Here is a 42653-nt window from a genome sequence, read left to right on the forward strand (position 1 = left end):
GCGGCCCGTTCAAGGAGGCGGGGGCCGGCCGGGCCATGTGGTTGGGCACCAGGTCCACCACGAGCCGCAGGCCGTGTGCGGCGGCCGTCCGGGCCAGCGAGCGCAGCCCCTCTTCGCCGCCCAGCTCGGCGCGGACCACGGAGTGGTCCACCACGTCGTAGCCGTGCGCCGACCCGGGGACGGCGTCGAGCACGGGGGAGAGGTGCAGGTGCGAGACGCCCAGGGCCGCGAGGTACGGCACGGCCTTCTCGGCCGCGGCGAACGGGAAGCCGGGCTGGAGCTGGAGCCGGTAGGTGGCGGTGGGCGGCGCGCTGAATTCGGGCGTCATGGGGACACACGTACCCGCGCGGTGCCTTGTTGCTTCATCCGATCGGGCGGGGTGTGCCCCGTTTTTCGTTCGTACGTCCTGCCCATACGGTGACCGGCCCCTCCACCGATAGCGTCGGGCGATGACCGCTGTACTGGCCACCTACCGCACCGTGCTCGCCACGACCGGCCCGGTGCTGCCCGCCGTCTCCTTCCTCGGCCGGCTGCCCACCGCCATGTGCCAGCTCGGGAGCGTCCTGCTGGTCACGGAGACCAGCGGCAGCCTGGCGACGGCCGGCGTGGCCGGCGGCGCGCTGGCCGCCGGGCAGACCGTGGCGGGGCCGCTCATCGGCCGGCTCGCCGACCGGCACGGCCAGCGCCCGGTGGTCCTGGCGGCCTGTTGGGCCAACGCGCTCGCCGTCACGGCCCTGGTGCTCGCCGCGCTGTCCCACGTGGCGACCCTCCCGCTGGCCCTCCTCGGGCTGCTCGCCGGGCTGACCGTGCCCCAGGTGGGGCCGCTCGCCCGGACCCGGCTGGTCGCCCTGGTACGGCGCTCCGGCGCCGACGAGCGCACGGTGAACGCCGCGCTCTCCTGGGAGGGCACGCTGGACGAGGTGTCCTTCGTGCTCGGCCCGGCGCTGGTGGGGGTGGCCGCGGCGGTCGCGCACCCGGCCGTCGCCCTGGGGCTCGCGGCGCTGCTGCTGGCGACGTGCGGCTCGGCGTTCGCGCTGCACCGGACGGCGGGGCTGACGGCGCCGAAGGGAAGCCGGCCGGGCGCGCGCACCGACGGGCCGGGCGCGCGCACCGACGGGCCGGGCGCGCGCACCGACGGGGCGGCTCCCCGGCCGCGGTGGCGGCGACACGCCGACGCGCGAGAACGCCGCAGGACGGCCCGGCGCGACCGCCCCCGCATCCCGGCCGGTGCGCACGCCCTGCGGGTCTCCATGGCCCTGCAGGGCGCCATGTTCGGCGCCTCGCAGGCCGGCATCACCGCGCTCACCGAACGGCTCGGCGCTCCCGGCCACGCGGGCCTGGTCTACGCGGCGATGGGCGTGATGAGCGCCGTGGCCGGGCTGTCGCTCGTCCTCGTGCCGGCCCGGATCGGCCTGCCGGCCCGCTGGCGGGCCGCCGCCGTGGGCCTGGCCGTGCTCTCCGTACCGCTGCTGTTCGTCGGCTCCCTGGGCGCGCTGTACGCGGTGGTCGTGGTGCTCGGCGTGGCCTTCGCGCCGCACCTCATCACGATCTTCGCGCTCACCGAACGGCTGGTGCCCGCGCGCCGGATGGCCGAGTCGATGGCCTTCCTGACCAGCTCGGTCGTCGGCGGGCAGGCGCTCGCGCTGGCCCTCTCGGGGCGGCTGGCCGAGTCGTACGGCCCGCCGGCCGCCTTCGCCGTCGCGGTCGCCGCCGCCGTCCTCGTACTGTGCCTGGCGCTGACCGTCCGCTTCCGTACGCCGCCGGAAGGGCCGGGCACACCGCTCCCCGTCAGGCCGGCCGCTGAAGCACCATCAGGCTCCGCCCCACCAGGGTGAGCGTGTCGCCGGCCCGCACCTTCGGGCCGCCCTCGGCGACCGCCTCCGGGCGCGCGGTGTCCACCACGGCCTGCCACTGCCGTCCGTGGTCCATCGGCACGGTGAACTCCTTCTCCTCGCCGTGCGCGTTGAACAGCAGCAGGAACGAGTCGTCGGAGATCCGCTCCCCGCGCTTGCCCGGCTCGGAGATCGCGCTGCCGTTGAGGAACACCGCCAGCGACTTGGCGTGCGCGGCCTGCCAGTCCCGCTGCCGCATCTCCTCGCCCTCGGCCGTGAACCACGAGATGTCCGAGAGCTCGTCGTGCGTGCCCTCCATGGGGCGGCCGTGGAAGAAGCGGCGCCGCCGGAACACCGGGTGGTCGCGCCGCAGCCACACCATCTGCCGCACGAACTTCAGCAGTTCCAGCGCCCCCTGGTCCTGGCCGTCCTCGCCCTCCTTGGGCCAGCGCACCCACGCCAGCTCGTTGTCCTGGCAGTAGGCGTTGTTGTTGCCCTGCTGGGTGCGCCCGAACTCGTCACCGTGGCTGAGCATCGGCACGCCCTGCGAGAGCATCAGGGTGGCGATGAAGTTGCGGATCTGCCGGCCCCGCAGCTCCAGCACCTCCGGGTCGTCCGTCTCGCCCTCGGCGCCGCAGTTCCAGGAGCGGTTGAAGCTCTCGCCGTCCCGGTTGTCCTCGCCGTTGGCCTCGTTGTGCTTCTCGTTGTACGCGACGAGGTCGTGCAGCGTGAAGCCGTCGTGGCAGGTCACGAAGTTGACGGAGGCGAGCGGCCGGCGCCCGTCGCCCTGGTACAGGTCGGACGAACCGGTCAGCCGGGACCCGAATTCCGCGAGCGTACGGGGCTCGCCGCGCCACAGGTCGCGCACGGTGTCGCGGTACTTGCCGTTCCACTCGGTCCACAGCGGCGGGAAGTTGCCCACCTGGTAGCCGCCCTCGCCGACGTCCCACGGCTCGGCGATCAGCTTCACCTGGCTGACCACCGGGTCCTGCTGGACCAGGTCGAAGAAGGACGACAGCCGGTCCACTTCGTGGAACTGTCGGGCCAGCGTGGCCGCGAGGTCGAAGCGGAAGCCGTCCACCCGCATCTCGGTCACCCAGTAGCGCAGCGAGTCCATGATCAGCTGGAGCACGTGCGGGCTGCGCATCAGGAGGCTGTTGCCCGTGCCCGTGGTGTCCATGTAGTACCGCGGGTCGTCGGTCAGCCGGTAGTACGAGACGTTGTCCAGCCCCCGGAAGGACAGCGTCGGCCCCATGTGGTTGCCCTCGGCCGTGTGGTTGTAGACCACGTCGAGGATGACCTCGATGCCCGCCTGGTGCAGCGCGCGCACCGCCGACTTGAATTCCAGCACCTGCTGGCCGCGGTCGCCCCAGGAGGCGTACGCGTTGTGTGGCGCAAAGAAGCCGATCGTGTTGTAGCCCCAGTAGTTCGCCAGGCCCTCGTCCGCCAGCCGATGGTCGTTGACGAACTGGTGTACGGGCATCAGCTCCAGTGCCGTGACCCCGAGCTCCCGGAGGTGGTCGATGATCACGGGGTGCGCCAGCGCCGCGTACGTACCGCGCAGCTCCTGGGGGAGCTCCGGGTGCAGCATCGTCAGGCCCTTGACGTGCGCCTCGTACATCACGGTCTCGTGGTAGTCCGTACGCGGGGGCCGGTCGTCGCCCCAGTCGAAGTACGGATTGACGACGACCGACGCCATCGTGTGCGGCGCCGAGTCCAGGTCGTTGCGGCTCTCCGGCTTGCCGAAGTGGTAGCCGTAGACCGCCTCGTCCCAGTCGATGGCGCCGCTGACCGCCCGGGCGTACGGGTCGAGCAGCAATTTCGCCGAATTGCAGCGCAGACCCTTGGCCGGCTCGTACGGGCCGTGCGCCCGGAAGCCGTACCGCTGCCCCGGCATGATGCCGGGCAGATACGCGTGACGGACGAACGCGTCGGATTCGCGGAGCTCGACCGCTGTCTCCGAACCGTCGTCGTGCAGCAGACACAGCTCGATACGTTGTGCCGCCTCGGAGAACACCGCGAAATTGGTGCCCGCACCGTCGTACGTGGCACCTAGCGGATACGCCTGTCCCGGCCAGACCTGCATGCGTCGACTCTTCCACTTCCTAGAGGGGCGCCGCGACGGACTCACGACCGCGGACCAAACCGGAATTCTTCCCCGATGAGCGAGGAACAGTGGGATGTTCGCGAGATCTTCGCCGAAAGGCAGGCAACCTGCCGCGAAACAGGGTCCTCCGACCGGGGGAACGGTCAGGTGTCCGACCGCGGCTCGCCACGTATGACGTCATAGTGCGCCGTAAGGGGCCTCGTGGGCGTGTCGCGACTCTTGAGCAATCAGTTTCGGCCTCGTTCCCGAGCGCCTTCCGAGCCGCCGGAGACTCCTGACGAGGGGTGTGACGAGGGGAGAGTCCGCCGGGACTCCCGTGCGGCTCCCGGTGACTCCGTCATGACTCCGCTATGACTCCGCTCACGTCCCCCTCCCGTTTCCGGACACAACGGGCACAGCGAATAAGGGGAGTTGGTGGAAGAGTCGGCTCATCGGGCTGCACCCCCTCCCGGACCCGCAGTAGGGTGCCTTGATCGTTGGCACGGGGGTTCGGAAGGCGGTGTACAGGTGAGCTCGGGCGGGTTGGAGTTGCCTCCTGGTGACGATGGTCATGAGGGCGGCTCCATCGACACACCGCCCGGCGCGGTGTCCCTCGCGCGCCCCATGGAGATCGGGGCGGAACTGGAGTGGGGCGCCGATGCCTGGAGCGAGGTCCGCACCCGCGCCAGACGCGCCGGGCGTGCGTACATCTGGCTGAATCTGGTCGAACAACGGCTGCGCGCCGTTGTCGCGGCCGTGCTGCGCCCCATCTACGAGCCGGTGCACGGCGACGAGTGGGTGGTCGCGGCCGCCGGGCCCGCCGGGCAGGAGTGGGTGCACCGCGCGGTCGCCGTACGGGAGGTCAGCCGCCGCAAGGGGTACCTCCTGGACCCCGCCGACGACAACATCCTCAGCTTTCTCACCCTCCCGCAGCTGCGCGAGCTGATGGTCCAGCACTGGCCCTGCTTCGAGCCGTACTTCGACGACCGGCGCGACGTCGAGCTGGGCCTGGACGAGCTGGAGGTGGCCCGCAACATCGTCTCCCGCAACCGCGCGCTCTCCGAGACGGTGCTCGCCCAGGCCGAACGCGCCTCCGCGCGCCTCCTGGAGATACTGGGCTCCGGCATCGGCACCCGTACGGCCGGGCGGCTGCCCATCGACGCGGTCGAGGACCTGGTCGGCGACCGCTACGCCGATGTCGTCGGCGTCCACCCCGACCGGGTGCGGCTGCAGCGCCAGCTGCCCGCCGAGGACCTCTTCGGGGGCGCGCGGCGGCTCGACGCGGTCGGGATAGGGCTGAACCTCCTCGTGCAGAACTACTCGGGCCGCCGGCTGGTCCGGCTCGCCGAGTCCGGCTGCCGGGTACGGCTGCTCTTCCTCAACCCGGCCAGCAGCGCGGTCCGCCGCCGCGAGCGGGAGCTGGGCCTGAAGAAGGGCGAGATGAGCCGCTCGATCGAGATGAACATCATGCACATGCGGCGGGTGCGGGCCCGGCTGCGCGATCCGAACGCGTTCGAGATCCAGGTCTTCGACGAGACGCCGCGCTTCACGGCGTACCTCGTCGACGGGGACGGCCCGGACGGCATAGCCGTGGTCCAGTCCTATCTGCGCAAGAGCCGGGGCATGGAGGTGCCGGTCCTGGTGCTGCGCGGCGGCGGCCGGGAGGTCGTGCGCCACGAGGACGGCCGGGAGAGCGACCACGGGCTCTTCGAGGTGTACCGCGAGGAATTCGAGAGCGTGTGGGCGGACGCGCGGCCGGTGTCGTGACCCGGTGCGCTGTGCCCCTGGTGCGCTGCGGCACCCGGGGGCGTCGGCTCAGGGCGTGCCCGTGATGCCGCCGTCGACGCGCAGCTCGATGCCGTTCACGTAGTCGGCGAAGGGGCTCGCGAGGTACAGCACCGCGCCCGCGATGTCCTCCGCGCGCCCCAGCCGGCCGACGGGGTTGGGCGCGTACCGGGCCGCACCCTCCGCCGCCGGCTCGCCGCGCTCCTCGAACATCCGGCGCATCGAGGGCGTTTCGATGACGCCCGGGCTCACACAGTTCGCCGTGATCCCCGTACCGGCGAGGTGCTGGGCCAGGCTCGTCGTCATGTTCACCACCGCGGCCTTGGCGGCTGAGTACTCGACCATGTTCGGCAGCGGCGTCCGCACCGCCCGGCTGCCGATGTTGATCACCCGGCCCCAGCCGTGCGCGCGGAGCGACGGCAGCAGCGCCTGCGTGAGCCGCGCCGCGGACAGGACATTCCCGTCGAAAGCGGTCCGCCAGTGCTCCTCCCGTACGCCGTCCCAGTCGTGCTCGGCGAACGGGCCCGCGTTGTTGACCAGGATGTGTACCCCGAAAACCCGCGCCGCGGCGGCCACCCGCTCCGCGCCGTCCGGCTCGACGAGGTCGCCGAGCACCACGTCGGCGCGGACGCCGTGCTCCGCGGCGCGGCGCGCGACCTCCTCGGCGGCTGCCGTGTTCCGCCCGTGCACCAGCACGTCACAGCCCTCGGCGGCCAGCAGCGCGGCGACCGCCGCGCCGATCCCGCCGCTGCTCCCGGTCACCAGCGCAGCCCGCCCGGCCAGTTGAAGATCCATGCCGGTCACCCTAGGGCCGCGTACCCGGGAAGGGGCGGGAGCCGGGGGCGTTGTCAGTGGTGCGTGGGAGAGTAAAGGCACACGAGATCGCGGACGGGCGAGGCCCGCCGATCGGGCGGGCCTGTAGCGGCCGCGGTCGCGTGCGACACGGGGGACGCACCACTGAAGGAGGCCGCATGAGCTGGCACAAGGAACCGCTGGTCGGCTTCGACCTGGAGACCACGGGCACCGACGTCGAGACCGACCGGGTCGTCACCGCGGCCGTCATCCGGCTCGACGCGGCGGGGCGGGCGGCCCCGGCGCTGAGCTGGGTGATCGACCCCGGCGTGCCGATACCGTCCGAAGCGGCGGCCATCCACGGCTTTTCGACCGACGTCGTGCGGCTGCGCGGCCGCCCGGCCGCCGAGGGCCTGGCGGAGATCACGGACGCGCTCGAAGCGGCGCTGCGCGCGGGGACACCGCTGGTGGTGATGAACGCCCGGTACGACCTCTCGCTGCTGGACCGCGAGTGCCGCCGGCACGGCATACCGCCGCTGTCCGACCGGCTCGGCACGGACCCGGCCCCGGTCGTCGACCCGCTCGTCCTCGACAAGCACCTCGACACGTACCGAAAGGGCAAGCGCACCCTCCAGGCACTGTGCGCGCACTACGGCGTGACGCTGGACGCGGCGCACGAAGCGGGGGCTGACGCCGTGGCCGCCGTCGAAGTGGCCCGCCGGATAGGTGCGAAGCATCCGGAGGTAGCGGGCCTGTCGCTGCCGGCCCTGCACGCCCTGCAGCGCAAGGCGGCCGCCGACCAGGCCGCCTCCTTCCAGCGCTACTTGCGCCGTACGGCCGACCCCTCGGCCCGTGTGGAGCCGGCCTGGCCGCTGATACCGCACGGATGAGGCGCGTATGGATGAGGCGCGTATGGATGAGGCGCGTATGGGGGAGCGGGCGTCAGCGGTGCGCCAGTACGTTGACCACCCGGCCGTTGGGGTCGCGGACGAAGAAGCGCCGCACGCCCCACTCCTCGTTCTGCAGGGGATGGACGATCTCGGCGCCGCTCTCCCGCATGGCGGCATAGGCCGCGTCCACGTCGTCCACCTCCACGCTCAGGTCGGGGACGACCGGGGCCGTCAGGTCATGTGTCATCAAGCTGACCTGGGAGGCCGGGCTGGACGGGGAGGCGAGCGTCGTGATCCATCCGAGGTCCATGACCTCCTCGAACCCCAGGAGTCCGTAGAAGTCTCGGCTTTCGCCCACCGTTTCGGACTGGACGTTGGGCACGACACGGCGAATGGCCATCGGTGTCTCCATCGGTGTCTCAAGTGAGAGGACGGAAAAACACCTTAGGGGCGCGGGGCGGGTCCGACCGGGACGAGAGTGAGATAGGCGATGCCGAGGAGGTCGCGGTAGCCGGAGAGCCAGGAGGCGCGGTGGGCGTCGGCCCGCTCACGGCTCTCCGGGGCGAGCGGGTGGTCGGGGTGGGCGGCGAGCCATTCCTCGACGTCGTAGCGGTAGCCCGACTCGAACGCCTCCCACTCGTCGCCGTTCGCCGTCTCCACCCAGGCCGGGCGGAAGCCCTCCTCGACGGCGAGGTCGACGAGTTCGGCCAGGCTCAGGTGGTCCTGGGCGGTGGCCCCGGGCCACATCCGGGCCAGCTCGGCCGCGGCCGGCGGGCGCTGCCAGAAGCCCTCGCCGTACAGCACGCGGCCGCCGGGGGCGACGAGCCGGCGTAGCTCGCGCAGTACGGTGCGGAAGTTGTGCGGCGACTCGGGGCCGCTCACGGCGTGGCCGGAGCCCAGGCAGAGCACGAGGTCGGCGGGGCCCCGCGTGGTCCCGTGCCCGGACTCCTCGGCGAACTCCACGCGCCCGGCGAGCCCGCGGGCCGCGGCGTTGGCCCGGCCCCTGGCCAGGTCGTCGGCGTTGAGGTCGATGCCGAGCCCGGTGGCGCCGGGCGCCGCGTCGAGCACCCGCAGCATGAACTCGCCCCAGCCGCAGCCGAGGTCGAGCACGGTGGCCGGCCGGGCGGCGGCGACCCGCCGGACCATCCGCTCCGCCCGCTCCTCGGACAGCGGCCCGTGGAAGGCGAGCTGCGACAGCCGCGGCGGCCCTGCCGTCTCCGCGGGCTGCGCCGCCTGCGCCGCTTCTGCTGTCTGCGCCGCCTGTTCCGCTTGTGCTGTTTGCGTCGCCTGTGCCTGCGTCGTGCGCGCAGTGGGTGTGGTGTCGCTGGTGTCGGGCATGGGCCGGGACGTTAGCCCGCGGGCGGGCGCGAGCGACACTGAATATTGGTGCTGCGCCTCAGAATATTGGTGCTGCGCCTCAGAACGGGTACCAGCGCACCGCCGCGTCCCTCTCCCGCAAGGAGGCGATCCGGCGGCGGAATTCCTTCAGGGCCGCGGGGTTGCCCGGGGCGTGCTGGGAGACCCAGGCGCAGCTGGCGGTCTCGCGGGAGCCGCGGAGCACGGCGCAGCCCTCCCAGTCCCGCACGTCCCAGCCGTAGGCCCGTACGAAGGTGTCGTACGCGTCGGCGCCCAGGCCGTACCGGTCGCGGCTGAGCGCCATGACCACCAGGTCGTGCTCGCGCAGGTCGCGCGAGAAGGTCTCCAGGTCGACCAGGACCGGGCCGTCCGGGCCCACATGGACGTTACGCGGCAGCGCGTCGCCGTGGATGGGGCCGCGCGGCAGGTGCGGCTCCAGGGCCGTGGCCGCGGCGGCGAAGGCGTCCCGGCGGCCGCGCAGATACTCCGCGTCCTCCCGCGACACCGCGTCCCCCGCCAGCCGCAGCCAGCGCTCCACGCCGCCCAGCAGCTCCCGCCGGGGCAGCGCGAACGGCGGCTCGGGCAGCGCGTGCACCCGCCGCAGCAGCTCGGCGAGGTCACCCGGCCCCGCAGGCCGTATCGCCTCGGGCAGTCGCTCCCAGAACGTCACGGGATGGCCGTCCACCAGCCGGGCCGCCGGTTCCGCCGCGCGCACCGCCGGTACGCCCGTCTCGGCCAGCCAGCCGGCCACCCGCAACTCCCGCTCGGCCCGCTCCAGCAGCTCGGCGCTGCGGCCGACCCGGATCACGGGGCCCGTGTCGCCGAGCGCGAAGACCGCGTTCTCGCCCAGTGCGAGCAGCTTCGCGTCCGCCGCGGCTTCCGGCCTTCCGGCCGCGGCCAGGACGTCCCGTGCGCGCGCCTCCGTGAAGGGCGTACCCGCCACGGAATCCGCTCCGCCACTCGCCTCGGTCATGGTGCTCCGCCTCCTGCAGCGTCTCGATCATCCACAGTCTCTCAGGAGGGTCTGACAACCGGTCCCCGCGGCCTTCCCGCATCCCGTTCTCGCGGTCGTACCTGTTGACGGCGCCCCCCGCTGTCACGACGATGACGACGGCTGTCCGCGCGTCTGGGCGCGCCCGGCCGTTCCGTATCGGATGTACCGGACGTTTCGGACCGAGCCGCGCCAAGGAGCCCCTGCCGTGACCCTCATGACCGCGGCGAAGCGGTCAGGCCCCCGGGCCGGTGCCGGACCGCGCCGCGACCACGGCGTGTGGTTCCTCGTGCTGCCCGCGCTGATACCGATCCTCGTGCTGAGCGTCGGCCCGCTTCTCTACGGTGTCGCGCTGGCTTTCACCGACGCGCAGTCCGGGCGTACCGAACCCACCCAGTGGGTGGGGCTGCTCAACTTCGCCGACCTGTTCCGGGACACGCTCTTCTGGGACTCCTTCCGCATCGGGCTGGTCTGGGCGCTGGGCGTCACCGTCCCGCAGTTCTTCCTGGCGCTCGGCCTCGCCCTGCTGCTCAACGAGAAGTTGCGGCTGCGCTGGCTGGCCCGGGCGCTGGCCATCGTGCCGTGGGCGATGCCCGAGGTCGTGGTCGGCATCATGTGGCGGCTCGTGTACCACCCGGACGCGGGCGTGCTCAACGAGACGCTGCGCGGCCTCGGGCTCGGCGACGGCCGCGACTGGCTGAGCGGCCTGGCGACCGCGCTGCCCGCCGTCATCGTCGTCGGCATCTGGTCGGGCCTGCCGCAGACCACCGTGCCGCTGCTGGCCGGCCTGCAGAACGTGCCGCGCGAGCTGCACGAGGCGGCGGCGATGGACGGGGCGGGCGCCTGGCGGCGGTTCCGTACGGTCACCTGGCCCGCGCTGCGCCCGGTGGCGCTGGCGATCAGTGCGCTGAATTTCATTTGGAATTTCAACTCCTTCGCGCTGGTCTTCGTGCTGACGGACGGCGGGCCGGGTGGGCGCACTCGGCTGCCGATGCTCTTCGCGTACGAGGAGGCGTTCCGGTACGGGCAGTTCGGTTACGCGGCGGCGATGGGGCTCGCGATGGTCGCCGTCGTCGCGATCCTGCTGGCCGGGTACCTCGCGGGCCGCCTGCGCGCCGGGGAGGACGAGCGATGACCACTCGCCGCAGGCGTACGGCCGCCACCCGCGCCGGCCAGTACCTCGCCCTCCTCTGTTACCTGCTCTTCCTGCTGCTGCCGTTCCTGTGGCTGGTGTCCACCGCCTTCAAACCCCCGCGCGAGCTCGGCAGCATCGACCCGACCTGGGTGCCGCACGATCCGACGCTCGCCAACTTCCGTGCCGCCTTCGACGAGCAGCCGCTGCTGCGCTCGGCTGCCAACAGCCTGCTCGCGGCGGCGGGGGCCGCGCTGCTGGCCGTCGTGGTGGCCACCCCGATGGCGTACGTGCTCGCGCGCTTCCGTACGCGGCTGGCGCGGGCCGCGACCGGGTGGGTGGTGGTCAGCCAGGCGTTCCCCCTGGTGCTGGTGATCATTCCGCTGTTCCTGCTGCTCAAGGCCGTGCACCTGGTGGACTCGCTGGGCGGGCTCACGCTGGTCTACGTGGTGTGGTCGCTGCCGTTCGCGCTGTGGATGCTCACCGGGTACGTACGGGCCGTGCCGGCCGAGTTGGAGGAGGCGGCGGCCGTGGACGGTGCGGGCCGGGTGCGCACGCTGGTCTCCGTGACCGCTCCGCTGCTCGTGCCCGGGATCGTCGCCACCGGGTTGTTCGCCTTCATCACCGCCTGGAACGAGTTCTTCTTCGCGCTCGTCCTGCTCAAGTCGCCGGAGAAACAGACGATGCCGGTCGTCCTCACGCACTTCCTCGGTGCGGAGGGCGCCGCCGACCTCGGCCCGCTCGCCGCCGCCGCGCTGCTCGCCACCGTGCCGAGCCTGCTCCTCTTCGCCGTCATCCAGCGCCGCATCACGGGCGGGATGCTGACCGGGGCGGTGAAGAGCTGATGCCCGAGCCCGCCGGCGCCCCGATGTCCGGGCCCGCCCGCGCGCCGATGCCCGAGCCCGTTCGCGCGCCGATGCGCCGTCGCACGTTCCTGGGCGCCGTCGCGTCCGTAGGCATCGCCACCGCCTGCTCCAGCGGTCCGAAGGCGTCCGGCCCCCGCCGCCCCCTGCGCTTCCAGTCGCTGGCCTGGCAGGCGGAGTCCGTACGGGCCAACAAGGCGCTGGTCGCCGAGTGGAACCGGCAGCACCCGCGCAGCCCCGTCGAGTACGTGCAGGGCGCCTGGCCCACCGTCCACGACCAGCTGCTGACCGCCTTCGAGGGCGGCGAGGCGCCCGACATCATCCACGACGCCTCCGACGACCTCGCCGACTTCGCGTACGGCGGCTACCTCGCCGACCTCACCGGACTGCTGCCGGACCGGCTCACCGCCGACATCCCGCGGCACAGCTGGCGGACCGGCACGTTCCAAGGGCGCGTCTACGGGGTGCCCTTCCTCCAGGAGCCGCGCGTCCTGATGGCCAACCGGAAGCTGCTGCGCGCCGCGTCCGGGGTGCGCGTGCCCACACCGGAGCGCCCCTGGAGCTGGGCCGAGTTCCGGGCAGCGGCCGAAAGGCTGACCCGGGAAGGCCGGGAAGGCCGGGACGGGCGCCAGTACGGCGTCGCCTGGCCCCTGAAGGAGCCGGTCTCCGCGACCCTGAACCTCGCCCTGTCGACCGGCGGCCGGCTCTTCCACCGCCGCGCCGACGGCCGCTCCGAGGTCCGCTTCGACGCGGCCGACCAGGTCGTGCCGCGGACCGTCCGCGACCAGGTGCACGCCGACGGCAGCGCGGCCCGCAGCACGCTCGGCATGGGCGGTTCGGACACGCTCCCCGGGTTCTTCGCCGGGCGGTACGCGATGGTGCCGCTCGGCTTCTCGTACCGGCAGCAGATCGTTCAACAAGCCCCCAAGGGCTTCGAGTGGACGGTGCTGCCGGCGCCCTCAGGGAGCGCGCACGCCCAGGGAGTGAGCCCGCAGACGCTCTCGATCGCCGCCGACTGCCCGCGCAAGGAGGAGGCGATGGCGTTCGTCGCCTTCCTGCTGCGCCCGGACAACATGGTGCGGCTGGCGCTCGGCGACTGGATGCTGCCCACGGGCACCGAGGCACTGCGCGATCACCGGCTCAAAGAAGCGAAGTACGGCTGGGCCACGGGGACGGCGCTGGCCGGCACGCTCCGGGCCGCGCCCGCGCAGTCCGTACGCGGTTATCCGGAGTGGAAGGACAAGATCGCCACGCCGGGGCTGCAGGAGTACTACAGCGGCGCGATCGGCTCGGAAGAGCTGCGCGGCCGGCTGGTGGACGACGGAAATCTCGTTCTCGCCCGTTATCAGCGCTGAGCGACGCACGGGTTTCGCAGGGTGATTATTTCCCCATGTTGCCGCAATGTGACGGGAGTTGAGGCAACCAGAGTCAACTCAAGCGCTCAATTTGACCGGGTGTGACGGTATTTGCATTTTTGTAAGGTTGTTGCCTATGTCACACCCGCGGGGGAGTCTTGAATTGGACGCGTCAATCAGTCAGGGTTTCGAGCCAGCCCGCCGCAGATTTTCTCGTGCGGCCGGGCCACAACGCAACGCTTTCCCCCCACACCACCAAACGAGGAGAACCCTCGCTATGGCTCACAAGCGTTCCAGCAAGAAGCGGCTGATCACCGGCATAACCGCCGTCGTCGCCGCGACCGGCATCGCGGCCGTCACCGCGGTCACCGCCGACGCCACCCCCGCAGAGGGCAAGATCTACGGCGCGAGCGCCAAGTCCGCCGTCAGCGGCAGCTACATCGTCATGCTCAAGGACCAGGCCCGCACGGCCGAGAACAAGGACCTCGCCGCGGAGTACGGCGGCAAGGTCAAGCGCAACTACAGCGCGGCCCTGGAGGGCTTCTCGGCCACCGGCCTGAACGAGACCGAGGCCAAGCGGCTCGCCGCCGACCCGGCCGTCGACAAGGTCGTCCAGAACAAGAAGTTCTCCATCGACGCCACCCAGGACAACCCGCCGTCGTGGGGTCTGGACCGCATCGACCAGGAGGACACCGCGGGCGACAGCAAGTACAACTACCCGGACAGCGCGGGTGAGGGCGTCACCGCGTACGTCATCGACACCGGCGTGCGCACCACGCACAAGGACTTCGAGGGCCGCGCGTCCTCCGGCTTCGACGCGGTCGACAACGACGACAGCGCCGACGACGGCAACGGCCACGGCACGCACGTCGCGGGGACCATCGCCGGTGCCGCGCACGGCGTCGCCAAGAAGGCCAAGATCGTGGCCGTCCGCGTGCTGGACGACCAGGGCTCCGGCACCACCGAGCAGGTCGTGGCCGGCATCGACTGGGTCACCAAGAACCACCAGGGTCCCTCGGTCGCCAACATGTCCCTCGGCGGCGGCGCCGACGAGGCGCTCGACGCGGCCGTCCAGAAGGCCATCGACTCCGGTGTCACCTTCGGCGTCGCGGCCGGCAACGAGTCCACCGACGCGGGCCAGGGCTCGCCGTCCCGCGTCAAGGACGCCATCACGGTGGCCGCCAGCGACAAGGACGACAAGCAGGCCGACTACTCCAACTTCGGCAGCATCGTCGACATCTATGCCCCCGGTACCGACATCACCTCGGACTGGAACGAGGGTGACGACGCCACCAACACCATCTCGGGCACCTCGATGGCCACCCCGCACGTCGTGGGCGCCGCCGCGGTCTACCTGGCAGGTCACCAGGACGCCAAGCCCGCTGACGTCACCAAGGCGCTGACCGACGGTGCCACCGCGGACAAGATCTCCAACCCGGGTGAGGGCACGCCGAACAAGCTGCTGAAGATCGTCGAGTAAGCCCTCGACACGTCGAGCGAGCAACCCTCGACACCCGCCCGGTATCGGAACGCCGGGCACAGCTGCCGGCCGTCGCGCTCGCCCCCACGGGGCGCGGCGGCCGGCGGCGTCGAGCGGGAAAGGCGGAGTGCGTAGCATGGCGGGTGTGGCGCACACGGTGGGTATCAAGGATGTCGCACGCCAGGCAGGCGTCTCCATCGGCACGGTCTCCAATGTGATCAACCGTCCCGACATGGTCGCGAAGGAGACCCGCGAGCGGGTGCAGGCGGCCATCACCGCGCTGGGCTACGTCCGCAGCGAGTCGGCGCGCCAGCTGCGCGCGGGCCGCAGCCGGATCATCGCGCTGCTCGTGCTCGACATGGGCAACCCCTTCTTCGTCGACGTCGCGGCGGGCGCGGAGCGCGCCGCGCGCAAGGAGGGGCTGGGCGTGATGCTCTGCAACAGCGCCCAGAGCCCGGCCGAGGAGGCGGAGTACCTCTCCCTCTTCGCCGAGCAGCAGGTGCGCGGCGTGCTGATCACGCCGGCCGACCTGACCGGCGGCACGCTCGCGCGCTTCCGGCCCCGCAACATCCCGCTCGTCTTCGTCGACCGCGTCCTCGGCAGCGCCGAGGGCTGTTCGGTCTCGGTGGACGACGTGGCCGGCGGCGCGCTGGCCGCCCGGCACCTCGTCGAACAGGGCCACGAGGGGCTGGTCTACGTCAGCGGGCCGATGTTCCTGACCCAGTGCCAGGACCGGCGTACCGGGGCACTCCAGGCGCTGCGCGAGAGCGGCCTGCCGGAGTCGGCGCTGCGGCACATCGAGGCGGAGCGGATGGACGTCGCGGCGGGCCGGGACGCGGGCGCCCGGCTGCTGGGCATGTCGCCCCGGCCGACCGCGGTCTTCTGCGCCAACGACCTGCTCGCGCTCGGCGTCTTCCAGGCGCTCTACAGCGCCGGCCTCGCGGTCCCCGACGACATCGCCCTGGTGGGGTACGACGACATCGAGTTCGCCGCGGCCGCCGCCGTGCCGCTCACCTCCGTACGGCAGCCCGCCCGGCTCATGGGCCGGACGGCGGCCGAGATGCTGATCGAGGAGACCGGCGACCGGGCTGCGGACCACGAACACCGGCAGGTCGTGCTCGCCCCGGAGCTGGTGGTCCGCGCCTCGACCCTGACGACCCGCTAGCGGACGGTGTCCGCGACCGGCACGCCGAAGTCCGGTGTGCCGTCCGCGTGCCAGCCCAGCCGCTGGACGCGGGTGTGCCGGTTGGGGTCGTTCAGCGGGTCGCCCGTGATGTCCTTGTACTGCCGGGCGTGGTAGACGAGGACGTCGGTGCGGCCGTCCTCGGCGACCGTGAAGGAGTTGTGCCCCGGGCCGTACTGGCCGGTGGTCTCGTTGCTGGTGAAGACCGGTACGGGCGACTTGGTCCAGGAGGCCGGGTCCAGCAGGTCGGCGCGCGCGTCCGCGGTGAGCAGCCCCATGCAGTAGTTGCTGTCGGTGGCGCTGGCGGAGTACGTCAGGAAGACCCGGCCGTTGCGCTGGAGCACCGAGGGGCCTTCGTTGACCTTGAAGCCGCGGGTCTCCCACTCCAGCGTGGGCGAGGAGAGCCGCACCGGCGGGCCGCCGAGCGTCCAGGGGTTGGCCAGCGGGGCGATGTAGACGTTGGAGTTGTTGACGATGCCCGGCTCCTGCTGGGCCCAGATCAGGTACCGCCGGCCGCGGTGGGTGAAGGTGGAGGAGTCCAGCGAGAAGGTGTCCCAGGCGGTGGCGATCTGCCCCTTTTCGACCCAGGTTCCCTGGAAGGGGTCCGGGTGGGAGTTCTCCAGGACGTACATCCGGATCTTCCAGATGTCGTCGGACCGGCCGGCCGCGAAGTAGACGTACCAGCGGCCGTCGATGTGGTGGATCTCCGGTGCCCAGATGTGGGCGGCCATCTCGCCGGTGGTGTGCTTGCGCCACAGCACGCTCTCGCGCGCGTCCGTCAGGCCGCGCAGCGTACGGGACCGGCGCAGCACGATGCGGTCGTACTCCGGGACGGTCGCGGTGAAGTAGTAGAAGCCGTCGGTGTGGCGGTGGATGTGCGGGTCGGCGTGCTGCCTGACCAGGGGGTTCGGGTAGGCCGCCGCGGGCCGGTGGCGGCCGGCGGACGCGGCGTGGGCGGCCGTGGCGGGCAGCCCGGCGGCCGCGGTCACGGCCAGCGTGCCCAGCAGCACGCCTCTGCGGCTCGGTTCGGTACGGGACATCCGGTGCTCCTTCATGGCGGGTGGGCGGGTCAGCCGGTCTTGATGCGGAGGAACGTGACCGAGTGGGCCGGGAAGGTGTGGGTGAACTGGCGGCCGACGCCGCGCAGGGTCGACTGCCGGGGCGCGATCGGCTGTTCGTCGGCGGTGTTCACCGCGTCCGGGGCGCCCTGGAGCGTGGTGAGGCGGGCGGTGGACGCCACCTTCCGCGCGCCGAGGTCGATCCGCGTCCGGGCGGCCGCGTCCTGCGCGTTGACGACCTTCACGATCAGCTCGCCGGTCTTCTTGTCCTCCGTCACGACCTGGCGGAAGGGCTCGGCCTTGGCGTCGTCGGTGAAGCCGCCCCACTTCTTGCCGTCGAGGTACAGCGTCACCTGCCGCCCGCGGACCTGCACCTTCAGGTCGTAGCTCCGGCCGGTCTCGATCTTCGTGCCGTCCTCGGTCAGCGTCTGCTTGGCGCCGTCGGTGGTCTTCTCCACGGCCGAGCGGGTGTTGCCCCAGCCGCCGAGGTTCCACCAGTAGTGGTTGCCGGTGTCCTTGACGCCGAAGGCGACCATGAAGCCTTCCTTGCCGGACTTCTTGGTGGCCTTCACGTGCAGGTCGTAGTTCTGCCAGCCGGGGTCGCCCGCGGTGACGAGGGTGTTCTCGGCCGCGGCGTCGGACTGGACGTACGCGCCGTCCTCGACCTGCCACGTGCCGCGCCCGGCCGCCTTGGTCCACTTGCTGTCGCCGCCGGAGAAGTCGTCGCCGAAGAGCGTCTTCCCGTCCGCGCCGGTGACCTGCACGTCGTCGTACGCGGCGCCGGTCGCCCAGGTGGACAGGCCGATCGCGCCGGTGATCGGGGCTGTGGTGGCCGGGGTGCCGGAGGCGGTGCTCGGGACGACGCGGTCGCCGGCGTTGTTCATGAACAGCTTCTGGACCTCGTAGTTCGCCGAGCTCCAGGACTTCTGGCCGTCGAACCAGATCATGTCGGGGCGCCACTGCACGGAGTCGGTGCGGGCGAGCAGCGGGGCGTAGGAGGCGAGCTTGACGACGTCGGCGTTGCGTTCCAGGCCGGTCATGAACGCGGCCTCGGACAGCGCGTTGCCGAAGCGGTTGTCCTGGGAGGCGTACTCGCCGAGGAAGACCTTGGGGCCGCCTCGGTCGTAGGAGTCGTAGCGCTCGTTGTTCTCCAGGAACCACTGCGGGCTGTTGTAGTAGTGCTCGTCGACCATGGCGACCTTGGCGTCACGGTTGAGCTGCCAGGCCCGGTCGAAGGTGGTGCCGCTGTCATCGGGCCCGGAGTTGCTGATGACGGTGACGTCCGGGTACTTGGCCTCGATGGCGGCGCGGAACTCCTTGAAGCGGGCGAAGAACGCGTCGGGGACGTTCTCCTCGTTGCCCACCTCCAGGTGCGTGAGGTGGAAGGGCTTCGGGTGGCCCATCGCGGCCCGCTTCTTGCCCCACTCCGAGGTCACCGGGCCGTTGGCGAATTCGATCAGGTCCAGGGTGTCCTGGACGTGCCGCTTCAGCAGCGCAGGGTCGTCCGTCACCTTGTTCTCGCCGCACCCGGTGACCAGCGCGGGGACCACCGGCAGCGGCATCGCGCCGATGTCCTCGGCGAACTGGAAGTACTCGTAGTAGCCGAGGCCGTAGGACTGGTTGTAGCCCCAGAAGTTGGCGTTGGTGGCGCGCTGCTCGACGGGGCCGACGGTGTCCTTCCACTGGTACGAGCGCCTGCGCTGGTAGCCGGACGCCTCGTCGTACCCCTCGTGGCTGCCGGTGTTGACCAGGCAGCCGCCGGGGAAGCGGACGAAGCCGGGGTGGAGGGCGGCGATCTTCTCGGCGAGGTCCTTGCGCATGCCGTTGGGGCGGTGCTTGAAGGTATCGCCGGGGAAGAGGGAGATCATGTCGAGTGCGACGGGGGCGCCGGAGGCGACGGTGAGCCGGCCGGTGGCGGAGGTCCGGGTGGCGGTGAAGGCCGCCTCGTACTTCGTCCAGCCGCCGCGCGCGGTGACGCGGCGGGCGGCGGCGAGCTCGCCCGAGGCGTCCCGCAGGGTGAGCGTCAGCGGCGCGCCCGCCGCCTCGCCGGTGCGGGCCCAGACCGAGAAGTCGTACCGCTCGCCCTTCCGCACCGCGATGCCGCCGCCGTAGCCGGAGTTGGTGACGGAGGAACTACCGCCCAGGGAGAGGTAGTTGCGGTTGCGCGCGTTCAGCCGGCCGTCGTCGTTCACGACCTTCGCGGTGCCGCTCGTACTCCAGGACGTCAGCGGGGTGTAGGCGGCGTTGTCGGCGCGGTCGTACTCGAAGGAGCGGTTCTGCAGGAGTTCGGCGTACAGACCGCCGTCGGCGGCCCGGTTGATGTCCTCGAAGAAGACGCCGTACATGGTGTCGTCGATGGCCGGGCCCTGGCGGGCGGAGTCGACGTTCAGGGTGTAGTCGGTGACGTCCGCCGCCGCCGGGGAAGCGGCGAGGGCGGGCGCCGCGAGCGCGGCGACCAGGGCTCCGGTGAGGAGGGCGAGGCGGCCGCGTCTTCGCGACCGGGGCCGTGAATTCGCGGATGCGGGAGAGGGTGCCGTGGTGGGCATCGTGCGCTCCTTGACGGACTGTTCGAAGGAACGGGCTGTTCGAGATATCGGACAATGCTCGGGATATCGCCCAGTGAGGATCGCGTCCGACCTGTCGCCCCGTCAACACCTCTGAATGCGCACGCGAAATCCGTGCGGGGACCGTTGACACCGCTCCCGTCGTGGCATTACCTATCTCGCAGCATTTCGAACGTGTGACGAAATTTCGAACGCGAAGCAGCAAGGACACCGCGAGCCGCGAAGGGGCACCTCCCGTGCGCATCACCGGAATCACCACTCATGTCGTCGGGACGCCCTGGCGCAACCTGACCTACGTCCAGGTCCACACCGACGAGGGCCTCACCGGCGTCGGCGAGACCCGCATGCTCGGCCACACCGACGCGCTCCTCGGCTACCTCCGCGAGGCGGAGGCCAACCACATCGCGGGCTCCGACCCGTTCGCCGTGGAGGACCTGGTGCGCCGCATGAAGTACGGCGACTACGGGCGGGCCGGCGAGATCGTGATGTCCGGCATCGCCTGCGTGGAGATGGCCTGCTGGGACATCAAGGGCAAGGCGCTGGGGGTGCCCGTCTGGCAGCTGCTGGGCGGCAAGGTCACCGACAAGGTCAAGGCGTACGCCAACGGCTGGTACACCACCGAGCGCACCCCGGAGGCGTACCACAAGGCCGCCCAGGCGGTCGTCGAGCGCGGCTACCGGGCGCTGAAGATCGACCCGTTCGGCACCGGGCACTTCGAACTCGACCACGAGCAGACCGTGTACGCGGTCTCGCTGATCGAGGCGGTACGCGACGCGATCGGTCCCGAGCGGGAACTGATGCTGGAGATGCACGGCCGGTTCAGCCCGGCCACCGCCGTCCGGCTCGCGCACGAGATGGCGCCCTTCAAGCCCGCCTGGCTGGAGGAGCCGGTACCGCCGGAGAACCTCAAGGCGCTCAGCAAGGTCGCCGCCAAGGTGGACATCCCCGTCGCCACCGGCGAGCGCATCCACGACCGCATCGAGTTCCGCGAGCTGTTCGAGTCGCAGGCCGTCGACATCATCCAGCCCGACGTCGGCCACCTCGGCGGCATCCTGGAGACCCGCAAGCTCGCCGCCACCGCCGAGACCCACTACACACTGATCGCGCCGCACAACGTCGGCGGCTCCGTGCTCACCGCCGCCTCCCTCCAGGTCGCCGGCTGCACCCCGAACTTCAAGATCCTGGAGCACTTCAACGACTTCGCCGACGCGGAGATCAAGAAGGTGGTCAAGGGCGCCCCGCAGGTCGTCGACGGCTACTTCGCGCTGCCCGACGCGCCGGGCCTGGGCGTCGAGCTGGACACCGAAGCGGCCGCCGAATTCCCGCAGCAGCAGGCCCGGTTCGACCTCTGGGCCGAGGGCTGGGAGAAGCGCGCCCCCGCCGGGACGGACCGGTGACCGGCCGCGCGCTCGTCCTGGACGCGCCCGGCGCGTACCGCATCGTCGACGCGGCCCCGGCCGATCCCGGCCCCGGCGAGGCCCGCATCCGGGTGCACGCGTCCGGCGTCTGCGGCAGCGACCGCGAGCTGTACCAGGGCACGCGCCCGGCCGGGTACGTGCGGTACCCGGTGATCCCCGGGCACGAGTGGTCCGGCACGGTCGAGGCGGTCGGCGAGGGCGTACCGGAGGCCCTCATCGGCCGGAAGACCGTCGGCGAGGGCTTCCGCAACTGCCAGGTGTGCGCCCGCTGCCACGCGGGCGAGACGACGCTGTGCACGGCCGGGTACGAGGAGACCGGGTTCACCCAGCCCGGCGCGATGGCCGACACGCTGCTGCTGCCCGCCCGACTGCTGCACCCGCTGGCCGACGGCGCCGACCTCACGGCCGCCGCGCTCCTGGAGCCCGCCGCCTGCGTCGCCGCCGCGGCGCTGAAGGCGGAGGCGCGGCCGGGGGAGCGGGTGGCGGTGGTCGGCACGGGCACGCTCGGCATGATCGCCGTACAGTTCCTGGCCGCGGCATCGCCCGCCGAGCTGCTGGTCGTCGGCATCGGCCGGGACCGGGAGAAGCTCGCGTACGACTTCGGCGCGACGTCCTTCCGTACCGCCGACGAGCCGGCGCCCGACGACTTCGACGTCGTCATCGAGGCCGCGGGCTCCGCCGACGCGGCCCGCACGGCGGCCGGGCTGCTCCGCCGCGGCGGCCGGCTGGTCCTCACCGGCCTCCCGGCGCCGGGCGCGGCCGGCCTGGACCCCACCGACCTGGTGGTGCGCCAGACCGAGGTGCGCACCGTCTTCGGCGCTCCGCCCGCCGCCTGGGCCCACGCCGTACGCGCCTTCGACGCCGGGCTGCTGGACCTGCTGCCGCTGGTCACCCACCGCCTGCCGCTGGAGGGCTTCGCGGAGGCGATGGCGCCCGGCGCCGGGAAGGTACTGCTGCACCCGTAAGCGCGGCCGCTCCGGTCCCCGCCCGGCAGCCGGGCTCACCGGCGTGCTCCGCACCACCATCGGAAGGGAACCCCACCCATGCCCACCCGCAGACGAGCCGCCGCCCTGGCCGCCGTCCTCCTCATCGGCTCGCTCACCGCCTGTGGCCAGGAAGCCCGTGGCGGCAGCCGCTACCGGCCCGAAGCGGGCAAGGGCGGCACCATCGGCCTGGCGATGCCCACCAAGTCCTCCGAGCGGTGGATAGCCGACGGCAAGAACATGGCCGAGCAGTTCCGGAAGGCCGGGTACAAGACCGACCTCCAGTACGGCGACGACAAGGTCGAGAACCAGGTCGCGCAGATCGAGAACATGATCACCAAGGGCCACCGGCTGCTGGTGGTCGCGGCGATCAACGGCTCCGCGCTCACCGAGGTCCTCCAGCGCGCGCACGACGCGGGCATCCGCGTGATCTCGTACGACCGGCTCATCCTGGGCACGCCGTACGTCGACTACTACGCGTCCTTCGACAACGAGAAGGTCGGCCGCCTCCAAGGCCAGTACATACTCGATCAGTTGAAGCTCAAGAAGCCCGACAAGAACGCGGGCGAGCACTACAACATCGAACTGTTCGCCGGCTCGCCGAACGACAACAACACGAAGTACTTCTGGGGCGGGGCCATGAAGGTCCTCAAGCCCTACTTCGACTCCGGCCAGCTCGTCGTGCGCAGCAAGCAGACGCAGATGAACCAGGCGACCACGCAGGACTGGAACGGCGGCATCGCGCAGAAGCGCATGGACGACCTCATCAGCAAGAGCTACGGCGACGAGAAGGTCGACGCGGTCCTCTCGCCCTACGACGGGATGTCGCTGGGCATCATCTCCGCGCTGAAGAGCGCCGGTTACCGCGGCGATGACCTGCCGGTCGTCACAGGCCAGGACGCCGAACTGGCCTCGGTGAAGTCCATCGCCCGGGGCGAGCAGACCCAGACGGTGTTCAAGGACACCCGCAAGCTCGCCAAGCAGGCCGTCCAGATGGGCAACGCGGTGCTCACCGGCAAGAAGCCGGAGGTCAACAACACCAAGGACTACGACAACGGCAAGCGGATCGTCCCGGCCTACCTCCTCGACCCGGTCTCCGTCGACAAGTCCAACACCCGGCTCCTCGTGGACGAGGGGTACTTCACCACGGGACAGCTCAAGTGACGGGCCGTGACGCCACCTCGGCGCGTCCCGTGCTGGAGATGCGCGGCATCACCAAGACCTTTCCCGGCGTCACCGCCCTCTCCGAGGTGACCCTGACCGTGCGGGCCGGCGAGATCCACGCCATCTGCGGGGAGAACGGCGCGGGCAAGTCGACGCTGATGAAGGTCCTCAGCGGGGTGCACCCGCACGGCAGCTACGAGGGCGAGATCCGCTTCGAGGGCGAGCCGGTGGCCTTCAAGGACATCAACGCCAGCGAGCGGCGCGGCATCGTCATCATCCACCAGGAGCTGGCGCTCATCCCCTTCCTGTCGATCGCCGAGAACATCTTCCTCGGCAACGAGCAGGGCCGGCGCGGCATCATCGACTGGCCCACCACCCTCAGCGGCGCCGCCAAGCTGCTCAAGCGGGTCGGGCTGCGCGAGAACCCGCAGACCCCCGTCGCCGACATCGGCGTCGGCAAGCAGCAGCTCGTCGAGATCGCCAAGGCGCTGTCGAAGGAGGTGCGGCTGCTCATCCTCGACGAGCCGACCGCGGCCCTCAACGACGAGGACAGCGCCACCCTGCTGGCCCTGATCCGCGAGCTGCGCGACCAGGGCATCGCCTGCATCATCATCTCCCACAAGCTGAACGAGATCCGGGAGATCGCCGACGCGGTGACGATCCTGCGCGACGGCCGCACCATCGAGACGCTGCCCGTGCGGGAGAGCCCGGAGGCCCAGCCGGAGCTGCCCGAGGACCGCATCATCCGCGGCATGGTCGGGCGCGACCTGGACCACCGCTTCCCCGACCGCACCGCGTACGAGGGCGCGGACGCCGGGGAGATCGCCATGACCGTACGGGAGTGGACCGTGCGGCACCCGGTCGACCGGGCCCGCAAGGTCGTCGACGGCGCGTCGCTGACCGTACGGCGCGGCGAGATCGTCGGCATCGCGGGCCTGATGGGCGCGGGCCGCACCGAACTGGCGATGTCCGTCTTCGGCCGCTCGTACGGGATACACGAGGCCGGGACGGTCACGGTCGGCGGGCGCGAGGTGAACACGGCCACCGTGCCCGCTGCCATCGCCGCCGGGATCGCGTATGTCACCGAGGACCGCAAGCAGTACGGCCTGAACCTCATCGACACCATCCACCGCAACGTCTCGCTGGTCTCGCTGCGCGGCATGACGCGCCGGGGCGCCGTGGACGAACACCACGAGCGGTCCGTCGCCGAGCGCTACCGCACCTCGATGAACATCAAGGCGCCCACGGTCTTCGAGCAGGTGGGGCGGCTCTCCGGCGGCAACCAGCAGAAGGTCGTGCTCAGCAAGTGGATCCACGCCGACCCCGAGGTGCTGATCCTCGACGAGCCGACCCGCGGCATCGACGTCGGCGCCAAGTACGAGATCTACACCGTCATCGACCGGCTCGCGGCACAGGGCAAGGCGGTCCTCTTCATCTCCTCCGAACTGCCGGAGCTGCTCGGGATGTGCGACCGGATCTACACCATGGCCGAGGGCCGGCTGACCGGTGAGGTCGCCCGGGCGGACGCCACCCAGGAAGTCCTGATGCGCCAGATGACCAAGAACAGAAGCTGAGGCCCGCCATGACCACCACGACCACCCCGCCCACGGACTCCGACCCCGCGGTCCCGGCCACCGTCCGGTCGGCCGGCGCGGTGCTGCTGCAGAGCGTGCGGAACAACATGCGCCAGTACGGCATGCTCACCGCGCTGGCCTTCATCGTCGTGCTGTTCCAGATATGGACCGACGGCACGCTGCTGCTGCCGAACAACGTCTCCAACCTGATCCAGCAGAACAGCTACATCCTGATCCTGGCCATGGGCATGATGATCGTCATCATCGCGGGCCACATCGACCTGTCCGTCGGCTCACTGGTCGCCTTCGTCGGCGCCATGTCGGCGGTGATGATGGTCGAACAGAAGATGCCCTGGGTGCTCGCGCTGGTGATCTCGCTGCTGATCGGCGCGGTCGCGGGCGCGTGGCAGGGATTCTTCATCGCCTACGTCGGCATCCCCTCCTTCATCGTCACGCTGGCCGGCATGCTGCTCTTCCGCGGCCTGACGCAGATCGTCCTCGGCGGCCAGTCCCTCGCCCCGTTCCCCGAGGGCTTCCAGGGCCTCGCCAAGGGCTTCATCCCGGAGATGGGCCCGTACACCCAGTACCACAACCCCACCCTCGTCATCGGCCTGGTCACCGTGGTGTTCCTGCTGCTGCGCGAGTGGCGGGACCGGCGCCGCCAGCTCGCCCTGGACCTCGACGTGCTGCCGACCGGGCTGTGGGCCACGAAGTGCGTCGCGCTCACGGCGGCCGTCGTCGCCTTCACGCTGACCCTGGCGAGCTTCCACGGCGTGCCCGTGGTGATGCTCGTGATGTGCGCACTGCTCCTCGCCCTCGGCTACGTCATGCGCAACGCCGTGGTCGGCCGCCATGTGTACGCGCTGGGCGGCAACAAGGCGGCGGCGAAGCTGTCGGGCGTGAAGGACAAGCGCGTCACCTTCCTGGTGTTCGTGAACATGGGCGTACTGGCGGCGCTTGCGGGCTGCGTGTACGCGGCGCGGCTGAACGCGGGCACCACGCAGGCCGGCCTGAACTTCGAACTGGAGGCGATCGCCGCCTCGTTCATCGGCGGCGCCTCGATGAGCGGCGGCGTCGGCACGGTCATGGGTGCCATGATCGGCGGCCTCGTGCTCGGCGTCCTGAACAACGGCATGTCGCTCGTCGGTATCGGCACGGACTACCAGCAGGTCATCAAGGGCCTGGTGCTGCTCGCCGCCGTCGGCTTCGACATCTACAACAAGCGCAAGGCCGGTTCCTGATGGCCCAGGAGCCCGACCACACGAGGAGAGCGCGCATGACGACCAGCAGACGTACCGTGATGGCCGCGGCGGCGGCCGGACTGGCGGCGACCGCCGTCGGCGCCGGACCGGCCGCCGCCGCGGCGCCCGCCGCACGAGGCGGCCGCCCGCGCAAGGAACACTTCGGCACCCTCCCGGACGGCACCCGCGTCGACCGCTGGACCGTGGAGAACGGCGCCACCCGGCTGGGCGTGCTGTCCTACGGCGGCATCGTCCAGACCCTGGAGCTTCCCGACCGCCACGGCCGCCGGGCCAATGTGTCGCTCGGCTTCGGCGAACTCGCCCCCTACCTCACCGCCGGAACGTACTTCGGCGCCCTCATCGGCCGGTACGGCAACCGCATCGCCCGCGGCACCTTCACCCTCGACGGCCGGACGTACCAGCTGCCGGTCAACGACGGCCCGAACAGCCTGCACGGCGGCGACAAGGGCTTCGACAAGCGGGTGTGGGACGTCGAGCCGTACGTCGGCGGGGACGGCACCGGTCTCACCCTGCGGCGCGTCAGTCCGGACGGTGAGATGGGCTACCCCGGCACCCTGGCCGTCCGCGTCGACTACGTCCTCGACCGCCGCGGCGACCTGCGCATCGCGTACGAGGCCACGACGGACCGGGCCACCGTCGTCAACCTCACCAACCACACCTACTTCAACCTGGCGGGCGAGGGCAGCGGCGACGTCCTTGGCCACACCCTGCGGATCGCGGCCTCCCGGTACACGCCCGTCGACGACACACTGATCCCGACCGGCGCGCTGCCGAAGGTCGCGGGCACGCCCTTCGACTTCCGGCGGGCCAAGCCGATCGGCCAGGACATCCGCCAGGGCGATCAGCAGCTCGCCTTCGGCGGCGGCTACGACCACAACTTCGCGCTGGACAAGGGTGTGACGGCCACTCCCGAGCACGCGGTGACCCTGGCCCACCCGGCGTCCGGCCGCGTCATGGACATCGCCACCACCGAACCCGGCGTGCAGTTCTACAGCGGCAACGGGCTGGACGGGGCCCTGCGCGGCACCTCGGGCGCGCTCTACCGGCAGGGCGACGGCCTCTGCCTGGAGACCCAGCACTTCCCCGACTCGCCGAACCGGCCGTCCTTCCCGGCCACCGTGCTGCGCCCGGGGCAGACCTACCGGACGACGACCGTGCACCACTTCGGGGTGCGCTGAGGTGCGCTGAGACGGGGGCCATCGGGGAGAATGGCAGTTCGACGCGGGCGCGGCAGCGAGCCGCGCCCGTCCCCATGGCAGGAGAACGAACCGGATGCCCCCAGCCGACCTCAAGGCGGACTGCGCACAGTGCTTCGGCCTGTGCTGCGTCGCGCTGCCCTTCGCCGCGTCGAACGACTTCGCGGTGGACAAGGACGCCGGGACACCCTGCGCCAACCTCCGGGCCGACTTCCGCTGCGGCATCCACGCACAGCTGCGTGACAAGGGCTTCCGCGGCTGTACGGTCTTCGACTGCTTCGGCGCCGGGCAGCAGGTCTCGCAGGTGACCTTCGGAGGACAGGACTGGCGGCAGGCCCCGGGCACCGCCCGCCGGATGTTCGCCGTCTTCCCCGTGATGCGGCAGCTGCACGAACTGCTCGCGTACGTGACCGAGGCGCTGGACCGGCCCGAGGCGCGGCCCGTGCACGACGGGCTCCGCACGGCGCTGGCGGACCTGGAACGGCTCACGCTCAGCCCCGCCGACGTACTGGCGGAGCTGGACACCGAGGCGGTCCGCCAGGAGGTCAACGGGCTGCTCGTACAGGCCGGGGAGCTGGTACGGAACGCCGTACCCGGCAAGAAGCGGAACCACCGCGGCGCCGACCTCTTCGGCGCCCGGCTGCCGGGCGCGAACCTCAAGGGCGCCGGCCTGCGCGGCGCCTGTCTGGTGGCCGCCGACCTCACCGGCGCCGACCTGCGCTCGGCCGACCTGATAGGCGCGGACCTCCGGGACGCGGACCTCAGCGGCGCCGACCTGACCGGCGCCGTCTTCCTCACCCAGGCGCAGCTGAACGCGGCCAAGGGAGACGCGCGGACCGTACTGCCCGCCTCACTCGCCCGCCCCGCACACTGGCAGGGGTAGGCCGGTCCGGCGGGCCGGGCCTCAGGCCGTCAGCGCCGGCGCCGGGCACCGCAGCGTCTCCGCGTACCGCAGCGCCAGCAGGTGCGCCAGCTCCGGCGCCGGGCCCAGCACGTCGGCGAGCAGCTCGGCGCCCGCCTCCCGCGCCCCGGCCTCGATGCGGTCCGGCAGCCGGCCCGGCGCGATGACGTACGGCGCGACGGCGACCCGCGCGGCGCCCGCGGCCCGCAGTTCCCGCACGGCGTCCTCCGTACGGGGAAGGGATGCGGAGGCGAACGCAGGCCGCACGGCACACCAACCACTGGTGAGCCGCCACTCCCGCGCGATTTCAGCGATCACTGCGATCGCCTCCGGGTCTGAAGAGCCCGCCGAGGCCAGTACGACCCCGGTCGAGGCACGGTCGGCGGGGGCGAGCCCCGCCTCGGTGAGCCGCCGCTCCAGCGCGCCCATCAGCAGCGGCGCCGGACCGAGTACAGCCGCCTGCTGGACGGTCAGCCGGGGCAGCCGCGCGCAGGCCTCGCGCAGCACCGAGGGGATGTCGGTCTTGGCGTGGAAGGCGCGGTTGAGCAGCAGCGGCTGCGCCACCACCTCCCGTACGCCGTCCGCGTGCAGCCGCTCCAGCACCTGCGGCACGCTCGGCGCGTTGAAGTCCAGATAGCCGACCTCGACGCGCAGCTCCGGGTGGAGCGCCCGGACCCGCTCGCACAGCGCGCCGACGGTCGCCGCGTGCCGCGGGTCCCGGCTGCCGTGCGCGACGACCAGCAGCGCCGGCCGTTCGCGCAGCCCGCACCGCCCGGCGGCCGAGGCGGTGCCGGGGGTGGGGGCGAGCAGGTGGGGGCGCATGGCGGTTCCGTTCGGCGGGGGCGTCAGCGGGCGTTGGGGAGCAGTCCGCGGCTGCGCAGCACGCGGCGCTCGACGGGGGCGAAGATCAGCAGCTCGATGCCGATGCCGACGACCAGGATGAGCAGGATCGCGGCGAGCACGAGGGACATGTCCGAGCCGACCCGGCCCTGGTCCAGCAGCTGGCCCAGGCCCGCGCCCAGGTCCGGCGAGGTGGCGATCAGCTCGGCGGCCATCAGCGAGCGCCAGGAGAACGCCCAGCCCTGCTTGAGCCCCGAGAGGTACCCGGGCAGCGCGGCGGGCAGCAGCACGTGCCGTACGCCCCGCATCCCGGTCGCGCCGATCGTGCGGCCCGCGCGCAGGAAGAGCGGCGGGATCTGGTCCACGCCCGAGATCAGGCCGTTGGCGATGGAGGGCACGGCTCCCAGCAGCACGACCGCGTAGATCGTGGCATCGGTGATGCCGAACCAGATGATCGCGGCGGGCACCCAGGCCACCGACGGCAGCGACTGCAGGCCGGAGAGGATCGGGCCGATCGCCGCGCGCACCGGGCGGACCCGGGCCACCAGCAGGCCCAGCGGCGTGCCGATGACCAGCGAGGCGGCGAAGCCGAGCGCGCCGCGCGAGACGGACTGCCATACGTAGCCGAGGAGCGTGCCCTCCAGCCACTTCTCCCGCACCGAACCCCATACGTCCACGGGACTGGGCAGCTGGTAGTGCGGCTTGACCTCGAAGTGGTAGGCGAGCTGCCACAGGGCCAGCACGATCAGGACGGCGACGACGGGTGGCACGACCTTGGAGAGCAGCGTGCGCAGCACGGGCGGGCGGCTGACGACCTTCGTCTCCAGCGCGTCCAGCCCGGCCTCCAGGCCCGCGGTCTCGGCCCCGCGCGCGCCCGCCGCCTTGGCGTCGGCCGGGTTGCGGGTGTCGGTGGTGGTCTCAGTGCTGGCCATGGCGGCGGATCTCCCCACGGAGCTGTTCGGTGATCTCTACGGAGAGCTCGGCGACGGCGACGTCCTCGATGCGGCGCGGCTGCGGAATGTCCACGGTCCACTCCCGGGCGATCCGCCCGGGCCGCGAGGACAGCAGTACGACGCGCTGCGCGAGCCGTACGGCCTCGCGGACGTTGTGCGTGACGAAGAGGACGGAGAGGTTCGTCTCTTCCCAGATGCGGGTCAGCTCGTCGTGCAGCACGTCACGGGTGATGGCGTCCAGCGCGGCGAACGGCTCGTCCATCAGCAGCAGCCCGCTGTCCTGGGCGAGCGCGCGGGCCATCGCGACCCGCTGCCGCATGCCGCCGGACAGCTCGTGCACCCGCTTGCCGTACGCGCCCTTCAGCCGTACCAGCTCCAGCAGCCGTTCGGCCTCGTCGCGGCGGTCGGCGCGCGGCAACCCGCGCAGCTTCAGCGCCAGTTCGATGTTCTTGCCGGCGGTGAGCCAGGGGAAGAGCGCGTGCTCCTGGAACATCAGGGCGGGGCGGCTGCCGGGCACGTCGATGGTCCCGGCGGTCGGCCGGTCGAGCCCGGCGACGAGGTTGAGCAGCGTGGACTTGCCGCAGCCCGACGCGCCCAGGAGGCAGACGAACTCGCCCGGCGCGACATCGACCGTGATGTCGTCCAGTACGTGCTGCTGCGCGCCGGGGCGGCCGAAGGACTTCGAGACGTGGTCGATACGCGCCGCGTAGGACGTCGTCGCGTCCATGCCGGCCGTGGCGGCCTGCTGGCTGAGGGTAGGGGTCGTCATCGGTGTCACCTCCTGGGAACCGTGCGGATCGATCGGTTACTGCGCGCCGAGTCCGGCGGCGCCGACCGGGGGCCTGCCCTCGCCCTTGAGGACCTTGTTGAGCAGCCGCAGGTCGTAGATGCCGTGCAGGTCGGGCTTCTTGAGCAGCCCGGACGTGACCGCGTGCTGCGCCTCGTCCTTGAGGGTGGAGGCCAGCGGGTCGTCGGTGACCTCGACGTTACGGAAGGCGGAGTTGAGCACCTTGTCCGGCAGCCGGGTGCCGGACACCTTGGGGTCGGCGAGCGAGGCGTTGACCGCCTGGGCGGCCTCGCCCGGGTGGCCCTTGATCCAGTCGTTGGTCTTCACGGAGCCGCGCAGGACCGCCTCGACGGCCTTGGGGTGCTCCTTGAGGAACTTCTGGGAGACGATCATGTTCGTGATGACGAACTTGCCGTCCTTCCAGACCTGCTTCTCGTCCAGCAGCGTGCGGCCGCCCTCGGCAACCAGCTTGGACGCGGTCGGCTCGGGCACCCACGCGCCGTCCACGCCGCCCTGCCGGAAGGTGTTCGGGATCTCCTTGTTGTCCTGCCGGAGGACCCCGACCTCGCCCTTCCCGGTGTCCGGGTCGACCTGGTAACCCTTCTCGTGCAGGTAGTTCAGGAGCGCGACGTCCTGGGTGTTGCCGAGCTGCGGGGTGGCGATCCGCTTGCCCTTCAGGTCCTTCAGGGACTTGATCTTCTTCGGGTTCACCACGAGCGAGACGCCGCCGGAGGACGAGCCGCCGATGATCTTCAGGTTCTTGCCGTGCGACTGCACGTACCCGTTGATCGCGGGCGACGGGCCGATCCAGCCGATGTCGATGGTCCCCGAGTTCAGCGCCTCGATCTCCGACGGACCCGCGTTGAAGATGTACGGCTTGACCTGCGTGCCGCCCAGTTCCTTCTGGACGAAGCCCTTCTGCCGGTCCACCATCGGCGTCGCGTGCGTGACGTTCCCGAAGTACCCGATCCGTACCGAGCCCAGGCCGTCGGTCTTCGGGCCCTTCGCGGCCACCGGCTTGGTGCTCTTGGGTGCCTTGGACCCGTAACCGCAGGCCCCCAGCACTCCGATCAGCAGGGGCACGGTGGCGGCGGCCGCCAGCAGGCGGCGGGCGGGGCGTCGGGGGCGAGCGGCAGGCAGCACGGGAGGGGTTCCTCTCGGTGGGCCGGGGCGGTACGCGCCCTCGTCTAGGGCGCGCCCGGCAGGTCAGGTGATCTTCGGAAGGGTTCTGCGGGCAGGGCGGAGCGGAGCGGGGTCAGCGCACACATCGGCCGACTCCGCCCTGCCCGCTGCCGAGGGCGCCGCTGCCGATCCGGCCGCCCTCCTTCGCGAAGGTCGAGAACGCTTCCCCTGCCATGATCAGAAGTCCCAGTCCGCGTCGTCGTCCTGCTGGGCGCGCGCCGCCTCGGCGTCCTCGGCGAACGCCGTACCGGCCATGCCGGCGGTCAGCGTGGTGCCGTCGGACGGGTCGATGAGCAGGAAGGAGCCGGTACGCCGGGAGTCGGCGTAGGCGTCCACCGGCAGCGGCTCGGCGGTGCGGACCTTGATCCGGCCGATGTCGTTGGCGGCCAGCTCGCCCGGCGCCGGGTGCTGGGACAGGTCGTCCAGCGTGAGCCGGGAGCGGATCTCCTTGACGATGGCCTTGACCGTGCGGGTGGTGTGCTTGAGCAGCACCCGCTGGCCCTCGACCAGCGGCCGGTCCGCCACGTGGCAGATGGTCGCCTCGATGTCCTGCGAGACGGCGGGGGCCGCGGCGGTCGGGGCGATCAGGTCGCCGCGCGAGATGTCCAGGTCGTCGGCGAGCCGTACGGTCACCGACTGCGGGGCCCAGGCCACGTCCACGGACTCGCCCAGCGCGTCGATGCCCTCGATGGTGGACGTGGCGCCCGAGGGCAGCACGGTCACCTGGTCGCCGACGCGCAGGACGCCGGAGGCGATCTGGCCCGCGTAGCCGCGGTAGTCGGGGTGCTCGGCGGTCTGCGGGCGGATGACGTACTGCACCGGGAAGCGCGCCGGGTCCTCGGACGGGTCGGTGACGACCGGCACCGTCTCCAGGTGCTCCAGGACGGTCGGGCCGCCGTACCAGTCCATGTTGGCGGACGGCGTCACGACGTTGTCACCGGCCAGCGCCGAGATCGGGATCGCGGTGATCTCCGGGACGCCCAGCGAGGCGGCGTACTTCGTGAACTCCTCGGCGATGGCCGCGAAGACCGACTCCTGGTAGTCCACCAGGTCCATCTTGTTCACGGCCAGCACCACGTGCGGGACGCGCAGCAGCGCGGCGACGGCCGCGTGCCGGCGGGTCTGCTCGACGACGCCGTTGCGGGCGTCGACCAGCACCACGGCCAGCTCGGCGGTGGAGGCGCCGGTGACCATGTTGCGGGTGTACTGCACGTGGCCCGGGGTGTCGGCGAGGATGAACCGCCGCCGGGGCGTGGCGAAGTAGCGGTAGGCGACATCGATGGTGATGCCCTGCTCGCGCTCGGCCCGCAGCCCGTCGGTCAGCAGCGCCAGGTCCGGCGTCTCCTGCCCGCGGCCCAGCGACGCGCGCTCCACGGCCTCCAGCTGGTCGGCCAGTACCGACTTGGAGTCGTGCAGCAGCCGCCCGACCAGGGTGGACTTGCCGTCGTCCACCGAACCGGCGGTGGCGAACCGCAGCAGCGAGGTCGCGCCGGCGTCGATGACGCCGTCAGTAACAGTGCTCATGGTTAGAAGTACCCCTCGCGCTTACGGTCCTCCATGGCGGCCTCGGACATCTTGTCGTCGGCCCGCGTGGCGCCCCGCTCGGTGAGCCGGGAGGCGGCGATCTCCGCGATCACGGCGTCGTTGTCGGCCGCGTCGGAGTCGACGGCGCCGGTGCAGGACATGTCGCCGACGGTGCGGTAGCGCACCAGCCGCTTCTCGACCCGCTCGCCCTCCTTGGGGCCGCCCCACTCGCCCGGCGCCAGCCACATGCCGTCGCGGGCGAAGACCTCGCGCTCGTGCGCGTAGTAGATCGCGGGCAGCTCGATCTTCTCGCGGCCGATGTACTGCCACACGTCCAGCTCGGTCCAGTTGGAGAGCGGGAAGACCCGGACGTGCTCACCGGGGGAGTGCTTGCCGTTGTACAGCTGCCACAGCTCGGGGCGCTGCCGGCGCGGGTCCCAGCCGCCGAACTCGGTCCGCAGGGAGAAGACGCGCTCCTTGGCGCGGGCCTTCTCCTCGTCCCGGCGGCCGCCGCCGAAGACCGCGTCGTAGCGGCCCTTGTCGATGGCGTCCAGCAGCGGGACGGTCTGCAGCGGGTTGCGGGTGCCGTCCGGGCGCTCGCGCAGCTCACCGCGGTCGATGAAGTCCTGTACGGAGGCGACGTGCAGCCGCAGCCCGTGCCGCTCGACCGTGCGGTCGCGGTACTCCAGGACCTCCGGGAAGTTGTGGCCGGTGTCCACGTGCAGCAGGGAGAACGGCACCTGCGCCGGCGCGAACGCCTTCAGCGCCAGGTGCAGCATGACGATGGAGTCCTTGCCGCCCGAGAAGAGGATCACCGGGCGCTCGAACTCGCCCGCCACCTCGCGGAAGATGTGGACCGCCTCCGACTCCAGCGCGTCCAGGTGGGACAGCGCGTACGGAGAGTCGTCGCCCTCCGGGGTCGGGCCGGTACCGGTGATGGCCGTTGCCGTCGTCATGCCAGTCCCCTTTCGGTGAGCAGCGCGTGCAGCGCCGCCGCGGACTCCTGCACGGTCTGGGTGTGCGACTCGATCCGCAGATCGGGCGACTCGGGAGCCTCGTACGGGTCGTCGACGCCGGTCAGCCCGGAGATCTCGCCCGCCGCCTGCTTGGCGTACAGGCCCTTCACATCGCGCTCGGAGCACACCTCGACGGGCGTCGCCACATGCACTTCGATGTACGCGGTGCCCTCGGTCTGGTGGCGCTTGCGCACCGCCTCCCGGCTGTCCGCGTACGGCGCGATCACCGGCACCAGTGCCTTGACGCCGTTGCTGGCCAGCAGCTCGGCGACGAAGCCGATGCGCTGGACGTTGGTGTGCCGGTCCTCCCGGCTGAAGCCGAGGCCCGCGGAGAGGAACTCCCGGATCTCGTCGCCGTCGAGCACCTCGACGCGGTGGCCCTCGCCGCGCAGCTTCCCGGCCAGTTCGTGCGCGATGGTCGTCTTGCCCGCGCTCGGCAGACCGGTCAGCCAGATCGTGGCGCCCGTCATGGATATCTCCTGAGTGTCCGTCATCGTGCGTACCGCGCTATCCGTGCAGTCCGCACTCGGTCTTGTTGCTGCCGGCCCAGCGGCCGGCCCTGGCGTCCTCGCCCGCCAGCACGCGCCGCGTGCAGGGGGCGCAGCCGACCGAGGCGTAGCCGTCCTGGAGCAGCGGGTTGGTGAGCACGCCGTGCTCGTTGACGTAGGCGTCCACGTCGGCCTGCGTCCACTTCGCGATCGGCGAGACCTTCACCTTCCGCCGCTTGGGGTCCCAGCCGACGACCGGGGTGTTCGCCCGGGTGGGCGACTCGTCCCGGCGCAGGCCCGTCGCCCACGCGTCGTACGCGGTCAGGCCCTCTTCGAGCGGCTTGACCTTGCGCAGCGCGCAGCATAGGTCGGGGTTGCGGTCGTGCAGCTTCGGCCCGTGCTCGGCGTCCTGCTCGGCCACCGTCTGACGCGGCGTCAGGGTGATGACGTTGACGTCCATCACCGCGGCGACCGCGTCACGGGTGCCGAGGGTCTCCGGGAAGTGGTAGCCGGTGTCCAGGAAGACCACCTCCACGCCGGGGAAGGCGCGCGAGGCCAGGTGCGCGACGACCGCGTCCTCCATCGAGGAGGTGACGCAGAAGCGCGGCCCGAAGGTCTCGGCGGCCCACTTGAGGATCTCCAGTGCCGAGGCGTCCTCCAGGTCGCGGCCCGCCTGCTCGGCGAGCGCCTGAAGGTCGGCTCCGGTGGTAGCGGTGGTCACGACTCACCTCCGTCGGAAGGGGACTTGCCGGTGACGCCCTGGGTCAGCAGACCCAGGAACTTCAGCCGGAAAGCACGGCTGCAGGACCGGCATTCCCAGGCCCCATGGCCTTCTTCCGAAGGCCGCAGGTCCTCGTCCCCGCAGTACGGGCAGAAGAACGGCGCGGCGCGCTCACTCACTTCAACGCACCCTCTTCGGCGCGGGCCGCCCACTGGGCGAACCGCTCGCCGTCGGTGCGCTCCGCCTCGAAGTTGCGCAGCACCCGCTCGACGTAGTCGGGGAGCTCGTCGGCGGTGACCTTCAGGCCGCGGACCTTGCGGCCGAAGCCGGCCTCCAGGGCCAGCGCGCCGCCCAGGTGCACCTGGTAGCCCTCGACCTGGTTGCCGTCGTCGTCCAGGACCAGCTGGCCCTTGAGACCGATGTCCGCGGTCTGGATACGGGCGCAGGCGTTCGGGCAGCCGTTGAGGTTGATGGTGACGGGCTCCTGGAACTCCGGCATCCGGCGCTCCAGCTCGTCGATGAGGGACGCGCCGCGGCCCTTCGTCTCGACGATGGCGAGCTTGCAGAACTCGATGCCGGTGCAGGCCATCGTGCCGCGCCGGAACGGCGAGGGCTTGACCTGGAAGTCCAGCGCCTCCAGGCCGGCGACCAGCGAGTCGACCTGGTCCTCGGCCACGTCGAGGATGATCATCTTCTGCTCGACGGTGGTGTTCAGCCGGTCCGAGCCGTGCTCGCCGGCCAGCTCGGCGATCTTGGTGAGGGTCTTGCCGTCGACGCGGCCGACGCGCGGTGCGAAGCCCACGTAGAAGCGGCCGTCCTGCTGCCGGTGCACGCCGATGTGGTCGCGCCACTTCGAGGACGGCGCCTCGGGCGCCGGGCCGTCGATCAGCTTGCGCTGGAGGTACTCGTCCTCCAGCACCTGCCGGAACTTCGCCACGCCCCAGTCGGCGACCAGGAACTTCAGGCGGGCGCGGTTGCGCAGCCGCCGGTAGCCGTAGTCACGGAAGATGCCGACGACACCGGCCCACACGTCCGCGACCTCGTCCAGCGGCACCCAGGTGCCCACGCGCTGGGCGAGCTTGGGGTTGGTGGACAGGCCGCCGCCGACCCAGAGGTCGAAGCCGGGGCCGTGCTCCGGGTGGTTGACGCCGACGAACGCCACGTCGTTGATCTCGTGGACCACATCCTGGACAGGGGATCCCGAGATCGCGGTCTTGAACTTGCGCGGCAGGTTGGAGAACTCCTTGCTGCCGATGTAGCGCTCGTGGATCTCGTCCACGGCCGGGGTGCCGTCGATGATCTCGTCGGCGGCGATGCCGGCCACCGGGGAGCCGATGATCACGCGCGGGCAGTCGCCGCACGCCTCGGTCGTGGACAGCCCGACGCTCTCCAGCTTCTCCCAGATCGCGGGGACGTCCTCGATGCGGATCCAGTGCAGCTGGATGTTCTGCCGGTCGGTGATGTCCGCGGTGCCGCGGGCGTACTGCTCGGAGACCTCGCCGATGGCGCGCAGCTGCGGAACGGTCAGCCGGCCGCCGTCCACCCGCACGCGCAGCATGAAGTACTTGTCGTCCAGCTCCTCCGGCTCCAGGACCGCGGTCTTGCCGCCGTCGATGCCGGGCTTGCGCTGGGTGTAGAGGCCCCACCAGCGCATTCGTCCGCGCAGGTCGTTGGGGTCGATCGAGTCGAAGCCGCGCTTGGAGTAGATCGTCTCAATGCGTGTCCGCACATTGAGACCGTCGTCGTCCTTCTTGAACTGCTCGTTGCCGTTGAGCGGAGTGAAGTGACCAACGGCCCACTGGCCCTCACCGCGGTGGCGTCCGGCCTTGCGGCGGGTCGTGGCGGGGCGTTCCGGAGTGGCGGCCATGGTGATACGTCCTTCTCGGCGGCTGCAGGGGATGCGGTTTCAGGCAGGGGTGCACCCACTGTGACCTGCGAAGACGTGCCGGATCGCGACGCGTGGCAGCGCGCCTTGGCATGACTTGCCGGATCAGGGGTGGCCGCACGTCCGCGACGATGGGGACGGCGGGAAAGTCGGTGGAGCTGGGTGCTGTCAGGGGCTACGGGTCTTGGGTCGCCGACCCCTGTGGGTACAGCGTCAGCGCGCCTGACAGATGGCGCTGGACACGCGCGCAAGGTCGACGTGGCGCCGACTCACCAAGGCAATTCCAGCTCGAGACATGACGGAAGCGTGTCACGACGGTCTTGGACCAGTCCACCGTCGTCCGAAATATGGACGAGGATGTCTCGTAGAGCGAGACGATGTGTCGCCGGTCACGTTCCGCTTCGGGTGGCCGGCGACCAGGGTGCCGTGCGAAGGGGGACCTTGGAGCCTATGTCCGGACCCCGGTCAGGCGCCCGGCCACGGGCCCGGCGCCGCCGCCTCGGGCTCCTCCGTCACGGTCGTGTCGTACACCCGGAACCCGCGGCGCTGGTAGTTGGCCATCGCATACTCGCCGTCCTTGCTGCAGGTGTGCACCCACACCCGCTTCGTCCGCTCGCACTCCGGCCGGCGATCGGCCAGGTCCCAGGCGCGCGCGATGCCGTACGAGAGCAGGTGGCCGCCGATCCGCCGGCCGCGGAACGCCGGGATCAGGCCGAAGTAGACGATCTCCACCGACGCGTCCGGCCGGGCCTGCAGCTCGATGAACCCGGCCGGCGTCCCCCGCTCGTACGCCACCCAGGTCTCCGTGCCCGGCCGCGCGAGGTGCTCCCGCCACTCCGCGTACGTCCACGGCAGCCGGTCCGTCCAGGTCACGTCCCCGCCCACCGCCGTGTACAGGAACCGGCTGAACTCGGGCAGCGGCGTCCCGGACAGGACGATCCGTACCTCCTGCCCCGCGGGCGGCTCGGCGGCGGGCACGAGGTCCGCCGGGGAGGTCTGCTCCAGGTACCAGGTGGTGACAGTCTCGGTCATGGCCGTCACCCAATCATGCGGCGCGACGGCCCGGGTCTCCGGTACCGGCTCACGCCCGGGCCGCGACCACCGCGGGGGCCGTGGAGTGGGGGAGCAGGTCGGCGGCGCGGGGCGGGCGTCGGAGGTCGAGGTGGACCTCGTCGGCGAAGCGGTACGGGCGGTGCGCGAGGACGCAGCCGAGGGTGCGGCGCAGCCGGGAGAGTTCCGCGCGGACCGTCGCCGTGCGGCGGGCGTCGCCGAAGAGGTCGCGGGCCAGCTGCGCCGACGTGCGGCCCTCTGGGTGGACGGCGAGGGTGAAGAGCAGCTCGGCGTGGCGCGGGCTCAGCTCGTGCGTCCAGCTGCCGGCCGGGCCGCCCACCGTCACCGTCCAGCCGGCCCGGCCGCTGAGGTCCAGCACCACCCGGCTCGGCGCGGGGCCCGGCGGCCCGTCCTCCCCGATCCGTACCAGCCAGCCGCCCGGCAGCGGCTCCAGCGCGCAGGCGCCGTACCGCGGCAGCCACAGCGGCCCTGCCTGCGGCGACCTGGGCAGCGCGATCCGCGTGGGCGGCGCCGTGCCGGTGGCCGCTGCCGTCCAGCCGTCCCGGTCCACCGCCAGCGCCCGCCCGCCGAGCCGGGCGAGCAGCGGCGCGGCGCTCGTCCGCAGCCGGTCCAGCGCGGCCAGGTGCGCGGTGCGCTGCTCGCACTCGGCGAGCCGGGCGACCGCCGAGACCAGCGAGAGCGTGGTGGGGTGGAAGGAGTGCGCCGGGCCGCTGAGGTCCACCACGCCCAGCAGCCGCCCGTCGCGCGGGTCGTGCAACGGCGCCCCGGCACACGTCCACTGGTGGTGGGTACTGACATAGTGCTCGGCGGAGTGCACGAGGACGGGCTCGCGGGTCACCAGAGCGGTCCCGATGCCGTTCGTGCCGACCACGTCCTCCGTCCATGTCGCGCCCGGTTCAAATCCGTGCCGGTCGGCCATCCGGCGCACCGGCGCCGCGCCCTCGCGCCACAGCACCCGGCCCTCGGCGTCGCTGACCACCAGGATCTGCTGCGCGGCGTCCGCGGCCGGGAGGAGGTGGGCGTGCAGTACCGGCAGCAGCCGCAGCAGCTGTGAGCGGTGCCGGCGCTCCTCCAGCTCGGCCAGCGACAGCGGCCGCGCGCGGCGGTCCCGGTCCGGGTCGAGGCCGGTGCCGATGACGCGCCGCCAGGATTCTCCGATCACGCTACGGGGGCCGTCGGGCGGTTCGTCCCCCGCGAGGGTGGCCTCCCGTACGGAAGCGAGCCGGCGGGCCGCTTCCCGGGAGTCCAGCGCCGCTGCCAGGACGGGGGTCCGGGTCCTGTCGTGGTGCCGTGTGCTCAACGTCGCTCCGCTTGTGCTGTTTTGGTGAATCGCCGCGGCCCATCGTGCCGGGGCCGGAGCCCGGCGGAGTGCGGAATCGGCAGATCCGTTGCAACGTCGTGCAACGGTTGCCGCTCCCGATATGACCGGAAAGGCTGGGCGCGAGCCGTTTCCGTACGCCGGGGGCCGGGCCTCCGTACCGGGCCCGCCCGCGCAACGGCCGGCCACCCCCCGCCGGAAGCGGTGCCGAGTCGGCGCGGCACCGCTTCCGCGCGGCGGCCGCCGGGCCCGGTCCCCGTACGCGGCGCCACGTCATGGGCCGTTGCCGCCCCGCCGGATACGGTGGCGAGGTGCAGCCAGCGAACGAACCAGCCGAGCACCCCACGGGCCGTCTGCACAGGGCTCGCGTCCTGTACCGCCATGTATCCAAACGACGCCTCGGGTGGCTGCTGCTCAAGGACACCGTGCATTCCTGCGTGGAGTACCGCGTCACCGGCCTCGCCGCCGAAGCCGCCTTCTTCTGCCTGCTCTCGCTGCCCCCGCTGTTCCTCGGTCTCCTCGGGCTGCTGGGCTATCTGGAGCCGTGGATCGGCCACGACACGATCGACACCATCCGGCAGAACATCCTCACCGCGTCCGCGACCGTGCTGTCCGACAAGGGCGTCGACGAGATCGCCCGGCCGCTGCTGGACGACATCTTCCGCGGCGGCCGCCCCGACGTCATCTCCCTCGGCTTCGCCATCGCCCTGTGGTCGGGCTCCCGCGCCCTGAACGTCTTCGTCGACACCATCACGATCATGTACGGCCTGGAGGGCAAGCGCGGCATCGTCGCCACCCGCCTGCTGGCGTTCTTCCTCTACCTCGTCGCCCTCGTGCTCGGCGCGATCGCGCTGCCCCTGATGGTCGCGGGCCCGGACACCGTCGTCCATCTGCTGCCGTCCAGCGAGGACGTCATCAGGGCGCTGTACTGGCCGGTCGTCCTGCTGGTCTCGGTCGCCTTCCTGACCACGCTGTACCACGTGTCCGTACCGGTCCGCTCGCCCTGGCAGGAGGACATCCCCGGCGCGGTGGTCGCGCTCGCGATGTGGCTGCTGGGCAGCCTGCTGCTGCGCGTCTACCTCGCCTCGACGGTCGAGGGCCCGACGATCTACGGCTCGCTCGCCGCGCCCGTCGCGGTCCTGCTGTGGATCGGCGTCTCGGCCTTCGCGGTGCTGGTCGGCGCGGCGGTCAACGCGGCGCTGGACCGGGTCTGGCCCTCGCTCGCCACCGCGGCCGGCCGCGCGGAGCGCGAGGCGCGCCGCCGCGCGGAGGCCGAACCGCTGCGCGCCGCCCGGGAGGAGGCCGAGCGGGCGAACGAACTGGAGGACGGGGGCGGGGAAGTGGGCGACGGCGTGGGCGGTACCGAGGTCGGGGGCGGTACCGCTGACGGACCGGCTGCCGGGCCGGAGCAGGGGCCGGGGCCGGGGCCGGAGCCGGAACCGGGGCCGAAGAAGGAGGAGTGACGGCGCGCGGCGCTCCCGGGGCGGTTCACCGCCGCTCGGGCACGGCGCCGAGGGCGCCTCACCGCCGCTCGCCGAACACCCGCCGGTACGCGCCGGGCGTGGTGCCCAGCGCCGCGCGGAACCGGCGCCGCAGATTGACCGCCGAGGAGAGCCCGACCCGCGCGGCGACCGCCTCCACCGCGAGGTCGGTCTCCTCCAGCAGCACCCGCGCCGCGTCGATGCGCCGGGCCAGCAGCCACTGCCCGGGGCTGACGCCGAGCTGCTCGGCGAACCGGCGCGCGAGCGTCCGCTCCGACAGCCCGGCCCGCTCGGCCAGCCGGGCCACGCTCAGCCCGCCGTCCAGCCGGCTCAGCGCCCACTCCAGTACCGGTGCCAGCGACGCGTCCGCGCGGGCCGGGGCCGCGGGCTCCGCCGCGTACTGCAGCTGGCTGCCCTCCCGGTGCGGCGGCAGCACCATGCTGCGGGCGATCGCGGCGGCGTACGCGGCGCCGCGGTCCTGACGGACGAGGTGCAGGCACAGGTCGATGCCGGCGCCGCTGCCCGCGCTGGTCGCCACGTCCCCGTGGTCCACGTACAGCACGTCCGCCTCGACCCGTACGGCCGGGAACTCGGCGGCCAGCCGCGCGGTGCGCCGCCAGTGCGTGGTCGCGCTGCGGCCGTCCAGCAGCCCGGCCTGGGCCAGCGCGAACGCGCCGCTGCAGATGCTCGCGATCCGCGCGCCCCTGCGGTGCGCCGCCCGCAGCGCATCACGCACGGCGGGGGAGGCGGGCACGCCGGTCGGCAGCCAGCCCGGTACGAGCACGGTGTCGGCGTTTTCCAGCGCGCCGAGCCCGGCCTCGACGAGCATCGTGTACCCGGCGGTGGTGCGCAGCGGCCCCGGGCGCTCGGCGCAGACGGAGAAGTCGTAGGGCGGGGCTGTGCCGTCCCGGGGCGCGCCGAACACCTCGGCGGCACCGGCGAGTTCGAAGGCGCCTTGCGGCTCGCGCAGCAGGGCCACGACGCGGTGCGGGGTCATGACAGAAAAGTACCCGACGATGTCTTTCCTGACTCTCCTCCGGTGCTGCGCTTCCGGCAAGGCTTGAGCCATGAGCGAGCAGAGCGAAGCGCAAGAGCTGAAGACCGTGCTGCACATCGACGACGCGGAGACACAGGAAGTCGGCCCCGGCATCGTGCGGCGCCGGCTGCAGCGGACCGAGTACGCCCGCGGCTGGCTGATCGACTTCGCGCCGGGCGCGGAGTGGCCCGTGGTGGACCACCACGCCGCCGAGGAGCGGTACTACGTGCTGAGCGGGGAGGTCATCGAGGGCGAGGAGCGCCACGGGCCGGGCGCCTACGTGGTGTTCGCGCCGGGCAGCAGCCACCGGCCACGCACGGAGGTGGGAGCGCAGATCCTTGGGATCACCGTCCGGGCACCCCGATGAATGCGGTGGGGGGGGGGGGGGGGGGGGGGAGGGGGGGGGGGAAGGGGGGGGGGGGGGGGGGGGGGGGGGGGGGGAGCGATAACCCCCCTTTCAGGGGGGTGGTGAGAGGAGGACGAGGA

The 42653-nt window shown here is 71.9% G+C and carries 39 protein-coding genes (1 of these 39 running past the window's edge); 17 read left to right on the forward strand and 22 right to left on the reverse strand.

Going from position 1 to position 42653, the window contains the following annotated elements; genetic code table 11:
- Nucleotides 1-328, reverse strand: partial view of a malto-oligosyltrehalose synthase gene (treY, locus tag ACZ4MH_RS05635; RefSeq protein ID WP_351598739.1) — the beginning only. 2225 nt of this gene lie to the left of the window's left edge; the window shows 328 of its 2553 coding nt (coding positions 1-328); the start codon lies at nucleotides 326-328; its stop codon lies beyond the left edge, outside the window.
- A 121-nt stretch (nucleotides 329-449) separates the two neighbouring features.
- Here treY and ACZ4MH_RS05640 point away from each other — a divergent pair, with 121 nt between their 5' ends.
- Entirely contained in the window at nucleotides 450-1835 is a 1386-nt protein-coding gene (locus ACZ4MH_RS05640) for an MFS transporter (protein ID WP_351598741.1), read from the forward strand.
- On the opposite strand, the gene glgX is transcribed toward ACZ4MH_RS05640, so the two are convergent.
- On the reverse strand, nucleotides 1789-3918 hold the full coding sequence (gene glgX, locus ACZ4MH_RS05645; RefSeq protein ID WP_351598743.1) for a glycogen debranching protein GlgX: 2130 nt from the start codon (nucleotides 3916-3918) through the stop codon (nucleotides 1789-1791). The genes ACZ4MH_RS05640 and glgX overlap by 47 nt on opposite strands.
- 528 nt (nucleotides 3919-4446) lie before the next feature.
- Between glgX and ACZ4MH_RS05650 the strand changes: the two genes are divergently transcribed.
- On the forward strand, nucleotides 4447-5685 hold the full coding sequence (locus ACZ4MH_RS05650; RefSeq protein WP_351598745.1) for an SAV2148 family HEPN domain-containing protein: 1239 nt from the start codon (nucleotides 4447-4449) through the stop codon (nucleotides 5683-5685).
- A 48-nt stretch (nucleotides 5686-5733) separates the two neighbouring features.
- On the opposite strand, the gene ACZ4MH_RS05655 is transcribed toward ACZ4MH_RS05650, so the two are convergent.
- Entirely contained in the window at nucleotides 5734-6498 is a 765-nt protein-coding gene (locus tag ACZ4MH_RS05655; protein WP_351598747.1) for an SDR family NAD(P)-dependent oxidoreductase, read from the reverse strand.
- A 176-nt stretch (nucleotides 6499-6674) separates the two neighbouring features.
- Between ACZ4MH_RS05655 and ACZ4MH_RS05660 the strand changes: the two genes are divergently transcribed.
- Entirely contained in the window at nucleotides 6675-7385 is a 711-nt protein-coding gene (locus tag ACZ4MH_RS05660) for a 3'-5' exonuclease (RefSeq protein WP_351598749.1), read from the forward strand.
- 52 nt (nucleotides 7386-7437) lie between these two features.
- On the opposite strand, the gene ACZ4MH_RS05665 is transcribed toward ACZ4MH_RS05660, so the two are convergent.
- From ACZ4MH_RS05665 to ACZ4MH_RS05675, 3 genes are all read right to left on the reverse strand, one after another.
- Nucleotides 7438-7785 carry a VOC family protein gene (locus tag ACZ4MH_RS05665; RefSeq protein ID WP_351598751.1) on the reverse strand — a complete coding sequence of 116 codons (348 nt, stop codon included), beginning with the start codon at nucleotides 7783-7785 and terminating at the stop codon, nucleotides 7438-7440.
- 44 nt (nucleotides 7786-7829) lie between these two features.
- Entirely contained in the window at nucleotides 7830-8723 is an 894-nt protein-coding gene (locus ACZ4MH_RS05670; protein ID WP_351598753.1) for an SAM-dependent methyltransferase, read from the reverse strand.
- A 79-nt stretch (nucleotides 8724-8802) separates the two neighbouring features.
- Complete coding sequence (locus tag ACZ4MH_RS05675) at nucleotides 8803-9714, reverse strand: aminoglycoside phosphotransferase family protein (RefSeq protein WP_351598755.1); 912 nt, start codon at nucleotides 9712-9714, stop codon at nucleotides 8803-8805.
- 226 nt (nucleotides 9715-9940) lie between these two features.
- Between ACZ4MH_RS05675 and ACZ4MH_RS05680 the strand changes: the two genes are divergently transcribed.
- The 5 genes from ACZ4MH_RS05680 to ACZ4MH_RS05700 all read left to right on the forward strand — a co-directional run bounded on the left by ACZ4MH_RS05680 (nucleotide 9941) and on the right by ACZ4MH_RS05700 (nucleotide 15727).
- A complete protein-coding gene (locus tag ACZ4MH_RS05680) occupies nucleotides 9941-10867 on the forward strand; it encodes a carbohydrate ABC transporter permease (RefSeq protein WP_351598757.1) in 927 nt (308 codons plus the stop codon).
- A complete protein-coding gene (locus tag ACZ4MH_RS05685) occupies nucleotides 10864-11709 on the forward strand; it encodes a carbohydrate ABC transporter permease (protein WP_351598759.1) in 846 nt (281 codons plus the stop codon). Before ACZ4MH_RS05680 ends, ACZ4MH_RS05685 begins: the two co-directional genes overlap by 4 nt.
- A gap of 71 nt (nucleotides 11710-11780) precedes the next feature.
- Nucleotides 11781-13082 (forward strand): ABC transporter substrate-binding protein, encoded by a 1302-nt coding sequence (locus tag ACZ4MH_RS05690; RefSeq protein ID WP_351598773.1) that lies wholly within the window; start codon nucleotides 11781-11783, stop codon nucleotides 13080-13082.
- 277 nt (nucleotides 13083-13359) lie between these two features.
- The gene (locus tag ACZ4MH_RS05695) at nucleotides 13360-14562 is read left to right on the forward strand and encodes a S8 family peptidase (protein WP_351598761.1); all 1203 of its coding nucleotides are present in this window, start codon (nucleotides 13360-13362) and stop codon (nucleotides 14560-14562) included.
- A 145-nt stretch (nucleotides 14563-14707) separates the two neighbouring features.
- A complete protein-coding gene (locus ACZ4MH_RS05700) occupies nucleotides 14708-15727 on the forward strand; it encodes a LacI family DNA-binding transcriptional regulator (RefSeq protein WP_467754160.1) in 1020 nt (339 codons plus the stop codon).
- On the opposite strand, the gene ACZ4MH_RS05705 is transcribed toward ACZ4MH_RS05700, so the two are convergent.
- A complete protein-coding gene (locus ACZ4MH_RS05705) occupies nucleotides 15724-16785 on the reverse strand; it encodes a glycoside hydrolase family 43 protein (protein ID WP_351598765.1) in 1062 nt (353 codons plus the stop codon). The genes ACZ4MH_RS05700 and ACZ4MH_RS05705 overlap by 4 nt on opposite strands.
- Nucleotides 16786-16814: 29 nt before the next feature.
- Entirely contained in the window at nucleotides 16815-19349 is a 2535-nt protein-coding gene (locus tag ACZ4MH_RS05710) for an alpha-L-arabinofuranosidase C-terminal domain-containing protein (protein ID WP_351598767.1), read from the reverse strand.
- Nucleotides 19350-19603: 254 nt separating this feature from the next.
- Here ACZ4MH_RS05710 and ACZ4MH_RS05715 point away from each other — a divergent pair, with 254 nt between their 5' ends.
- From ACZ4MH_RS05715 to ACZ4MH_RS05745, 7 genes are all read left to right on the forward strand, one after another.
- Nucleotides 19604-20764: a mandelate racemase/muconate lactonizing enzyme family protein gene (locus tag ACZ4MH_RS05715; protein ID WP_351598769.1), complete on the forward strand. Its 1161-nt coding sequence runs from the start codon at nucleotides 19604-19606 to the stop codon at nucleotides 20762-20764.
- Nucleotides 20761-21750: a zinc-dependent alcohol dehydrogenase gene (locus ACZ4MH_RS05720; RefSeq protein WP_467754163.1), complete on the forward strand. Its 990-nt coding sequence runs from the start codon at nucleotides 20761-20763 to the stop codon at nucleotides 21748-21750. The genes ACZ4MH_RS05715 and ACZ4MH_RS05720 overlap by 4 nt, the downstream gene beginning before the upstream one ends.
- 78 nt (nucleotides 21751-21828) lie before the next feature.
- Entirely contained in the window at nucleotides 21829-22932 is a 1104-nt protein-coding gene (gene chvE / locus ACZ4MH_RS05725) for a multiple monosaccharide ABC transporter substrate-binding protein (RefSeq protein ID WP_351598316.1), read from the forward strand.
- Nucleotides 22933-22970: 38 nt separating this feature from the next.
- Complete coding sequence (gene mmsA, locus ACZ4MH_RS05730; protein ID WP_351598326.1) at nucleotides 22971-24506, forward strand: multiple monosaccharide ABC transporter ATP-binding protein; 1536 nt, start codon at nucleotides 22971-22973, stop codon at nucleotides 24504-24506.
- A gap of 8 nt (nucleotides 24507-24514) precedes the next feature.
- Nucleotides 24515-25747, forward strand: coding sequence for a multiple monosaccharide ABC transporter permease (gene mmsB, locus ACZ4MH_RS05735; protein WP_351598313.1), 1233 nt, complete (start codon nucleotides 24515-24517; stop codon nucleotides 25745-25747).
- A 35-nt stretch (nucleotides 25748-25782) separates the two neighbouring features.
- The gene (locus tag ACZ4MH_RS05740) at nucleotides 25783-26946 is read left to right on the forward strand and encodes an aldose epimerase family protein (RefSeq protein WP_351598310.1); all 1164 of its coding nucleotides are present in this window, start codon (nucleotides 25783-25785) and stop codon (nucleotides 26944-26946) included.
- Nucleotides 26947-27040: 94 nt separating this feature from the next.
- On the forward strand, nucleotides 27041-27847 hold the full coding sequence (locus ACZ4MH_RS05745; RefSeq protein ID WP_351598307.1) for a pentapeptide repeat-containing protein: 807 nt from the start codon (nucleotides 27041-27043) through the stop codon (nucleotides 27845-27847).
- Between the two features lie 21 nt (nucleotides 27848-27868).
- Here the strand turns inward: ACZ4MH_RS05745 and ACZ4MH_RS05750 are convergent, their stop codons facing one another.
- From ACZ4MH_RS05750 to ACZ4MH_RS05810, 13 genes are all read right to left on the reverse strand, one after another.
- Nucleotides 27869-28627, reverse strand: coding sequence for a sirohydrochlorin chelatase (locus ACZ4MH_RS05750; protein ID WP_351598323.1), 759 nt, complete (start codon nucleotides 28625-28627; stop codon nucleotides 27869-27871).
- A gap of 83 nt (nucleotides 28628-28710) precedes the next feature.
- Nucleotides 28711-29637 (reverse strand): ABC transporter permease, encoded by a 927-nt coding sequence (locus ACZ4MH_RS05755; protein WP_351598305.1) that lies wholly within the window; start codon nucleotides 29635-29637, stop codon nucleotides 28711-28713.
- Nucleotides 29624-30427 (reverse strand): ABC transporter ATP-binding protein, encoded by an 804-nt coding sequence (locus ACZ4MH_RS05760; RefSeq protein WP_351598302.1) that lies wholly within the window; start codon nucleotides 30425-30427, stop codon nucleotides 29624-29626. Before ACZ4MH_RS05760 ends, ACZ4MH_RS05755 begins: the two co-directional genes overlap by 14 nt.
- 36 nt (nucleotides 30428-30463) lie before the next feature.
- The gene (locus ACZ4MH_RS05765; RefSeq protein WP_467754206.1) at nucleotides 30464-31585 is read right to left on the reverse strand and encodes an aliphatic sulfonate ABC transporter substrate-binding protein; all 1122 of its coding nucleotides are present in this window, start codon (nucleotides 31583-31585) and stop codon (nucleotides 30464-30466) included.
- Nucleotides 31586-31804: 219 nt separating this feature from the next.
- Nucleotides 31805-33151, reverse strand: coding sequence for a sulfate adenylyltransferase subunit 1 (locus ACZ4MH_RS05770; protein WP_351598296.1), 1347 nt, complete (start codon nucleotides 33149-33151; stop codon nucleotides 31805-31807).
- A gap of 2 nt (nucleotides 33152-33153) precedes the next feature.
- Complete coding sequence (gene cysD / locus ACZ4MH_RS05775; protein WP_351598293.1) at nucleotides 33154-34107, reverse strand: sulfate adenylyltransferase subunit CysD; 954 nt, start codon at nucleotides 34105-34107, stop codon at nucleotides 33154-33156.
- Nucleotides 34104-34661, reverse strand: coding sequence for an adenylyl-sulfate kinase (cysC, locus tag ACZ4MH_RS05780; protein WP_351598290.1), 558 nt, complete (start codon nucleotides 34659-34661; stop codon nucleotides 34104-34106). The genes cysD and cysC overlap by 4 nt, the downstream gene beginning before the upstream one ends.
- Before the next feature lie 13 nt (nucleotides 34662-34674).
- On the reverse strand, nucleotides 34675-35376 hold the full coding sequence (locus tag ACZ4MH_RS05785) for a phosphoadenylyl-sulfate reductase (protein ID WP_351598287.1): 702 nt from the start codon (nucleotides 35374-35376) through the stop codon (nucleotides 34675-34677).
- Entirely contained in the window at nucleotides 35373-35555 is a 183-nt protein-coding gene (locus ACZ4MH_RS05790) for an eL43 family ribosomal protein (RefSeq protein WP_351598284.1), read from the reverse strand. Before ACZ4MH_RS05790 ends, ACZ4MH_RS05785 begins: the two co-directional genes overlap by 4 nt.
- Complete coding sequence (locus tag ACZ4MH_RS05795; protein ID WP_351598281.1) at nucleotides 35552-37243, reverse strand: nitrite/sulfite reductase; 1692 nt, start codon at nucleotides 37241-37243, stop codon at nucleotides 35552-35554. The genes ACZ4MH_RS05790 and ACZ4MH_RS05795 overlap by 4 nt, the downstream gene beginning before the upstream one ends.
- Nucleotides 37244-37474: 231 nt before the next feature.
- A complete protein-coding gene (locus ACZ4MH_RS05800) occupies nucleotides 37475-37558 on the reverse strand; it encodes a putative leader peptide (protein WP_351598321.1) in 84 nt (27 codons plus the stop codon).
- Between the two features lie 168 nt (nucleotides 37559-37726).
- Entirely contained in the window at nucleotides 37727-38293 is a 567-nt protein-coding gene (locus ACZ4MH_RS05805) for a GNAT family N-acetyltransferase (protein WP_351598279.1), read from the reverse strand.
- Between the two features lie 49 nt (nucleotides 38294-38342).
- A complete protein-coding gene (locus ACZ4MH_RS05810) occupies nucleotides 38343-39632 on the reverse strand; it encodes a GAF domain-containing protein (RefSeq protein ID WP_351598276.1) in 1290 nt (429 codons plus the stop codon).
- A 329-nt stretch (nucleotides 39633-39961) separates the two neighbouring features.
- On the opposite strand from ACZ4MH_RS05810, the gene ACZ4MH_RS05815 reads away from it, so the two are divergent.
- Entirely contained in the window at nucleotides 39962-41113 is a 1152-nt protein-coding gene (locus ACZ4MH_RS05815; protein ID WP_351598273.1) for a YihY/virulence factor BrkB family protein, read from the forward strand.
- 58 nt (nucleotides 41114-41171) lie between these two features.
- Here the strand turns inward: ACZ4MH_RS05815 and ACZ4MH_RS05820 are convergent, their stop codons facing one another.
- Nucleotides 41172-42128, reverse strand: coding sequence for a GlxA family transcriptional regulator (locus ACZ4MH_RS05820; RefSeq protein ID WP_351598271.1), 957 nt, complete (start codon nucleotides 42126-42128; stop codon nucleotides 41172-41174).
- Between the two features lie 70 nt (nucleotides 42129-42198).
- Between ACZ4MH_RS05820 and ACZ4MH_RS05825 the strand changes: the two genes are divergently transcribed.
- Complete coding sequence (locus ACZ4MH_RS05825; RefSeq protein ID WP_351598268.1) at nucleotides 42199-42534, forward strand: cupin domain-containing protein; 336 nt, start codon at nucleotides 42199-42201, stop codon at nucleotides 42532-42534.
- Nucleotides 42535-42653: the final 119 nt, after the last annotated feature.

The sequence above is a fragment of the Streptomyces sp. NPDC026301 genome (assembly GCF_055567935.1).

Coding starts and splice junctions, on each gene's coding strand:
- ACZ4MH_RS05640 (WP_351598741.1), top strand. CDS start 450: ATGACCGCTGTACTGGCCACCTACCGCACCGTGCTCGCCACGACCGGC.
- glgX (WP_351598743.1), bottom strand. CDS start 3,918: ATGCAGGTCTGGCCGGGACAGGCGTATCCGCTAGGTGCCACGTACGAC.
- ACZ4MH_RS05655 (WP_351598747.1), bottom strand. CDS start 6,498: ATGGATCTTCAACTGGCCGGGCGGGCTGCGCTGGTGACCGGGAGCAGC.
- ACZ4MH_RS05660 (WP_351598749.1), top strand. CDS start 6,675: ATGAGCTGGCACAAGGAACCGCTGGTCGGCTTCGACCTGGAGACCACG.
- ACZ4MH_RS05665 (WP_351598751.1), bottom strand. CDS start 7,785: ATGGCCATTCGCCGTGTCGTGCCCAACGTCCAGTCCGAAACGGTGGGC.
- ACZ4MH_RS05670 (WP_351598753.1), bottom strand. CDS start 8,723: ATGCCCGACACCAGCGACACCACACCCACTGCGCGCACGACGCAGGCA.
- ACZ4MH_RS05675 (WP_351598755.1), bottom strand. CDS start 9,714: ATGACCGAGGCGAGTGGCGGAGCGGATTCCGTGGCGGGTACGCCCTTC.
- ACZ4MH_RS05685 (WP_351598759.1), top strand. CDS start 10,864: ATGACCACTCGCCGCAGGCGTACGGCCGCCACCCGCGCCGGCCAGTAC.
- ACZ4MH_RS05690 (WP_351598773.1), top strand. CDS start 11,781: ATGCGCCGTCGCACGTTCCTGGGCGCCGTCGCGTCCGTAGGCATCGCC.
- ACZ4MH_RS05695 (WP_351598761.1), top strand. CDS start 13,360: ATGGCTCACAAGCGTTCCAGCAAGAAGCGGCTGATCACCGGCATAACC.
- ACZ4MH_RS05705 (WP_351598765.1), bottom strand. CDS start 16,785: ATGTCCCGTACCGAACCGAGCCGCAGAGGCGTGCTGCTGGGCACGCTG.
- ACZ4MH_RS05710 (WP_351598767.1), bottom strand. CDS start 19,349: ATGCCCACCACGGCACCCTCTCCCGCATCCGCGAATTCACGGCCCCGG.
- chvE (WP_351598316.1), top strand. CDS start 21,829: ATGCCCACCCGCAGACGAGCCGCCGCCCTGGCCGCCGTCCTCCTCATC.
- mmsA (WP_351598326.1), top strand. CDS start 22,971: ATGCGCGGCATCACCAAGACCTTTCCCGGCGTCACCGCCCTCTCCGAG.
- mmsB (WP_351598313.1), top strand. CDS start 24,515: ATGACCACCACGACCACCCCGCCCACGGACTCCGACCCCGCGGTCCCG.
- ACZ4MH_RS05740 (WP_351598310.1), top strand. CDS start 25,783: ATGACGACCAGCAGACGTACCGTGATGGCCGCGGCGGCGGCCGGACTG.
- ACZ4MH_RS05745 (WP_351598307.1), top strand. CDS start 27,041: ATGCCCCCAGCCGACCTCAAGGCGGACTGCGCACAGTGCTTCGGCCTG.
- ACZ4MH_RS05755 (WP_351598305.1), bottom strand. CDS start 29,637: ATGGCCAGCACTGAGACCACCACCGACACCCGCAACCCGGCCGACGCC.
- ACZ4MH_RS05760 (WP_351598302.1), bottom strand. CDS start 30,427: ATGACGACCCCTACCCTCAGCCAGCAGGCCGCCACGGCCGGCATGGAC.
- ACZ4MH_RS05770 (WP_351598296.1), bottom strand. CDS start 33,151: ATGAGCACTGTTACTGACGGCGTCATCGACGCCGGCGCGACCTCGCTG.
- cysD (WP_351598293.1), bottom strand. CDS start 34,107: ATGACGACGGCAACGGCCATCACCGGTACCGGCCCGACCCCGGAGGGC.
- cysC (WP_351598290.1), bottom strand. CDS start 34,661: ATGACGGACACTCAGGAGATATCCATGACGGGCGCCACGATCTGGCTG.
- ACZ4MH_RS05795 (WP_351598281.1), bottom strand. CDS start 37,243: ATGGCCGCCACTCCGGAACGCCCCGCCACGACCCGCCGCAAGGCCGGA.
- ACZ4MH_RS05800 (WP_351598321.1), bottom strand. CDS start 37,558: ATGTCTCGAGCTGGAATTGCCTTGGTGAGTCGGCGCCACGTCGACCTT.
- ACZ4MH_RS05805 (WP_351598279.1), bottom strand. CDS start 38,293: ATGACCGAGACTGTCACCACCTGGTACCTGGAGCAGACCTCCCCGGCG.
- ACZ4MH_RS05820 (WP_351598271.1), bottom strand. CDS start 42,128: ATGACCCCGCACCGCGTCGTGGCCCTGCTGCGCGAGCCGCAAGGCGCC.
- ACZ4MH_RS05825 (WP_351598268.1), top strand. CDS start 42,199: ATGAGCGAGCAGAGCGAAGCGCAAGAGCTGAAGACCGTGCTGCACATC.